This window comes from Streptomyces sp. SID5643 (assembly GCF_009872555.1).
GTDB classification, from domain to species: domain Bacteria; phylum Actinomycetota; class Actinomycetes; order Streptomycetales; family Streptomycetaceae; genus Streptomyces; species Streptomyces iakyrus.
Genome location: NZ_WWIC01000141.1, coordinates 1 through 57,671 on the forward strand (window position 1 = coordinate 1; position 57,671 = coordinate 57,671).

The following is a 57,671-nucleotide window of genomic DNA, read 5'->3' on the forward strand; positions in this document are numbered from 1 at the left end:
GACGGCACCCGGCCGGCCCGGCGCCGTGGGCACGCAGCGCGTAGGCCGGTTCGGTGGCCGGGCCACCTGTCGGCCGGTTCCCGCGGCGCGCAGCCGGTGCGCCGTCGGGCCCACGGCCTGCCGCAGGCCGTCGCAGGACGCGGGGGCGTCTCGCCCCCGTTATGGGGATCCGCCGAGGCGCTTCGGCGCTCGTGGTCCGGCCGCCCGGGCATGGCCGCCGGGCGGAGCCGTTACGCTGGAGGGCGTGGCAGTCGTCGACGTATCCGAAGAGCTCAAGTCCCTCTCCTCGACCATGGAGTCGATCGAGGCCGTTCTGGACCTCGACAAGATGAGGGCAGACATCGCCGTGCTCGAGGAGCAGGCGGCCGCGCCGTCCCTCTGGGACAACCCCGATGAGGCGCAGAAGATCACCAGCAAGCTGTCCCACCTCCAGGCCGAGGTGCGCAAGGCCGAGGCCCTGCGCGGTCGCATCGACGACCTGGGCGTCCTCTTCGAGATGGCCGAGGAGGAGGACGACCCGGACACCCGTGCCGAGGCCGAGTCCGAGCTCACCGCCGTGAAGAAGGCGCTGGACGAGATGGAGGTCCGCACCCTCCTCTCCGGCGAGTACGACTCCCGCGAGGCCCTGGTGAACATCCGCGCCGAGGCCGGTGGCGTCGACGCCGCCGACTTCGCCGAGAAGCTCCAGCGCATGTACCTGCGCTGGGCCGAGCAGCGCGGCTACAAGACCGAGATCTACGAGACGTCGTACGCGGAAGAGGCCGGCATCAAGTCGACCACGTTCGCCGTCCAGGCGCCCTACGCGTACGGCACGCTCTCCGTCGAGCAGGGCACGCACCGGCTCGTGCGCATCTCGCCCTTCGACAACCAGGGCCGGCGGCAGACGTCCTTCGCGGGCGTCGAGATCCTGCCCGTGGTCGAGCAGACCGACCACATCGAGATCGACGAGTCCGAACTGCGCGTGGACGTGTACCGCTCGTCCGGCCCCGGCGGCCAGGGCGTCAACACCACCGACTCCGCGGTGCGCCTCACCCACATCCCCACCGGCATCGTCGTCTCCTGCCAGAACGAGCGCTCGCAGATCCAGAACAAGGCGACGGCCATGAACGTGCTCCAGGCGAAGCTGCTGGAGCGGCAGCGCCAGGAGGAGCGGGCCAAGATGGACGCCCTCAAGGACGGCGGCAGCTCCTGGGGCAACCAGATGCGTTCCTACGTCCTGCACCCGTACCAGATGGTCAAGGACCTGCGCACCGAGTTCGAGGTCGGCAACCCCGAGGCGGTGTTCAACGGCGAGATCGACGGTTTCATCGAGGCCGGAATTCGCTGGCGCAAGCAGCAGGAGAAGTAAGTTTGTCGATAAGGCAACTGCCGCCACCAGGGCGGCAGTTGCCTTTTCCGTACCCCATGTCCGGGTTTTACATCACACTCACGCCCTCAGACTCCCGGCATAGCCCCCGTAGTTGGACATGGCGGCCGCAAACGGCCTTGACGTGTTCTTGAAAAATGGGAAGGGTGAAGCGCGGCATGCGTGTCTCTGGGGCGCATGTGAACCGGGGCGCCTTCCACCGCAGTTGTCCCCGTCGAGCACAGCCCCGAGCGCTGCCTAATGACGATGAGCTACTGGGGGTAGCAACCACATGACGAAGAAGACGCGGATCCGTGTCGCGCGGATAGCGGCCGGTGCCGTGATCGCCGCCGGTGCCTCGCTGACCGCCGCCGGTGCGGCATCCGCTCTCGACCTGGGCGTGAGCGTCGGCCTCGGCGACACCGGTGTCGGTGTCGGCGTGAGCGCCGGCGACGGCGACCCTACGGACCCGCCGACCGAGCTCCCGACGGACCCGCCCACGGACCTCCCGACGGACCCGCCGACGGATCTCCCGACGGACCCGCCGTCGACCGAGGAGCCCACCGAGGAGCCGACCGAGCCCACCGAGCCCACCGAGCCCACCGAGGACCCGACCGACGTCCCGTCCGACCCGGGCAACGGGAACGGCAACGGCGGCGGCAACGGCGGCGGCAACGGCAACGGCAACGGTGGCAGCGTCGGCGACGGCAACAACGCCGACCCCGACGGTGGCACCTCCCCGCAGGAGGAGGGCTCCTCCGCCCTCACCGAGATCGGCTCGGACTCCACCCCGGCCCCGCAGGCCCAGGGCAACGGCCAGGAGCTCGCCGAGACGGGCGCCGCGCAGACCACCTTCCTGGTGATCGGCGCCGCCACGATGATCGCCGGCGGTGTCGGCTTCCGTCTGCTGCCGCGCCTCGTGGGCGGTCGCGGCGGGGCTGCCGCCTGACGGTAGCCGCAGCCGTACGGACCGTACGGACCGTACGGACCGTACACACAGCGACACCACCGAGGGCCCGGAGCGAAACGCTCCGGGCCCTCGGCCCTGTCCGGGGGGCTGCGTACCGCCTTACGCGGTCTGGTGCGCCAGCAGGGCCACCGCGGCGATCAGCACCGTCAGCAGTGCGATCAGAGCCATCGGGTTCATGCCCGCCAGGAAGTTCTCCTGCTGCATCCGCTCACGGTTCGCGCGGCACACGGGGCAGCGGCCCTCGTTCACGGGGGACGCGCAGTTCGCGCACACCAGCCGGTCGTACGTCATGCGCTTGCCCTCCTTGCGCCGGTTCCACGTGTCCAACGTCCGTGGGGGTGGGAATGTTCCCCCTCCACTTTGCCAGGTTCCGGCGGCCGTCGCGCGGCTGCGCGTTTTCTGTGGTTGCCCGCACCGTCTCCCCGCGCCCCTGCGGGCTCGGCACAAAACGGCACATCCATGGCGCAACCACGGTCGGTGACTGCGATGCCCCACCCGGGTCGCGTATGGTCACGCTCATCTACCCCCGGCGACCCGTGGTGCATCCGTGATCCGATTCGACAATGTCTCCAAGGTCTACCCCAAGCAGACCCGCCCCGCCCTCAGGGATGTCTCCCTGGAGGTCGAGAAGGGCGAGTTCGTCTTCCTCGTGGGGTCCTCCGGCTCCGGAAAGTCCACCTTCCTGCGGCTGATCCTCCGCGAGGAGCGGTGCAGCCACGGACAGGTGCACGTTCTGGGCAAGGACCTCGCGCGCCTCTCCAACTGGAAGGTGCCGCAGATGCGGCGCCAGCTGGGGACGGTGTTCCAGGACTTCCGGCTGCTGCCGAACAAGACGGTCGGTGAGAACGTCGCCTTCGCGCAGGAGGTCATCGGCAAGTCCCGCGGCGAGATCCGCAAGTCCGTGCCCCAGGTGCTCGACCTCGTCGGGCTCGGCGGCAAGGAGGACCGGATGCCCGGCGAGCTGTCCGGTGGTGAACAGCAGCGCGTCGCCATCGCGCGGGCCTTCGTCAACCGGCCCAAGCTGCTCATCGCCGACGAGCCCACCGGCAACCTCGACCCGCAGACCTCCGTCGGCATCATGAAGCTGCTCGACCGCATCAACCGGACGGGCACGACCGTGGTGATGGCCACGCACGACCAGAACATCGTGGACCAGATGCGCAAGCGCGTCATCGAACTGGAGAAGGGCCGCCTCGTCCGCGACCAGGCCCGCGGTGTCTACGGCTACCAGCACTGATACCGCACCCGAGATCCACGGAAAGGCATAACCAGTCGCCATGCGCGCCCAGTTCGTCCTGTCGGAGATCGGTGTCGGTCTCCGCCGCAACCTGACGATGACCTTCGCCGTCGTCGTCTCCGTCGCCCTGTCGCTCGCCCTGTTCGGCGGGTCGCTCCTGATGAGCGACCAGGTCAACACCATGAAGGGCTACTGGTACGACAAGGTCAACGTCTCGATCTTCCTCTGCAACAAGAGCGACGCCGAGTCCGACCCCAACTGCGCCAAGGGTGCGGTGACCGACGACCAGAAGAAGCAGATCAAGGCCGACCTCGACAAGATGGACGTCGTCCAGGCCGTCACGTACGAGACGCAGGACCAGGCGTACAAGCACTACAAGGAGCAGTTCGGCGACTCCCCGCTCGCCAGCTCCCTCACGCCGGACCAGATGCAGGAGTCGTACCGCATCAAGCTGAAGGACCCGGAGAAGTACCAGGTCATCGCCACCGCCTTCAACGGCCGGGACGGCGTGCAGTCCGTGCAGGACCAGAAGGGCATCCTGGACAACCTCTTCAAGCTGCTGAACGGCATGAACTGGGCCGCCCGCGCGGTGATGGCGCTCATGCTGGTCGTCGCGCTGATGCTGATCGTCAACACCGTGCGCGTCTCCGCGTTCAGCCGCCGGCGTGAGACGGGCATCATGCGGCTGGTCGGTGCCTCCGGCTTCTACATCCAGGCGCCGTTCATCATGGAGGCCGCGGTCGCCGGGCTCATCGGCGGCACCCTCGCGTGCGGCTTCCTGGTGCTCGCCCGGTACTTCCTCATCGACCACGGACTCGCCCTGGCCGACCAGCTGACACTGATCAACTTCATCGGCTGGGACGCCGTCCTCACCAAGCTCCCGCTCATTCTCGCGACGAGCCTTCTGATGCCCGCGTTGGCCGCGTTCTTCGCGCTGCGCAAGTACTTGAAGGTGTGACGCATACCAAGAGGGGCCGTGCGGTCAACCGACCGTACGGCCCTTCCGCTTGTCCTAGACTCACCGGCATGTCAGGTCGTGACCCGTTCTGTCAGCCCCGTCGCATCCGTCGCGGGGCCGCCCTGACGTTGGTGTTCGCGAGCGTGCTCGTCACCGGTGCGGTCACGGGGGCGTTGCCGCAGAGCCAGGCGAAGTCCGCCCCGGACGAGGCCCGTTCGGTCGGTCCGACCGGGCGGCACGCGGACGTCGTCCGGGCCGCCGAGGAGGCCATGGCCGACGGCAAGTCCCCGGTCCAGGCCGCGAAGCGCGCCGTCAGCCGCAGCGGCGACCGCTGGGCCGCCGTCTACTCCCGGGGCGAGTACGAGGAGTTCGCGGAGTCCCTCGACGGCCAGTACACCGGCGTCGGCCTGTGGGCCCGCAGCGAGCGGGACGGCCGTATCGAGGTGACGAGGGTGCGCGCCGGTTCGCCCGCCGCCACCGCCGGGATCCGCCCCGGAGACCTGCTGCGCAGCGTCGACGGCGAGAAGACCGACGGCCGGCCCGTCACGGAGGTCGTCTCCTTACTGCGCGGGGACGCCACCGACGCCCCCGCCGGCACCGCCGTCCGCCTCGGCCTGGAACGCGGCGAGCGCGCGTGGACCGAAACCCTGCGGCGGGCCCAGCTGCCCACGGACTCGGTGACCGTCCGGGAACTCGACGGCCGGGTGACCGTGATCAAGGTCGCCACCTTCACCAAGGACTCCGGCCATCGGGTCCGCGAAGCCGTACGGCAGTCCCCGCCCGGCGCCGGAATCGTCCTCGACCTGCGCGGCAACCCCGGGGGCCTGGTCGGCGAGGCCGTGACCGCCGCCTCCGCCTTCCTCGACGGCGGCCTCGTCGCCACGTACGACGTCGACGGCGAGCAGCGCGCCCTGCACGCCGAGCCCGGCGGGGACACCACGAGACCCCTGGTCGCGCTCGTCGACGGCGGGACGATGAGCGCGGCCGAGCTCCTCACCGGCGCCGTACAGGACCGCGGGCGGGCGCTCGTGGTGGGCTCCCGCACCTTCGGCAAGGGCTCGGTCCAGATGCCGAGCAGGCTGCCCGACGGCTCCGTCGCGGAGCTGACCGTCGGGCACTACCGCACTCCCTCCGGCCGCGGGGTCGACGGCCGGGGCATCACGCCCGACCTGGAGACCGGCGAGGACGCCCTCCCCCGGGCCCGGTCCGTACTGCGCGGTCTCGCGAGCTCCTCGTAATCGACTTTCCGCAGGGCCCCTCCGTAGTGCGAAAATGGTCGGCACTATGGCTAAGGAAAAAGGGCGCAAGCTGATCGCGCAGAACAAGAAGGCGCGGCACGACTACCTCGTCATCGACACCTACGAGGCCGGCCTGGTCCTCACCGGGACCGAGGTGAAGTCCCTGCGCCAGGGACGGGCGTCGCTGGTCGACGGCTTCGTGCAGCTCGACGGGAACGAGGCGTGGCTGCACAACGTGCACGTGCCGGAGTACAGCCAGGGCACGTGGACCAACCACAGCGCCCGGCGCAAGCGGAAGCTGCTGCTGCACCGCGCCGAGATTGACAAGCTGGAGTCGAAGTCGGGGGAGACGGGCCACACCATCGTGCCGCTCGCGCTGTACTTCAAGGACGGCCGGGCCAAGGTCGAGATCGCGCTGGCGAAGGGCAAGAAGGAGTACGACAAGCGTCAGGCGCTGCGGGAGAAGCAGGACCGCCGGGAGACCGACCGCGCGATCGCGGCGGTGAAGCGGAGGCAGCGCGGGGCGTAGGAATACGCTGGCACCGACCCGCGTTGGTCACGTACGATGGTGCCTGCACCCCACAGCGGGTGCGCGCCCCTCTCCGGAGGGGGTTGTCAACACAACATGGGGATGATCGGTTTCGACAGCGGCTGTCGAGGCAGGGGAAGCGTGTCGAGGAAGCGGCAATGATCTCGTAAACCATATGTCGCAAAAAATAATCGCCAATACCAAGCGCGATTCCCAGTCCTTCGCCCTCGCTGCCTGATAAGCAGTGACTGAAGGACCCTAAATGGGTGTCAGCCCGGGAGTGTTCCCGACCCGGATCCTGGCATAAGCTAGGGAACTAAACCATCGAGCCCGGTCACGGGGTTCGATGGGAAATCAAACAGTGACTGGGCCCGTCGGCGACTTGTTCGCGTGATCGCCGGGGCCGAGAAAATCGCAGCGAACTGCACACGGAGAAGCCCTGGTTCTGCACCGTTGGACGCGGGTTCGATTCCCGCCATCTCCACTCATCCCATGTGGGCAAAGGCCCCGCCGCTCATCTGCGGCGGGGCCTTTGTCATGCCGTCTGCCGTGACGTGCTCGCCCTTTCCGTCAGCCGGGGCGGCAGCAGTGTCGTCTCCGGTACGGGGGTGCCGTGCAGCTTCTGTATCAGGAGTTCCACCGCGCACGCTCCCAGCTTCTCGGGCGGCAGGGTCACCGATGTGACCGGGACGCGCGGCGTCGTCGCCAGGTCGTCGGGGCAGACCGCGGTGACGGAGAGGTCGGCGGGAACCCGCAGGCCGAGGTCCTCGAAGGCGGTGACCAGGGGGGCCAGGAGAGGTTCGTTGTGAATGACCACGGCGGTGAGGGCGGGATGCTCGCGGAGCAGCCGTTCCGCGAGCCGGGGGGCCGTGGCGGGGTCGGGGTCGCCCGGGTGGACGGACGTGGTGAGGCCGTGCCGGGCGGCTGCCGTGGTGAAGCCCTGCATGAGGTGGTGGGCGTAGGCCGTTCTGCGGAGGTAGACCTCCGGGGGTGAGCCGATCAGGGCGGCCGTGCGGTGACCCAGTCCCGCCAGGTGGTTCACACAAGCCTCGCCCGCCGCCCGAAAGTCGAGATCAACGCAGGTCAGGCCGCGCGGGTCCGCCGGGACGCCGATCAGGACCGACGGGCTGTCCAGGAAACGGAGCCGGGGGAGGCGGGGGTCGTCGAGTTCGACGTCCGTCAGCAGCAGCCCGGCCACCGACGCCGTGCCCAGGGCGCGGTTCAGGCCCTCCTCGGCCTCCTCCTGGGTGAGGAGCAGGACGTCGTGGTCGTGCGCGCGGGCCGTCGTCACCACCGACACCGCCAGCCGCATCACCACCGGCGTGTGCACGCCGGGGCGGAGCGGTGCCGCCAGGGCCAGGACGTTCTGCCGGCCGCCTGCCGGGCCGCGGGCACCCCTGTGAGGGCGGTAGCCCAGGTCGCGGACGGCCGCATCGACACGCCGCCGGGTCGCGTCGGAGATCGGGCGTTTGCCGCTCAGCGCATAGGAGACGGTGCTGGGGGAGACCCCGGCCCGTCGTGCCACGTCCGTGATCCTGACCATCAGCCGAGCTCCAGCGCGATCCGCCCCGTGCCGGGCGGGGCCTGGACCTCGCGGTCGCCGGCCGCCAGGCTCCAGGCTGCCGCCGGGGCGCCGCACGTCGCGTGCAGGGTGTTTCCCTCGCGGGCGACCGTGAAGGTCACATCCCCGACCGGCACCGTCACCTCGTCGCCGGGCCGCAGGCCGTACGCCCGCAGCGTCACCCCGTCGGCGTGGTCGTAGTCCGGCCGGTCGTCCCGTGCGCCGACCGGGATCACCGCACCGGGCCGCACCAGCAGCGGCGCGCTCAGGAAGCCGTGGCGTTCGCGCACCCAGCGCGGGCCGGTCACCGTCTCGCCGGTCGCGAAGTGCGTCCAGGTGCCCTCGGGCACGTAGTACGTGACGTCGCCCTCGTCGCTGAACACCGGGGCGACCAGCAGGTCCGGGCCGAGCATGTACTGCCGTTCCAGGTGCGCGCACCCCGGGTCGTCCGGGAACTCCAGCACCATGGCCCGCATCATGGGCAGGCCCTCGGTGTGGGCCGCGCGGGCCGTCTCGTACAGGTAGGGCATGAGGCGGAGCTTCAGCCGGATGAAGTGGCGGGCCACGTCCACCGACTCCTCGTCGAACTGCCAGGGGACCCGGTAGGAGCTGCTGCCGTGCAGGCGGCTGTGCGAGGAGAGCAGCCCGAAGGCCAGCCAGCGCTTGAACAGGGCCGGGGTCGGGGTGCCCTCGAAGCCGCCGATGTCGTGGCTCCAGAAGCCGAAGCCCGACAGGCCCAGCGACAGGCCGCCCCGCAGCGACTCCGCCATCGACTCGTACGTCGCCTCGCAGTCGCCGCCCCAGTGCACGGGGAACTGCTGGCTCCCCGCCGTCGCCGACCGTGCGAACAGGACGGCCTCCTGCTCGCCCCGGTGCTTGCGCAGCACCTCGAAGACCGTGCGGTTGTACAGGTACGTGTAGTAGTTGTGCATCCGCTCCGGGTCCGAACCGTCGGACCAGACGACGTCGAGCGGCACCCGTTCGCCGAAGTCGGTCTTGAAGCAGTCGATGCCCTGCCCGAGCAGCGCCTCCAGCTTGCCGGCGTACCAGTCGCGGGCGGCCGGGGAGGTGAAGTCGACCAGGGCCATGCCGGGCTGCCACATGTCCCACTGCCAGACGCTGCCGTCCGGCCGCCTCAGCAGGTGCCCGAGCGCCTTGCCCTCGGCGAACAGCGGGGAGCGCTGGGCGATGTACGGATTGATCCAGACGGAGACCCGCAGGTCACGGGCCTTCAGCCGGGCCAGCATGCCCTCCGGGTCGGGGAAGACGCGGGAATCCCACCGGAAGTCGCACCAGTTGTACTCGCGCATCCAGAAACAGTCGAAGTGGAAGACGGACAGCGGCAGTTCACGCTCCCTCATGCCGTCGATGAAGGACGTCACCGTCTCCTCGTCGTACGAGGTGGTGAAGGACGTCGACAGCCACAGGCCGAACGACCAGGCGGGCGGCAGGGCCGGGCGGCCGGTCAGGGCCGTGTACCTGCGCAGGATGTCCTTCGGGGTGGGGCCGTGGACGACGTAGTACGTCAGCTCCTGCGTCTCCGCGCTGAACTGCACCCGGGAGACCACCTCCGAGGCGACCTCGAAGGACACCTTGCCCGGGTGGTCGACGAAGACGCCGTACCCCGCGTCCGTCAGGAAGAAGGGCACGTTCTTGTAGGCCTGTTCGCTGCACGTGCCGCCGTCGGCCTGCCAGATGTCGACGACCTGACCGTTCTTCACCAGCGGGCCGAAGCGCTCACCGAGGCCGTAGACGGACGTGCCGACACCCAGGACCAGTTGCTCGCGCAGGTGGTGTGCGCCGGAGGCGTCCGTCATGATGCCCGCGTTCCGGTGGCCGCTGCGGGTGAGCGTACGGCCGTGCGCGAGGAACTCGACGTGCCACGGCCCGCCCCGGGCCAGCCGGACCGACAGGTCGCCGGAGGTCAGGGTCGCGTGCTCGTCGTCGTACACGATCTCCGCGGTGGTGTCCGACGCCGTGAGCTCGAACGCGGGGCCGTGGGACTCGCCGCCGGTGAAGTGCGTCAGGGTCAGGCCGATGACCCCGGGCATGGGGGTGTGCACCTTGACCGTGAGGACCGGGCCGGTCATCAGGTCGCCGCGCGAGCGGACGGGCCGGGTCGGCGCGTGGATCTCCAGGGCGCCGTCCGACTCGGTGACGTCGAGGACCTCGGCCGGGTAGGCCGCGGTGACGCCCTCGCGCAGGAGCCAGTAGCCGTCGGTGAACTTCATGTGGGGTCCCTATTCTCCCGGCGCATGACGTCGAAGCGCTTCGACGAATGAACGTATGCGGGGGACCTGAGGGCGTCAATGGGGCGTAGAGAGAATGGTGAAGCGATTCGAAACCAAGGGCAGGGACAACGCGAGGGCCACGCACGCCGCCGTCACCGGGACCACGTAACCCGCCGTCGGCGAGAGGTGCTCGACCGTCCAGCCGCCGATCGCGCTGCCGCAGGCGATGCCGCCGAGGAGCCCCGTCACGGCGAGGGTCATGCCCTCGTTCAGCCGGCCCTCGGGGGTGCGCTCCTGGACCAGCGTCATGGTGGTGACCATCGTCGGGGCTGTCGCCATCCCGGCGACCAGCAGGGCCACCGCCAGGGCGAGCAGCGAACCGGTCACGGCCGCGGCCAGCAGTGGCAGGGTCAGCAGCGCGGCCATCGCCGCCACGCAGCGGGGCAGCCGCGCCGCGGCCGGACCGGCGGGCTTCACGGCGCCGTACAGCAGGCCCGCCCCGCAGGAGCCCGCGGCCTGGAGCGCGAGCACGACACCGGCCGCCGGCTGCCGCCCCTGCGCGTCGGCGAACGCCAGCGTGACGATCTCCGTCGCACCGAAGACGGCACCCATCGCCAGGCAGACCGCGAGCAGCGGGGGGATGCCGGGGGCGCGCAGGGGCGCCTTGCCGGGCAGGTGCGCGCGCACCGGGGGCTCCGTCGCGCGCCGGGTCGTGAACAGGACCATGCCGGTCAGCAGCAGCACCGCGCCCACGAGCGTGCCCGCCTCGGGGAAGAACGCCCCGCACAGGAAGGCCGCGAGCACCGGGCCCAGCATGAAGCACAGTTCGTCCGCCGCCTGCTCGAAGGAGTTGGCGGTGTGCAGCGCCTTCGGGTCGCCGGCCAGCAGATGTGCCCAGCGGGCCCGGGACATGCCGCCGGTGTTCGGGGTGGTGGCGGTGGCGGCGTAGGAGGCGAACAGGGTCCAGTCCGGGGCGTCGTGACGGACGCACAGCAGCAAGGACAGCGAGCCGAGGACGGCGATCACGGTGGCGGGCAGGGCGACCCGGGCCTGGCCGTGCCGGTCGACGAGCCGGGCGATCCACGGTGCGACCAGGGCGGTCACCGCGAGCCCCGTCGCCGTGACGGCACCGGCGAGGGCGTACGAACCCCGGCTCCCGGCGATCATCACGACCGCGCTCACGCTGAACATGCCCATCGGCAGCCGGGCGATGAGGTTCCCGGCGGTGAACGCGCGGGTGCCCGGCAGGCGGAACAGGCGGCGGTACGGGGAGAGTTGCGGCATGCGTCCACCGTCGCCCGGGGACGATCAAGCGGTCCAACACCTGTTCCGTGCGCATTCACGCACCTGGGCTGTGAATCCGCGACGGGCGGCCGGAAGGGCATGGCGGAAAACGTTCGCTCCCTGTTCTTCATACAGGGATATGGAGATTCCTCATGTTCCTCATGGCGCATGGAAAAGATGCTCATTGGGGAAAATCCTTCACTCGTTTGCCGCGCATCCGCCGATGTGGGGTGGCGGTTAGTCGGTACATGACCGAGGCGACCAGGAAAGACGGCTGGGCGGTAACGCTCGGCCCGTATACCTACATTCCCGCTCCAGCGCACTCGTCGGCGACCGTCAACGGGACGCTCACCAAAGGGGGTTGCCCGGTCGCGCTACAGGTGACCGAGCCGGTTCTGCGCGATTTCATCGACCGTATGAGCGCGCTGGAAAAGGATCTTGCCCGACGGTGGATCAGTGCCACGGATTGGCCCGCTTTCGCACTCGCGGAATAGTCGGGTCCCGCCATGTACGACAAAGTAGAGGGCACCGGCCGGCATCGGGCTCCGGCCCGGGATTTCATCACTCCCCTCACACCACCGGACCCGACCTGGGACCCCGCCGAGGAACTGGCCTTCATCCTGGAGGAGGCGCTGGGGCAGCAGGCGGCTCAGGCGGCTCAGGCGAATCAGGCTGCTCAGAAGGCCCAAGCGGCTCAACTGGCTCAGGCGGCTCAACTGGCCCAGGCAGCTCAGGCAGCTCAGGCAGCTCAGGCGGCTCAGGCGGCTCAGGCGACGAGGATTCCCGCGCCGCGTGACGAGGACCCGGTCCCCGCGGCGGAGCCGGAACCGGCCGCCGCCCCGGGCACCCATATGCGGCGGCTCCAGGACATCACCGAGGAACTGCCTCCCGTACGGGAGGTTCCCCGGCGGCACCGCAAGGTCCGGGCCCGCAGAGCCGACGGCTTGCTCCGCACCACCAGCTTCCTCGTCGCCGCCCTGGCGGCCGTCATCGCCTCCGCGGTGAGCCTCCTGAGCGGCATCGTCGCCTACGACCCCCTGCGGCTGGTCGCCGTGTCCCCCGCGGCGAGGGGCCTGCGCACCTGGTGGCCGCTGCTGGTGTACGGACCCTGGCTGGTGGGCTCCCTGTCCGTCCTGCGCGCCGCGCTGCACCAGCGCCGTGCCGTGCACTCCTGGTGCGTGGTCCTGGTCTTCTCCTCCATCGCCGTGCTGCTGTGCGTCGTCCAGGCGCCCCGGACGGTCCTCGGTACCGCGGCGGCCGCGCTGCCCGGCCTCGCCGCCCTGGCCTGCTTCCAGCAGGTCGTCCGCCAGATCACCCTGACCAGGCCGCCGATGCGGTCGGTGCCCCGGCACCGGGTGGGACAGGCTCCGCCGGATGCGGGTGCGGACGGCCGGAGGAACGGGGAGGGCCCGAAGGACCCGGACGCTCGGGCGGGCGGGGCCGGGACATCCCCGCAGGGCACCGGTCCCTGAGACCGAGAGGGCCGCGCACCTCCCTCCCCCGGCCGCTGTAGGTTCGCCGCATGTCCGGGCACCTCGATCACCGTCTGCTGCGCGGCTTCGTCGCCGTCGCCGAGGAACTGCACTTCACGCGTGCCGCGATGCGCCTGCACGTGGCGCAGCAGGCGCTCAGCCGGGACGTGCGGCGACTGGAGCGGGAACTCGGCGCCGAGCTGTTCGTGCGGACCACCCGGCAGGTGACGCTCACCCCCGACGGGGAGCGGCTGCTGCCGTACGCCCGCCGGGTGCTCCAGGCGCAGGACGAGCTGCTCGCCGCCTTCGACCAGGCCCGGCCGCTGCTGGTCGACCTCAACTCCCCGGGCCTGGTCACACCGCGCCGGGTACTGCACGAGGCGCGTGAACTCGCCCCCCGCCACGAACTCATGGCCCGCTACGAGAGCGGCCTGACCGGCGCCGCCGGAGAACTGCTCGCCGGCCGGCTGGACGCGTCGTTCGGACGGTTCGCCGGGCTGGACCCGGCGCTGCGGTCCGGGCTCGACCACCAGCCCGTGCGGCTGGAGCCGATGGCGGTCGTGTTGCCGGACGATCACCGGCTGGCCGCGTGGGACGCCGTGCCGCTCGCCGAGCTGGCCGGCGAGAGCGTCTACGCGGGCGCCGGCAACCCCCGTACACCGGAGTGGACCGGACTGGCACGGCTGCTGTTCGAGGGACGGGGGATCGACATCGCGCCACCCGCGCCCCTGGCCGTCGGGGAAGAGGAGTTCCAGCGGCTCATGGCCAGAACGCGCAATCCGGTCCTGGCCGTCGTGGAGTTCCCGGGGCTCCCGTCGATGGTGGTGCGGCCCCTGGTCGACCCGGTTCCGCTGTCCCCCGTCTCGCTGGTGTGGCGCAAGGGCCTGACCCATCCCGCGTTCGACGCACTGCGCCGTGCGGCGGCCCGGCTGGCTGCGGAAACGGGCTGGTTGCGCAGGCCCGAGGGGGCCTGGTTGCCTGCCGGAGACGATGTCCTCATGGCGTCTCACGGTTGACACGATTCGACACGGCACCCACACCGAACCTGCGCGTGCGCTACATTCGACGCCTGAGCACGGTGTGGTAAGAGGGGGCGCTCGGACGGGTGGGGGCCCGATCCGACGGCGGGTGCTCAGGTCGGCAAGCGCACCTGAACCATCCCGTGGGGGGAAGTGCGTGCGCGTGAAACAGTGGCGAGAAGACGCCCAACCCGAGTGGCCCGAGGCCGCCATGGCTACCGGGGAACTCCCGTCGGACGGCGGAGGCCGGGACGGGAGAGCCACTCAGGTCTTCCCCGACCGTGACGTCCGGGCAGCCGGCCACCGGCTGCCCGCCGGGACGGAGATACTGCGCGGCATTCCCCGCCAGAGCGAGGGCGAGGCCGACGCGCTCACCCCGCAGCCGGGGAACGGGACCTCGGTCCGCGACCCCTGGCAGGAGCAGGAGGACGCCGGAGCCGAACCGTCGGGGGACGCCCCCGACGCCCCCGACGCCGACGGGCAGACCCACGATCCGCACGAGGTCACCGTCCAGCTCGACGCCGTGCAGCTCGGGGACGGCTTCCTGCGGCAGGTCAAGGAGGGACCGGGCGCCGAGGCCGCCGCCGACCGGCCCGTCTTCGTCGACGAGTCCGGCCGCCGCAGCCGCCGCTACCGCCGGATCGGCATGGCCGTCGCCCTGGCCTGCGGGGCCTACGCCGTCGTCATCGTCGCCACGCTGCTGTCGGGCAACTCCAACGCCCCCTGGCTGCCCGTACCGGCCAAGGACGACAGCCCGCCGGCCGGGCAGGTCGACACCCCGTCGCTGCCCGCCGAGTCGGCACCCACCACCGGCACCGGCACCGGTACCGGCACCGGCGCCACCGCGCCGGGCAGCACGCCGGCGACCGGCCGGCCCACCGCTCCGGGGCCCGGCCTCAGTGCCGCCGTACCCGGTACCACCGCCGGCACCGGCCGCTCCGGCGCATCCGCCGAGCCCACGCCGAGCGCGACCCGGACCGTCCCGGCACCGGGCGGCAAGGCCACCGCCCCGGCCCCCACCAAACCGGCGGACCCGCCGAGCACGCCGGCCATCGACCCGACCCCGACGGCCGAGCCCACGGCAACGCCCACCGAGACGACGGGCGCCGGCGGCGACGGCGGCACCGTCGCCGAGGGGCCGGCCGAGCCGCAGCCCGTCGCCGAGGGGCCTGCTGAGCCGCAGCCCGTCGCGGAGACACCGGCCGCCGCCTAGCCGTCCGCGTCCGCGAAAGCGGCGCCCGCCGCCGGGCGCCGCTCCACCGGCATTCCGGCCGGGCGCCGTTCCACCCTTCTTCCGGCCGGGCGCTGCTGCGGCACCGGTCCAGGTCGGCGGGAGGAACCCCGGACTCTCCGGAGCGGAGCGGCGCACCCCGCGATCACCGGCTCAACCCGCTCAACCCGCTCAACTCGCTCAACCCACCCGTCCCGCTCCCGCAGCGGGACCTCAGGACGCCGTCGAATGCGCACCATCCCGCGCAACCGAGACGTCCCCGGCCGGCCGGGCCCGACCCACCGCACCGTCCGCCCGCCCCGTCCCCGTACCACCCCATCCCGCACCACCCCGGAGTACCACCACCCATGGCATCCCCTACCCGCCGTTCCGGGCCCGCGTCGCGAGGCCGTGGCGGCTTCAGGCGCCGGCGCCTGCCCATGCGTCTGCTGCTGCCCCTGTTCGTGCTCGTCGCGCTCGGCGCGATGCTCATGCTGCGCGGCTACGTGCACAGCGAGATCCTCGCCGACCACCGCGTCGGCCCGCCCGCGGCGAACGACCGCGTCCCGAAGGACATCCTGAAGGGCGGGCCCGTCATCGACACCCGCAACGGGAAGCCCACCGCTCTGGACCTCCCGGACGGCGAACTGGTCCTGACCTTCGACGACGGCCCGGACCCGATGTGGACGCCCAAGGTCCTCGACGTCCTGAAGAAGCACGACGCCCGGGCCGTCTTCTTCATCACCGGCACCATGGCCTCCCGCCACCCGGACCTCGTCCAGCGCATGGTCGACGAGGGCCACGAGATCGGCCTGCACACCTTCAACCACCCGGACCTGTCGCTGCAGACCAAGAGCCGCGTCGACTGGGAGCTGTCCCAGAACCAGCTCGCGCTGGCCGGGGCGGCGGGTATCCGCACCTCGCTGTTCCGCCCGCCCTACTCGTCGTTCGCCCACAACATGGACAACAACACCTGGCCGGTCGCCGAGTACATCGGCAGCAAGGGCTACATCAGCGTCGTCAACAACACCGACAGCGAGGACTGGCGCCGGCCCGGGGTCAAGAAGATCATCAGCAATGCCACGCCGAAGGACGGCAAGGGCGCCATCGTGCTGATGCACGACTCCGGCGGTGACCGCTCCCAGACCGTGGCCGCGCTCGACACGTACATCTCGGGGCTGCAGGACAAGGGCTACCGCTTCCACACCCTCACCGGCGCCCTGGACGCACCGAGCGCGCACACCCGCGTCGCCGGGCTGGAGTCGCTGAAGGGCGAGGCGTGGGTCTTCCTGGTGCAGGCCTCCGAGCAGGTGACCGGGGTTCTCGTCGCCGGCCTCGCCGTCGTCGGTGTGCTGGTCTTCGGGCGTCTCGGGCTGATGCTGATCCTCTCCGTGGCGCACGCCCGCCGGGTCCGGCGCCGCGGGTTCAGCTGGGGCGAACCCGTCACGGAACCGGTGTCCGTCCTCGTGCCCGCCTACAACGAGGCCAAGTGCATCGAGCAGACGGTCCGTTCGCTGGTCGCCAGCGACCACCCCATCGAGGTGCTGGTCATCGACGACGGCTCCAGCGACGGCACCGCCCGCATCGTCGAGAACCTGGGCCTGCCCGGCGTACGCGTCGTCCGCCAGCTCAACGCCGGCAAGCCCGCCGCCCTCAACCGGGGCATCGCGAACGCCAAGTACGACCTGATCGTGATGATGGACGGCGACACCGTCTTCGAACCGACCACCGTCCGCGAACTCGTCCAGCCCTTCGGCGACCCGCGCGTCGGCGCCGTCGCGGGCAACGCCAAGGTCGGCAACCGGGACTCGCTCATCGGCGCGTGGCAGCACATCGAGTACGTGATGGGCTTCAACCTCGACCGCCGCATGTACGACGTGCTGCGCTGCATGCCCACCATCCCCGGCGCGGTCGGGGCGTTCCGGCGCAGCGCACTGGAACGCGTCGGGGGCATGAGCGACGACACGCTCGCCGAGGACACCGACATCACCATGGCCATGCACCGCGACGGCTGGCACGTGGTGTACGCCGAGAAGGCCGTGGCCTGGACCGAGGCCCCGGAATCCGTCCAGCAGCTGTGGTCCCAGCGCTACCGCTGGTCGTACGGCACCATGCAGGCCATCTGGAAGCACCGCCGGTCCGTCTTCGAACGGGGACCCTCGGGCCGTTTCGGCCGGGTCGGCATGCCGCTCGTGTCCATGTTCATGGTCGTGGCACCGCTGCTGGCCCCCCTGATCGACGTGTTCCTGCTGTACGGGCTGGTGTTCGGCCCCACCGAGAAGACCATCGGCGCCTGGCTGGGCGTCCTCGCGGTGCAGGGCGTGTGCGCGGCCTACGCGTTCCACCTGGACAAGGAACGCATGACCCACCTGATCTCCCTCCCGCTCCAGCAGCTCCTCTACCGCCAGCTGATGTACGTCGTCCTGCTCCAGTCCTGGATCACCGCCCTCACCGGCGGCCGGCTGCGCTGGCAGAAGCTGCGGCGCACGGGCGCGGTGGGCCTGCCCGGGGCCGGAACCGGCACGCCCCAGCCGGTGACGGAGAAGAGGCCGGTCGGATGACCACCCAGGTGACCACCGCTGCCGAGGCCGCCCCTCCGGAGCGGACCCCTTCCGAGAAGCCCGGCCGTGACCGGTACTTCGACCTGCTGCGGGCCCTCGCGCTGTTCCGCGTCGTGCTGTACCACCTGACGGGCTGGGCCTGGCTGCCGCTGCTCTTCCCGTCCATGGGCGTGATGTTCGCGCTCGCCGGGAGTCTCATGGCCCGCTCGCTGAAGCGGCCGGCCGTGCAGGTGATCCGCGGCCGGATGCGCAGGCTGCTGCCCCCGCTGTGGCTGCTGGGCGTCGTCGGCGTCACCGGCATGGTCCTGCAAGGGTGGGGCCCGGACGCGGACGGGCACCCCGGCTGGTGGCTGCTCCACCTCACCTTCTGGATCGTGCCGCTCAGCGACCCGCCGTACGCGGAGGGCCTGCCCGGCATCCACGGCTTCATCGGCGAGAACTGGGCCGCGGACCTCGCGGGCCCGCTGTGGTACATCCGCGCCTACCTCTGGTACGTCCTGCTGTCCCCGCTGCTGCTGAAGGCCCTGCGCGCCCTGCCGGTCGTCACCATCCTCGCGCCGATCGCCCTGGCCGCCGCCTTCGAGCAGGGCTGGCTCGCACTGCCCGGCGAGCGGATCCCCTCGGCGCTCACGGACTTCTCCACCTTCGGCGCCTGCTGGATCCTCGGCATGGCCCACCAGGAGGGCATCCTCGGCCGGCTGCCGCGCTACATCGTGCCGTCCGTCGCCCCCCTCATCGCCCTGGCCGGCTTCTGGTACGCCCTGCACCACGACTTCGGCACCGGGAACGACCTGGACAGCATGCCGCTGGCCCAGGCCCTGTGGTCCTTCGGCACGGTGTTCCTGCTGCTGCACCTCAGCCCCTCCTGGACGGAGTGGCCGCGCCGGCTGCGCCCCTTCGCCGGGACGATCACCCTGCTCAACTCCCGGGCCGTGACCATCTACCTGTGGCACAACACCTGCATCCTGATCGCCGCGACCCTGTGGGACCGCCTGTGGGGCTTCCCCCTGCTGGAACAGAACGTGCCCGGCCTGCTGGAGAGCGTCTGGCCGGTACTCCTCCTGGTCTGGATCCTCATCGGCTGCTGCGTCCTGGCCTTCGGCTGGGCGGAGGACCTGGCGGCGAAGCAGAAGCCACGGTTGTGGCCGACGAGGGAGCCGGGGGTGAGGGCGCGCGGGGGGCGGAGACGGGCGGCACCCGGCAGCTAAGCTGAGCCGGCATCGACGGGGGTGGCCGGTGAGCAGCCCCCGACGAGGGGTCCGTTCGGGTCGCGGGTGAGAGAACGACAGTGAGACGAACTCCGGCATCACAGCCGACCGGGACACGCGCACCGGTCTTCGGGTCGATCAAGGTCGCCGGTGAACTGGCGGACTCACTGCGCCTGGTGTGACGCTGACGGGCCGCGGAGCTTCCCGAACCCGTCACCCAGGCCGAACCGCTCCCACGGCACCATCGCCAGCGGCATCCAGCTGAACCCGATGGCGAAGACGGCGACGACCGTGGTGATCTGAGCCGGGAGGAGCCACCCGAGCTGGGCGACGAGGAACGACACGACCATCAGGAGGACGTCGAAGACCAGCACCGCCAGCACCTTGCGGGCAGCGGAGGCGGGCCCCACTCGGGGGGTGTTCTCGTTCCCGCGCACCATTCCGAAGAAGAGCATGGGCAGCATCAGCCCGGTCAGCCCGCCGATCGCAATGCCTCCCACGACCAGGGCGTTGTGCCCCCCGTCGGGCACCACGCTCGACAACGGACCCGGGTCGACGGCCTGGCCCAGCAGGGCGACGGCCGCGAACGCGCCCAGCGTCGCCGTGGCCAGCACAAGGAGCACTCCCGCTCCGAAAGCGACGTTCCGGGCGACGGAACGCCGTGGAAGTGGTGCCTTCGGCCGGCCGGCCCCCGACTCAGCGGACATGGACTCTCCCTTTCCCCTTGTCGGTTCCGCCAGAGGATATCCGGCCCGTTCGCCCCGGCCTTTCCGGTGTGGAAAACTGCCCGGGTTGCGCTTGTGAACAAGGTGGTCGGCGGGAGCGGTGGGGATGAGTAAGCGGCAGATGCAGAAGATGCTGCGGCTGATGGCGGGCGGCGAACCCGTCGAGCTCACCAGCCCGATGGCGTCCGTGAAGAAGCTCGCCCGGCTGGCCTCCGTCGCCCAGCAGTTCGGGTACGAGTACGCCGACGTACGCCAGAGCAGCGGGCGCAACGGTGCGCTCACCATGCTGCTCCTGCCCGACCCCGGCCCGCAGGCCCGGGCCCGGGCCGGGCAGAACCGGGCGCAGTACCCCGACGCGGCCGACGGCGTCTCCGTGCCGCCCGTCGCGCCGGAGGCGTTCGAACTCCTCAAGGCCCGCATCAACTTCGACCTCACCGGCAAGCACGCCGAGAAGCGCATGGGGTACGGGGCCTTGGGCGTCACGGTGGGGTGCGCGATCCTCGGCTTCCGTTTCGGCGGCCAGTCCGACGACTTCGTCGCGGCCGGTGTCGTGTGGGTCCTGCTCATGGCGGTCTTCGGCATCGGCCTCGTGATGACGCGCAAGCGCAACGTCAAGTTCGCGGCCCGGTTGCAGGCGGCCGGTTTCCTGCCGGTGACGGACGAGAACGGCCGGACGCGATATGTGCCCCCGGGGGCGCAGCTGCCCGGGCAGGGCAATCCGTTCGCGGGCGGACCGTACGGGCAGCAGGCGCCCGGGCCGTACGCGCAGCCCGCCCCGGGGCACTACGGCGGTCAGCCCGCGCCGGGCCCGTACGCCCAGCCGGCACCGTACGGCGGTCAGCCCGGGCCGGCACCGTACGCCGGTCAGCCCGCGCCGGGCCCGTACGCCGGTCAGCCCGTCCCCGGCCCTTACGGAACACAGCCCCCCGGCCTGTACGGGCAGCCGGGCCCGTACAACCAGCCCCACCCCCAGCAGCAGAGCCCGCACTAACAGCCCCCGCAGTACTAGGGGTCTCCGAAACCCGCCGGAACCTCTCATCCCGCCCGAGCCGGGGGTGAGAGCAAAGTTCCCTCGCGGACACCCGCGGTGCCACAGACAGGAAACGCGTCCTCCCTACCTTCGGGTCCAGTCACTCGAAGTACGACCGGCCCGGAGCACAGTGGAGGCGTCATGACAGGTCCTGGCACAGCACCCGCACCCCCGAGCAAGGGCGGACGCTGGATCCGGCACTGGGACCCGGAGAACGAGACGTTCTGGCAGGAGACCGGGGAGAAGGTCGCCCGCCGGAACCTCTTCTTCTCCGTGCTGTCGGAGCACATCGGTTTCTCGATCTGGACCCTGTGGTCCGTGCTGGTGCTGTTCATGGGCCCGGAGTACGGGCTCACCCCGGCCGACAAGTTCATGCTGACCTCGATGGTCACCCTGGTCGGCGCCGTGGTCCGCGTCCCCTACACCTTCGCCGTCGCCGTCTTCGGCGGGCGGAACTGGACGATCGTCTCGGCCGGCATGCTGCTGATCCCGACCGTCGCCGCGTTCACCGTGATGGAGCCGGGCACCTCCTTCTCCACCTTCCTGCTGGTCGGCTTGCTCGCCGGTGTCGGCGGCGGCAACTTCGCCTCCTCCATGACCAACATCAACGCCTTCTTCCCACTGCGGAAGAAGGGCTGGGCCCTCGGCCTGAACGCGGGCGGCGGCAACATCGGCGTGCCGGTGATCCAGCTGGCCGCGCTCGCGATCATCGGCGCCGGCGGCGGGCCGCGCGTCCTGCTCGGCGTCTACATCCCGCTGATCGTCGTGGCCGCCGTGCTGGCCGCGCTGTTCATGGACAACCTGGAGAACGTCAAGAACGACACCGGTGCCGCCAAGGACGCCGCCCGGGACGCCCACACGTGGATCATGTCCCTCCTCTACATCGGCACCTTCGGCTCCTTCATCGGCTACAGCTTCGCCTTCGGCCAGGTCCTGCAGAACCAGTTCGGCCGCACGCCGCTGGAGGCCGCGTACGTCACCTTCATCGGCCCGTTGCTGGGCTCGCTGATCCGCCCGCTCGGCGGCTGGCTCGCCGACCGGTACGGCGGTGCGAAGATCAGCCTGTGGAACTACGTCGCCATGGGGCTCGCGACGGCGGTCCTGATCGGCGCCTCCATGGAGAAGTCGCTGGCACTGTTCACCGGGGCGTTCGTGGTGCTGTTCGTGCTCAGCGGGCTCGGCAACGGCTCGACGTTCAAGATGATCCCGGGCATCTTCCAGAACAAGGCCCTGGCCAAGGGGCTGGAGGGTGAGGAGGCGGCCGCGTACGGGCGGCGGCTCTCCGGCGCCTCCATGGGGCTGATCGGAGCGGTGGGCGCGCTCGGCGGCGTCGGCATCAACCTCGCCTTCCGCCAGTCCTTCCTCTCCTACGGCTCCGGCACCGGGGCGTTCGTCGCCTTCCTCGCCTTCTACGCGGTCTGCTTCGTGGTCACCTGGGCCGTATACCTTCGCCGTACGGCTCCCCGGGTACCCGTCACCACGACGACCTCGGAGGCGAAGCCGCAGCTCAGCTACGCCGAGGTGTGACGTAACACCAGCGACATCAAGCCGATCCGGGCCTGTCACGAGCCGTTGACAGGCTCGATCGGCATGTAGGTACGCCGTACCCACGCAGTACGACGACTCGAGTGCGGGACGAGAGCCATGTACGAGGAAGAACAGCGACCGGACCATGGACCCCTGGCGGGTTTCACCGTGGGTGTGACGGCCGCGCGCCGGGCCGACGAGCTCGGCGCGCTGCTACAGCGACGCGGTGCCGCCGTCCTGCACGCCCCTGCCCTCAGGATCGTGCCCCTCGCCGACGACAGCGAACTGCTGGCGGCGACGAAGGAGATCATCGAGCAGGTGCCGGACATCGTCGTGGCCACGACCGCGATCGGCTTCCGGGGCTGGGTCGAGGCCGCCGACGGCTGGGGGCTGGGGGAGGAGCTGCTGGCCCGGCTGGGTGGCGTACGGATCATGGCGCGCGGGCCCAAGGTCAAGGGCGCGGTCCGGGCCGCCGGGCTGACGGAGGAGTGGTCGCCGTCGTCGGAGTCCATGGCGGAGGTGCTGGACCGGCTGCTGGAGGAAGGCGTCGACGGTCTGCGGATCGCCATCCAGCTGCACGGTGAGCCGCTGCCCGGGTTCGTGGAGGCGCTGCGGGAGGGCGGAGCCGAGGTGGTCGGGGTGCCGGTGTACCGCTGGATGCCGCCGGAGGACATCGCCCCGGTCGACCGCCTGCTCGACGCGACGGTCGGCCGGGCCCTGGACGCGGTCACCTTCACCAGCGCCCCGGCAGCGGCCTCCCTCCTCTCCCGGGCGGAGGAGCGCGGACTGCTCGACGAGGTCCTGGCGGCGCTCGGCCATGACGTCCTGCCGGCCTGCGTGGGCCCGGTCACCGCTCTGCCCCTGCAATCACGCGGCATCGACACGATCCAGCCGGAGCGCTTCCGGCTCGGCCCCCTCGTGCAGCTCCTCTGCCAGGAACTCCCCGGGCGGGCCCGCTCCCTCCCCGTCGCCGGGCACCGTGTGGAGATCCGGGGTCACGCCGTCCTGGTTGACGGCCACCTCAAGCCGGTCCCGCCCGCCGGCATGTCCCTCCTGCGCGCACTGTCCCGGCGCCCCGGCTGGGTCGTGGCCCGCGCGGACCTCCTGCGCGCCCTCCCCGGCTCCGGCCGCGACGAGCACGCGGTCGAAACGGCCATGGCCCGCCTCCGCACGGCCCTCGGCACCCCGAAGCTGATCCAGACGGTGGTCAAACGGGGCTACCGCCTGGCCCTGGACCCGAGCGCGGAAACGAAGTACGCAGACGCGTGATCCCGTCCGGGGGTTGAGCCGAAATCCGCCAGACCTGGCCGCCGGCCTGAGCAGGATGTCCGTGTCGGGTCGCCCGGCCTGAGCAGGATGTCCGTGTCGGGTCGCCCGGCCTGAGCAGGATGTCCGTGTCGGGTCGCCCGGCCTGAGCAGGATGTCCGTGTCGGGTCGCCCGGCCTGAGCAGGATGCCCGTGTCGGGTGGCCCGGCCCGATCGGGATGTCCTGAGCCCTCTCGCCCGGCCCGGGCGGGGCGATTTCGGCCCGGTCGCCCGTCGCAGCGTGGGGCGGTATGCCCTCTCGCCCGACCCGGGCGGGATGCCTCGTGCCAGGCCGGCCGTCGGAGCGAGTGGCGTCGGCCCCGGTCGTCGGCCCGAGCGGGACGCCTTGCGCACGGTGGCCCCGCGGAGCCTGGTCTGTTGCCCCGGCCCGGCCTGAACCCGCGTCCCTTCGGGTGGCCGACGCGACGAGCCGTGTGCGAGGGGTTTCCGGCGTCGTAGCGGGCAGGCACTGTAAGAGGGAGCGGTTTACCGGCCCTCTCACTGGCGTCTCACCCAAGCCCTCGCGACCGGGGTGAACCCCTAGGCGGTGACAGGCACATGGCACTGGGTACGGCCACGGCCCCCTACGAACTGCGCTTCGACGCCGGGCGGGCCTGCCTGGACCTGCTCTCCACCACGCACCCGGAGGAGCGGCTCGACTCCGTGGACGTGTTGCGCGCCTGGATCACCGGCTCCGGACTCGTCCCGGCGGACACCCCCCTGACCCACGCGGACACCGGCTGGCTGCTCGCCTTCCGTGAACTGCGCTCCCAGATCGACCGGTTGGTCCGCTGCCGGCCGAGACCCGGCGTCGCGACGTACGACCTCGCCCTCGCCCGCGTCAACGACCTGGCCCGCACCGCGCCCCCGGCCCCGCGCGCGGTCCGCGGCGAAGACGGCCGGCTCCTGCGGCGGTTGGACGGCCCGCCCGGCTGCGCCGCCCTGCTCGCGGTCGTCGCCCGGGACGCCGTGGACCTGCTGACCGACCCCGTCGCCCGCGCGGCCCTGCGCCAGTGCGAAGGCGACAACTGCCCCATCGTGTACCTCGACACCTCCCGGGGCCGCAGGAGGCGCTGGTGCTCCAGTGAGATCTGCGGGAACCGCGAAAGGGTCGCCCGGCACCGTCGCCGCGCGGCACTCTCCCGCGCCTGAAACGGAATTGAGTGGTCCGTGCACTCAATTTCCGTGTCCTAAATGCGACTTCTGCGACCGCGCTGTCGAAGTGATTTCGATTACATGCCGTTTACCTACGCCACCGTAGGGAAGGGCTGGCTCGAAGTTGCCGATGTGGCGGAAATGTAAAGAACGCGGGGTGGGAATGTAACCCCATGTCCAGCTCGTCACGTCATCCCGAAGAAATCTGTCACGTCTCTTTGAACACCCAACGGCTCGCGTCCGTACGGCTTGTGGAGCGACCGACTGGGGGAACCCCCGGACACCGGAGGTGGGCGTGCGCAAGGATTCCGTCGTGGCCAATGAACGTGCACCGAGGGCCCGACATCGCATGTCCCAGCCCTCGGAACCCGATGAGGAGCTGATGCGTGCGCTCTATCGCGAACACGCCGGACCCCTGCTGGCATACGTCCTGCGCCTGGTCGCCGGCGACCGGCAGCGCGCCGAGGACGTCGTCCAGGAGACGCTCATCCGTGCCTGGAAGAACGCCGGTCAGCTCAACAGAGCGACCGGATCGGTACGCCCCTGGCTGGTGACGGTCGCCCGGCGCATCGTCATCGACGGCCACCGCAGCCGGCAGGCCCGGCCGCAGGAGGTCGACCCGTCGCCGCTGGAGGTCATCCCCGCGGAGGACGAGATCGACAAGGCGCTGTGGCTGATGACTCTCTCGGACGCACTCGACGACCTGACGCCCGCCCACCGGGAGGTGCTCGTCGAGACGTATTTCAAGGGGCGTACCGTCAATGAGGCGGCCGAGACCCTGGGCATACCCAGCGGCACCGTCCGCTCCAGGGTGTTCTACGCCCTGCGTTCGATGAAGCTGGCACTGGAGGAGCGGGGGGTGACGGCGTGATGAGTGTTTACGGGGGTAACCAAGGGTTCGGTACGGGAGGCATGGGTATGTCTGGCCCCATGCAGGAATCTCCGGTGCCGAACGAGCACGAGACCGTCGGCGCCTACGCCCTCGGCATCCTCGACGACGCCGAAGCGACCGCCTTCGAAGCCCACCTCGCCACCTGCGAATGGTGCGCCCAGCAGCTCGACGAACTGGCCGGCATGGAGCCGATGCTCGCGGCCCTCGCCGACCTCCCCGGCTCCGGCAGCACACCCGCGATCGGCGATTCCCTGTCCGCGAAGCCACGGCCGCGCCTGGTGGAGAAGCTGGTCGACGAGGTCGCCGACCGCCGCGCCCAGAAGCGCCGCCGCAGCCTCTACATGGTGGCCGCGGCCGGCGCGCTGATCATCGGCGGCCCGTTCGTCGCGGTCGCGACCAACGGCGGCGACGGCGGTGACGGCGCGGAGAACCGCCCGCTCGCGGCCAGCCCCGCCAAGGCCGCCTTCGACGGCATCTCCGACAAGATCAGCGCCACCGACCCGAACACCAAGGTCTCCGCCACCGTCGCCGTCCAGAAGAAGGACTGGGGCACGGGCATGGTCCTGGAGCTGAAGAACGTCAAGGGCCCGCTGAAGTGCGCCCTCGTCGCGGTCGGCAAGAACGGCGAGCGCGAGACCCTCTCCTCCTGGTCCGTCCCGGAGTGGGGCTACGGCCTGCCGGACGCCAAGTCCGACAAGGCCAAGGAGCCCCTGTACGTCCAGGGCGGCGCCGCCTTCGAGCCGAACGAGATCGACCACTTCGAGGTCGTCACCTTCGACGGCAAGCGGCTCGTCGAGGTCGACGCATAGGACTGTTCGGCCGTACGGCGGGCGCCATGGGGGCAACAGATCCCGCGCCTGCCGCCGGCCCGTAGCTTCCAGGGGTCCCCTTCGCGTACGGTTGACGGCTGCCCAGCACGTCAGAAGGGGGCCCGGTGGCCGCTCAGGCTCACAGACAAGACGCGGTCGGTTCGGTGCACGATTCGGTTCGTGACCGGGAGATCGGCGTCGAACAGGAACACCTCGACCGGGTGTACCGGCGCCTTGAGGAGAAGATCCACGAGGCGGAGTTCCTGATGCAGGACGCGGCCCGGCGCGGGCAGGTCGGCACCCCCGGCGCACTCGCCGAGCGGGACGCGCAGGTCTTCCGCGCGGGCATCCACCTCAGCCGGCTCAACAACGAGTTCGAGGACTTCCTCTTCGGCCGGATCGACCTGCTGACCGGCAAGGACGGCAAGAAGGGCCCCGACGGGGCGTACACCGCCATCGAGCCGGCGGAGGGCGCCGTGCGCCCCGACAACACCGCCGACATCGCCGAGACCCTGCACATCGGCCGCATCGGCGTCCTCGACCAGGACTACGCGCCGCTGGTCATCGACTGGCGTGCCCCGGCCGCCGCCCCCTTCTACCGCTCCACCCCGGTCGACCCCGGCCGGGTCGTCCGCCGCCGCGTCATCCGCTCCAAGGGCCGCCGGGTGCTGGGCGTCGAGGACGACCTGATGCGTCCCGAGCTGACGGCGTACCTCGACGGCGGTGAGCTGCCCGTCATCGGCGACGGCGCCCTGATGGCCGCGCTCGGCCAGGCCCGCAGCCACACCATGCGCGACATCGTCGCCTCCATCCAGGCCGAGCAGGACCTGGTCATCCGCGCCCCCGCCGCCTCCGTGACGTACGTCGAGGGCGGTCCCGGCACCGGCAAGACCGCCGTCGCCCTGCACCGCGCCGCCTACCTCCTCTACCAGGACCGGCGCCGGTACGCGGGCGGCATCCTGATCGTCTCGCCGACCCCGCTGCTCGTCGCCTACACCGAGGGTGTGCTGCCCTCCCTCGGCGAGGAGGGCCAGGTCGCCATCCGCGCCATCGGCTCCCTGGTCGAGGGCAGCGAGGCCACGCTCTACGACTCCCCGTCCGTGGCCCGCGCCAAGGGCTCCTCGCGCATGCTCAAGGTGCTGCGTAAGGCCGCGCGCGGCGCCCTGGAGCTGAACGATCCGCCGGAGCGGCTGCGCGTGGTCGCCTTCGGCCGCCGCCTGGAACTGGAGGCCCGGGAGCTGGACGGCATCCGCCGCTCCGCCCTCGGCGGCACCGCCCCCGTGAACCTGCTGCGCCCCCGCGCCCGCAAGCTCCTCCTGGACGCCCTGTGGGAGCGGTCCGGCGCGGCCGGCCGGCACAGCGACCCGGAGCTCGCGGCCGAGCTGCGCTCCTCCTTCGACGAGGACATCACCTCCGAGGACGCCTTCATCGCCTTCCTCGACGCCTGGTGGCCGGAGCTGACCCCGGCTGTGGTCCTGGACGCCATGGCCGACGAACGGCGCCTCGGCCGCTGGGCCCGCCGGATCCTCAACCCCGGCGAGGTCCGCAAGGTCGCCCGTTCCCTCAAGCGCGAGGGCCGCTCGGTGCACGACATCGCCCTGCTCGACGAGCTCCAGGCCGTCCTCGGCGCTCCGGCCCGCCCTCGCAGGAAACGCGAACTCGACCCGCTCGACCAGCTCACCGGCCTGGAGGAGCTGATGCCGGTGCGCGAGGAGTCGCAGCGCGAGCGCGCCGAACGCCTCGCGCAGGAACGCGTCGAGTACGCCCACGTCATCGTCGACGAGGCCCAGGACCTCACCCCGATGCAGTGGCGCATGGTCGGCCGCCGTGGCCGGCACGCCACCTGGACGGTCGTCGGCGACCCGGCCCAGTCCTCCTGGTCCGACCCGGACGAGGCGGCCCAGGCCCGTGACGAGGCCCTCGGCACCCGCCCCCGCCGGCGCTTCGAACTCACGGTGAACTACCGCAACCCGGCCGAGATCGCCGACCTGGCCGCGAAGGTCCTCGCCCTCGCCATGCCCGGCTCCGTGTCACCGAAGGCGGTCCGCTCCACCGGCGTGGAACCCCGCTTCACCGTCGTGGAGGACACGCTGGGCGCGACCGTCCGCGACGAGGCGGCCCGGCTGCTGGAGCGTGTCGACGGCACGGTCGGTGTGGTCGTCGCCATGCAGCGCCGCGAGGAGGCCCGCCGCTGGCTGGCCGGCCTCGGCGACCGGGTCGTGGCGCTCGGCAGCCTGGAGGCGAAGGGTCTGGAGTACGACGCGACGGTCGTGGTCTCCCCGGCGGAGATCGCCGACGAGTCCCCGGCCGGCCTGCGCGTCCTCTACGTCGCGCTGACCCGGGCCACCCAGCAGCTCACGGTCGTCTCGGCCGAGCGGGACGAGCCCGACGGGGTGGGAATCCCGGACCTGCTCAGGGACTGAGCCGGGTTACCCACTTGCCGGCGAAATGAACTCCCGGTACGGGAATGGCCTTACGGGATCTGTTTGTTAGCCTGGATGTGGCACCGGCCCGATCCAAGCCCCCGGGCCCAACCTTCGTCGCTACGAGCGACCACTTGCCGCGAGGCGAGCATGGCGGGTCGGTGCCACCTGACTGAGAAGAGACCCACGTCCGCGTGACGTGGGTCTCTTTTGCTGCCCCATTCCGCGAACAAAAAGTTCGCAATCGAGGGCGGCTACCTGCTACTCAGCGGTAGGTGCGACGATCGGACGGCACAACTCAGCGTCAGGTGAAAGCAGAGGAAGTCGGCCATGGCAACGGCGCCCAGCGTCTCCTACTCGATGACGGTCCGGCTGGAGGTGCCCGCGAGCGGAACCGCCGTCTCGCAGCTCACCACCGCCGTGGAGTCCTCCGGAGGCTCGGTGACCGGCCTCGACGTCACCGCGTCCGGTCACGAGAAGCTCCGTATCGACGTCACCATCGCGGCCACGTCGACCGCGCACGCGGACGAGATCGTCGAGGAACTCCGCGGCATCGAGGGCGTCACCCTGGGCAAGGTCTCGGACCGGACCTTCCTCATGCACCTCGGCGGCAAGATCGAGATGGCGTCCAAGCACCCCATCCGCAACCGTGACGACCTGTCCATGGTCTACACGCCGGGCGTCGCCCGCGTCTGCATGGCGATCGCCGAGAACCCCGAGGACGCCCGCCGCCTCACCATCAAGCGCAACTCCGTTGCGGTCGTGACGGACGGCTCCGCCGTGCTGGGCCTGGGCAACATCGGCCCGAAGGCCGCGCTGCCCGTCATGGAGGGCAAGGCGGCCCTCTTCAAGCGGTTCGCCGGCATCGACGCCTGGCCGATCTGCCTCGACACCCAGGACACCGACGCGATCGTCGAGATCGTCAAGGCGATCGCCCCCGGCTTCGCGGGCATCAACCTGGAGGACATCTCCGCCCCGCGCTGCTTCGAGATCGAGGCCCGGCTGCGCGAGGCCCTGGACATCCCCGTCTTCCACGACGACCAGCACGGCACCGCGATCGTGGTCCTCGCCGCGCTCACCAACGCACTTCGCGTCGCCGGCAAGGCCATGGAGAACATCCGGGTCGTCATGTCCGGCGCCGGCGCGGCCGGTACGGCCATCCTGAAGCTGCTGCTCGCCGCGGGCGTGAAGAACGCCGTCGTCGCCGACATCCACGGCGTCGTGCACGCGGGCCGCGAGGACCTCGTGGACGCCGCCCCGGACTCGGCGCTGCGCTGGATCGCCGACAACACCAACCCCGAGGGCCTCACGGGCACGCTCAAGGAGGCCGTGCGCGGCGCCGACGTCTTCATCGGCGTCTCCGCCCCGAACGTCCTCGACGGCGACGACGTGGCCGCCATGGCCGACGGCGCCATCGTGTTCGCGCTTGCGAACCCCGACCCCGAGGTCGACCCGGCAATCGCCCGCCAGACCGCGGCCGTTGTCGCCACCGGCCGCTCGGACTTCCCGAACCAGATCAACAACGTGCTGGTCTTCCCGGGTGTCTTCCGCGGCCTGCTGGACGCGCAGTCCCGTACGGTCAACACCGAGATGATGCTGGCCGCCGCGACGGCCCTCGCGGACGTGGTGACCGAGGACGAGCTGAACCCGAACTACATCATCCCGAGCGTCTTCAACGACAAGGTCGCGGGCGCGGTCGCCGGCGCCGTGCGGGAGGCCGCCAAGGCCGTCGGCGCGACGGCGGGCAGCCCGTCCGGGGTCTGAGGCCCAGGCCGGGCCGGGCCCCCGACGGGGCCCGGCACCGGACTGTGAGTAACCCCACGGCGGCCCGGAACCCGGCGCGTCGCAAGAACCCTGTCAGCAGCGCAGCTATCGTGGCGCCAGGCTCAGGCCCTCTTTTCGTGTGACTCCCCAAGGGTGTTCTCACGACTCCAGCGGGTGCCGGATTGGCTTTCCCGCCGCAGGTAGGGGCAGGATGCGTCCCTGGGCGCGAGGGTCTGACGACGGACCCGGGTCCGGGGACTCATCGAGGACCCTGGCAGCATCGGCTTCGATCTGACGCCTCAACGGCAAGATGAACACGGGAGTAACAACATGAACCGCAGTGAGCTGGTGGCCGCGCTGGCCGACCGCGCCGAGGTGACCCGCAAGGACGCCGACGCCGTGCTGGCCGCGTTCGCCGACGTCGTCGGCGACATCGTCTCCAAGGGCGACGAGAAGGTCACCATCCCCGGCTTCCTGACCTTCGAGCGCACCCACCGTGCCGCTCGCACCGCCCGCAACCCGCAGACCGGCGAGCCCATCCAGATCCCCGCCGGCTACAGCGTGAAGGTCTCCGCGGGCTCGAAGCTCAAGGAAGCGGCCAAGGGCAAGTAACCCTGCCGTTCGCACGCCGGCGGTGTGCGAACCACAGTGAGGGACATCAAAGGGGCGGCCACCCGAACCGGGTGGCCGCCCCTTTGGGCGTCTTCGTGAGGACTACCCGAGCGCCTTGCCCGGCAGCTCCACCTTCGCGCCGAGCTCCATGAGCTTCTCCATGAAGTTCTCGTAGCCGCGGTTGATCAGGCCGATGCCGTGGACCCGGGACGTGCCCTGGGCCGCCAGCGCCGCGATGAGGTACGAGAAGCCGCCCCGCAGGTCGGGGATGACGAGATCCGCGCCCTGGAGCCTCGTCGGGCCCGAGACGACCGCCGAGTGGAGGAAGTTGCGCTGGCCGAAGCGGCAGTCGGAGCCGCCCAGGCACTCGCGGTAGAGCTGGATGTGCGCGCCCATCTGGTTCAGCGCGGACGTGAAGCCGAGCCGGGACTCGTAGACCGTCTCGTGGACGATGGACAGGCCCGTGGCCTGCGTCAGCGCCACCACCAGCGGCTGCTGCCAGTCCGTCTGGAAGCCCGGGTGGACGTCCGTCTCCAGCGCGATGGACTTCAGCTGCCCGCCGGGGTGCCAGAAGCGGATGCCCTCGTCGTCGATCTCGAAGGCCCCGCCCACCTTCCGGTAGGTGTTCAGGAACGTCATCATCGAGCGCTGCTGCGCGCCGCGGACGTAGATGTTGCCCTCGGTCGCCAGCGCCGCCGACGCCCAGGACGCGGCCTCCAGCCGGTCCGACAGGGCGTGGTGGGTGTAGCCGCCGAGCTTGTCGACACCGGTGATCCGGATCGTCCGGTCGGTGTCCATCGCGATGATCGCGCCCATCTTCTGCAGCACGCAGATGAGGTCCTCGATCTCCGGCTCGACGGCCGCGTTGGACAGCTCGGTGACGCCCTCCGCGAGGACGGCCGTCAGCAGCACCTGCTCGGTCGCGCCCACGGACGGGTACGGCAGCCGGATCTTCGTGCCGCGCAGCCGCTGCGGCGCCTCCAGGTACTGGCCGTCGTCCCGCTTCTCGATGCGGGCGCCGAACTGGCGCAGCACGTCGAAGTGGAAGTCGATGGGCCGGCCGCCGATGTCGCAGCCGCCGAGGCCGGGGATGAAGGCATGGCCGAGGCGGTGCAGCAGCGGGCCGCAGAACAGGATCGGGATACGGCTGGAACCGGCGTGGGCATCGATGTCAGCGACGTTGGCGCTCTCCACGCGCGTCGGGTCCATCACCAGTTCGCCGGGCTCGTCACCCGGACGGACCGTCACACCGTGCAGCTGCAGCAGACCCCGTACGACCCGAACGTCGCGGATGTCCGGAACATTGCGCAGTCGGCTCGGAGCGCTGCCCAGCAGCGCCGCCACCATGGCCTTCGGTACGAGGTTCTTCGCACCGCGGACACGGATCTCGCCCTCCAGCGGGGTTCCGCCGTGGACAAGCAGGACATCGTCGTTGACGGTCATGAATCTCGCGTTCCGTGGAGTCGGGCAGGGGCCAGGAGGGAAAGGGTAATCGCCCACCACCCCCCTTCTGTAAGCCTGAGTGAGACCCAGCCACGTCATAGCTTCGTCACAACACGAACCGTTCCGTGCCGGGCACGTGGGGTCACGGCCGGTTTCGTGCGCGTGGGGCGCATCAGTGCGCCCTGAGCTGCGTTCCCTCCCTGTGCCGCATTGCCTCCCCAAGCGAAGGGAGAATGCGGGATCATGTCTGCCATGACCGAGGTGTCCTCGCTCACAGGGCGGTTGCTCGTGGCCACCCCCGCCCTGGCGGACCCCAACTTCGACCGCGCGGTGGTGCTGCTCCTCGACCACGACGAGGAGGGCTCCCTCGGTGTCGTCCTGAACCGCCCCACCCCGGTGGACGTGGGCGACATCCTGGAGGGGTGGGGGGATCTCGCCGTGGAACCGGGTGTCGTGTTCCAGGGCGGTCCGGTGTCGCTGGACTCGGCCCTCGGGGTCGCGGTCGTTCCCGGCGGCGCGTCCGGCGAGGCCGGCCCGCTGGGCTGGCGCCGGGTGCACGGCGCGATCGGCCTGGTCGACCTGGAGGCCCCGCCGGAGCTGCTGGCCTCGGCCCTCGGCTCCCTGCGCATCTTCGCCGGGTACGCCGGCTGGGGCCCGGGCCAGCTGGAGGACGAGCTGGTGGACGGCGCGTGGTACGTCGTCGAGTCGGAGCCCGGCGACGTCTCGTCCCCGGCTCCCGAGCGGCTCTGGCGCGAGGTGCTGCGCCGCCAGCGCAGCGAGCTGGCGATGGTCGCGACGTACCCGGACGACCCTTCGCTCAACTGATGGGTGTGAGCTTCAGTACCCTTGGCCCTATGAGCACTCTCGAGCCCGAGCGCGGGACTGGTACGGGGACCCTCGTTGAGCCGACGCCGCAGACCTCCCACGGTGACGGTGACCACGAGCGCTTCGCCCATTACGTCCAGAAGGACAAGATCATGGCGAGCGCCCTCGACGGTACCCCCGTCGTGGCGCTGTGCGGCAAGGTCTGGGTGCCCGGCCGCGACCCGAAGAAGTACCCCGTGTGTCCCATGTGCAAGGAGATCTACGAGTCCATGAGCTCCGGGGACGACGACAAGGGCGACAAGTAGGCCCTGCCCGCGGGGCGTGAAGCCCCCAGGGCGCGTTTTGCGCGCCCTGGGGGCTTTTGTGCTGTCCGGGCGTTGCACGGGGTGCGTCTGCCGGTCACAGAGTGGTTGAGACCTCTTGTGGGCGTGTTCATGCAGTCCCTAGCCTCCGATGTGTTGTGCACAGCGAAACCTTCATTGCGCATGTTGCAACACTCTCTCGGAGGAGCACTCCATGAAGCTGTCCGTCCGATGTGCCGGGCTAACCGCGCTCGCCGCTCTCCTCGCCGCCGGGTGCGCGCCCCAGACCTCCTCGAACTCCTCCTCCGGCAAGGACGAGAAGACCGGCACGCTGCGCGTGTGGCTCTTCCAGGAGGTCGGCAACGCCCCCAAGGAGAAGGTCGTCGACTCCGTCGTCGCCGGCTTCGAGAAGGCCCACAAGGGCGCGAAGGTCGACGTCGAGTACATCCCGGTCGACACCCGCGCCCAGCGCGTCAAGGCCGCCTTCAACGACCCCGCCTCCGCGCCCGACGTGATGGAGTACGGCAACACCGACACGGCCGGCTACGTGAAGGACGGCGGACTCCTCGACGTCACGCAGGAGTTCGGCGACTGGAGCGAGGCGAAGGACACCGACCCGACGGCCAGACAGTCGGTGACGGTGGACGGCAAGCTCTACGGCGCCCCCTTCTACGTCGGCGTCCGCGCGCTCTACTACCGCACGGACGTCTTCAAGGAGCTCGGCCTGTCCGTCCCGAAGACCATGGACGAACTCGCCTCCACCGCCCGCGAGATACGCGCCGCGAAGCCCGAGCTGTACGGGCTGGTCGTCGGCGGCGCCTACACCTACGGCGCGATGCCGTTCGTGTGGGCGGTCGGCGGTGAGATCGCGAGCGGCAAGGGCGGCTCGTACGCGTCCGGCATCGACAGCCCCGATGCACGCAAGGGCATCAAGGCCTACACGTCCCTGTTCGGCGACGACAACTGCCCGGCCGCCAAGTGTGCGGGCATGGGCGGCAACGACACGATCTCCGCGTTCGCCGCGGGCAAGGCCGGCATGGCCATCGGCGGCGACTTCAGCCACACCGCCGTCGAGGCCGGGAAGGTCAAGGGCAAGTACGCCGTCGTCCCGCTGCCCGGCGTGAAGGCCGGCTCGATCGCGCCGGCCTTCGCGGGCGGCAACAACATCGGCGTCCTGAAGAGCACCTCGCACCGCACGCTCGCCGTTGAGTTGATGGAGCAGCTCGCCTCCAAGAAGACGCAGAGCGAACTCTTCGAGGCGATGGGCTTCCTGCCGACCTTCACGGACGTCCGCCAGCAGGCCGCCCGGCAGGAGCCGTTCGTGAAGCCCTTCGTGCGGACCCTTGCCGCCGGCACCAAGTTCGTCCCCGCGTCACCCGCCTGGGCCCAGATCGACTCCTCCCTCGTCCTGCCGACGATGTTCCAGGAGGTCATCAGCGGCAAGAAGGACGTCACGCAGGCCTCCGGCGACGCCGCGAAGAAGATGAACGCCGCGTTCGGCTCCGCGGGGTGAGCCGGGTGAACGACCACGCGGAGACGACGGACACCGACGGTGCCGGAGCCGGGGGTGCGGCGGAGGGAATCGGCCCGTTGAAGGCCGGAGGTGCTTCGGCCGGGGGCGGACCGGCCGCCGGCGATGCGGTCGGCACCGGCGTGGACGCGGGTGAAACCCCTGCCGGGGAAGACGCCGGGGCGGGGGCGGCCCGGGCGCGTGCCGCACGGCCACCGCACGAGAGCCGGCCGTCGGGCGCTTCGGCATCCGGACGTGCGTCCCCGCTCGTGTCCGGTGGCTGGACCCCCTGGCTGTACCTCGCGCCCGCGCTCGGCGTGCTCGGGGGGCTGCTCGTCTACCCGATCTACCAGCTCGGGCTGATCTCCTTCTTCCAGTACACCCAGGCTCAGGTCAGCGGTGGTGAGCCAACCAGCTTCGAGGGGTTCGGGAACTACGCCGAGCTGTTCGGGGACCCGCAGTTCTGGCAGGTGCTGCTCGCCACCGTGCTGTTCGCGGCGGCCTGTGTCGTCTCCACCCTCGTGGTCGGCTGCGCCCTGGCCGTGCTCCTCACGCGGGTGCGGGCCCTGCCGAGGCTCGCGCTGATGCTGGCCGCGCTGGGCGCGTGGGCGACCCCGGCGGTGACCGGCTCGACCGTCTGGCTGTTCCTCTTCGACCCGGACTTCGGCCCCGTCAACCGGATGCTGGGCCTCGGCGACCACTCGTGGACGTACGGCCGCTTCAGCGCGTTCTTCCTCGTCCTGCTCGAAGTGGTCTGGTGCTCCTTCCCGTTCGTGATGGTGACCGTGTATGCGGGGATCCGCGCCGTACCCGTCGACGTACTGGAGGCCGCCTCCCTCGACGGTGCCTCGCAGTGGCGCATCTGGCGCTCCGTACTCGCCCCGATGCTCCGGCCGATCCTGGTCGTCGTCACCATCCAGTCGGTCATCTGGGACTTCAAGGTCTTCACCCAGATCTACGTCATGACCAACGGCGGCGGCATCGCCGGCCAGAACCTGGTCCTCAACGTCTACGCCTACCAGCAGGCCTTCGCGTCCTCGCAGTACGGCCTCGGCTCCGCGATCGGCGTCGTCATGCTGCTGATCCTGCTCGCCGTCACGCTGGTGTACCTGCGGCTGCTGCGCCGGCAGGGGGAGGAGCTGTGAATCCGCTCCGCGCCCGAGTGCGCCGCCCGGGCCGACTGGCCGCCGAGGCCTCCGCCCTGCTGATCGCGGTCGTGGTCGCCTTCCCCCTCTACTGGATGGTGCTCAGCGCCTTCAAGCCGGCCGGGGAGATCGAGTCGAGCGAGCCCAGACCGTGGACGCTCGCGCCCTCCCTGGAATCCTTCCGACGCGTCTTCGGGCAGCAGGAATTCGGCCGCTACTTCCTCAACAGCCTTCTCGTGGCGGGCTGTGTCGTGATCGCTTCGGCCCTCATCGCGTTTCTCGCCGCGACCGCCGTCACGCGATTCCGCTTCCGCCTCCGGACCACCCTTCTGATCATGTTTCTGGTGGCCCAGATGGTGCCCGTGGAAGCTCTGACGATCCCCTTGTTCTTCCTCATGCGGGACGCCGGTCAGCTGAACACCCTGGGTTCGCTGATCCTGCCCCACATCGCCTTCTCCCTGCCCTTCGCGATCTGGATGCTCAGGGGGTTCGTGAAAGCCGTTCCGGAGGCCCTGGAGGAGGCCGCGTACATCGACGGGGCGAGCAGGGCGCGATTCCTCTGGCAGATCCTTTTCCCCCTCGTCCTGCCGGGTCTCGTGGCCACCAGCGTGTTCTCGTTCATCTCCGCATGGAACGACTTCCTGTTCGCCAAGTCGTTCATCATCAGCGACACCTCGCAGTCGACGCTGCCGATGGCCCTGCTCGTCTTCTACAAGCCCGACGACCCGGACTGGGGCGGTGTCATGGCCGCCTCCACGGTGATGACGGTCCCCGTCCTGGTCTTCTTCGTACTCGTACAGCGCCGTCTGGTCTCCGGGCTGGGCGGCGCGGTGAAGGACTGACGTGACCGAACTGATCCCGGCGCCCCGCGGTGCCGTCGCCGGTTCCGGCGAGGTGCGGCTGACGCGCCACTCCCGGATCCACGCCGGCACCGGGACGGAAGGCGTCGGCCGCTGGCTGAGCGCCACCCTCCGGCAGGCCACCGGCCTGCCGCTGGGCGAGGGGCGGGAGCCCGGTGAGGCCGAGGGCGGCATCGTGCTGCGACTCGGGCCCGGGCTCGGCACCGAGGAGTACCGCCTCGTGAGCGACGGGAACGGCGTCCTCATCGAGGGCGGCGGCGCGGCCGGTGTCTTCTGGGGTGCCCAGACCCTGCGGCAGCTCCTCGGTCCCGACGCGTACCGCAGGGCCCCGCTCGGCCGCGACCGCTCCTGGACCGTGCCGCACCTGGCGATCGAGGACGGACCCCGGTTCCGCTGGCGCGGCCTGATGCTCGACGTCGCCCGGCACTTCATGCCCAAGGAAGGCGTCCTGCGTTACCTCGATCTGATGGCGGCGCACAAACTCAACGTCTTCCACTTCCACCTGACGGACGACCAGGGCTGGCGCATCGAGATCGAGCGGCATCCGCGGCTGACGCAGACCGGCTCCTGGCGCGCCCGGACCAAAACCGGCCACCGGGCCTCGCCGTTGTGGGAGGACAAGCCGCACGGCGGCTACTACACCCAGGACGACATCCGGGAGATCGTCGCCTACGCCGCCGAGCGGCATATCACCGTCGTCCCCGAAATCGACGTACCGGGCCACTCGCAGGCCGCCATCGCCGCGTACCCGGAACTCGGCAACACCGACGTCGTCGACACGGCCTCCCTCTGCGTCTGGGACACCTGGGGAATCAACCCGAACGTACTCGCCCCCACTGACAACACCCTGCGCTTCTACGAGGGCGTCTTCGAGGAAGTGCTCGCGCTGTTCCCCTCGGAGTTCGTCCACGTCGGAGGCGACGAATGCCCCAAGGACCAGTGGCGGCGCTCGGAGACGGCCCAGGCGCGGATCAGGGAGCTCGGCCTCGCGGACGAGGACGGGCTCCAGTCCTGGTTCATCGGGCACTTCGGCACCTGGCTCGCCGAGCGCGGCCGCCGGCTGATCGGCTGGGACGAGATCCTGGAGGGCGGCCTGGCCGAGGGCGCAGCCGTGTCCTCCTGGCGGGGCAACGCGGGAGGCATCGCCGCCGCCCGGGCCGGCCACGACGTCGTCATGTGCCCCGAGCAGCACGTGTACCTGGACCACCGTCAGGACGCGGGCCCCGAGGAGCCGGTACCGATCGGGTGGGTGCGCACCCTGGAGGACGTCTACCGGTTCGAGCCCGTTCCACCGGAGCTGACGCCCGAGGAGGCCCGCCACGTGCTGGGCACGCAGGCCAACCTGTGGACCGAGGTGATGGAGGACCACGCGCGCGTGGACTACCAGGCCTTCCCCCGCCTCGCGGCCTTCGCGGAGGTCGCCTGGAGCGCCCTGCCGGCCCCGGAGGCACGGGACTTCGCCGGCTTCGAACGCCGGATGGCCGCCCACTACCGGCGGCTGGACGCCCTCGGCGTGGCCTACCGGCCCCCGGCGGGCCCGCTGCCCTGGCAACGGCGCCCCGGGGTGCTGGGCCGCCCGATCGACGGCCCGCCGCCCAGCCGGTAGGGCCGGCGGTCTCGACGGCCGGTGCCCCCTCCTGCCGCCCGTCGCGTCCGAACAGCTCGAACAGGCCACGGAAAAAGCGCACAAGGGTCACCGAAAGTGCCAATCGGCATCCACTGGTGAACCTGTGCGAAAACGGACCATCTTGCCGGTGAGGTGGGCGAATGCCTCCTAGCGGACCCGTGTCTTCGGCTCTCGCCAAGATGTGCCAGAGTTGCCACGTCCGCCCTGTCAGCACGTACCGTACGGCAGCACAGGTGGGACCAGGTGGGGCAGCGGGAAGGGGCAGCCGGTTTGACCACGCACGCACCGCAGGCGGGGCAGGCCGTCACGCTGCCCACGACCCTGGACGAGGCCGTCGCGGCGCTCACCGCCATGCCCGCCGCCGTGCCCGTCGCGGGCGGCACCGACCTGATGGCCGCCGTCAACTCCGGGCAGCTCAGGCCCGCCGCGCTGGTGGGACTGGGCAGGATCAGCGAGATCCGCGGCTGGCAGTACCTGGACGGTCACGCGCTGCTCGGCGCGGGCCTCACGCACGCGCGCATGGGCCGCCCCGACTTCGCGGCCCTGATCCCGGCGCTCGCCGCCGCCGCGCGCGCCGCGGGCCCGCCGCACATCCGCAACGCGGGCACCCTGGGCGGCAACATCGCCTCCGCCGCCCCCACGGGGGACGCGCTGCCGGTGCTGGCGGCCCTGGAGGCGACCCTGATTATCGCGGGCCCGGGCGGAGCCCGCCGGGAGATCCCGGTCTCGCACCTGCTGGCCGGGATGGACATGCTGCGCGCCGGCGAACTCATCGGCTTCGTGCGCGTGCCGCTGCTGCACGCCCCGCAGGTCTTCCTGAAGGCGACCGGCCGGACCGGCCCGGGGCGGGCGGTGGCGTCCGTGGCCCTGGTCCTGGACCCGGCGCGCCGGGGTGTGCGCTGCGCGGTGGGCGCCATAGCGCCGATGGCGCTGCGGCCCCTGGAGGCCGAGCAGTGGGTGGCCGGCCTCATCGACTGGGACAACAACCGGGCGCTCGTCCCGGAGGCGCTGAACGCCTTCGGGGAGTACGTCGCCGCGGCCTGCATCCCCGACGCGGCGCCGGCCGAGGACGGCTCGGTCGCACAGCTTCCGCCCGCCGTACTGCACCTGCGGCGCACCGTCGCCGCGCTGGCCCGACGAGCACTGGGGAGGGCGCTGTCGTGACCGACGACCAGCACGGAGAGGGCACGCCCCGGGGCGGCAGCCGCTGGGACCCGCTGCCCCAGGGAGAGTACGACGACGGCGCCACGGCCTTCGTCGAACTCCCCGAGGGGGGCGTCGACGCCCTGCTGGCCGCAGACAGCCCCCTGGCCGCGCCCGGCCACGGCTACGTGCCGCCGCAGATAACGGTCAACCCCGCCTCCACGGCCGGCACCGACCCGGCGGCCACGGGCGCGTGGCCCGTGCCGGGCGCACCGGTCGACGGGGCGCAGTGGCACGACCCCGACGCCGGGCACCCGCAGCACGGAAACGAGCACGGCGCGCACCACCAGCAGGGCCACGACGTCCCCGAGCAGCCGTACGGCGGTCCCGATGCGCCGTACGACCCCGGGGCGCCCTACGGCCCCGACGCGACGGCGCCGCAGCACGGCGGCGACGACCGGTTCACGTACAACCCCGGGGCGACCGGGCAGTGGAACTTCGAGGAGAACCCGGCGGCCGGGACCGCGCCCGGCCATGACGTGACCGGGCAGTGGTCCATCCCCGTCGCCGGGGGCGACCTTCCGGACGAGTCGGGCGAGTTCACCACGTCCTCGCTGGTCGAGCAGTGGGGCGGCACCCCGCCGGCCACGCTGCCCGGCGGCGCGCCCGCCCCCTGGGCGACCCAGGCCGCGGGCCGGCCGTGGGGGCAGGACCCGCAGGAGCCGGCCGGGCAGGAGGAGGCCCACGCGGCCTACCCCCACGAGCACGGTCACGAGCACGACCACGAACGGCAGGGCGACGCCGGACCGGCCTCCGGATACGCGCCGGAGCAGCAGGCCGCCGGGCCGCTGCCGCGGGAGGCGGGCCCGGACGAGGCCGGCCCCGCGCACCCGCAGGACGCCCACGCGCCGGGATCCGACGAGGACACCGGCCCCGCGCACCCGCCCGGCGGGTTCGGCCATGAGCCGGAGCCGTCCGCGCTCGCCGGCCACGCGCCGGAGGCTCCCGGCACGGATCACGCTCCTGGGCCGTCGGAGTACGCGCCGGAGGAGCCCGGTACGGCGGCGGCCGGGCACACGGCGGAGCCGTCCCGTTTCGCCGACCACGGGCCCGATGCCGGGACCGGCCACGGGACCGGTCACGGGTTCGAGCCCTCCGACTTCCCCGAGCACGGCCCGGAGGCGTCCGCCCCCGACGGCCACGCGACCGGGCAGCCGTACCCCGAGACCCCCGGCGAGTTCCCCGGGGAACCCGGGCCCGAGGCACACCCGGAGGCCGCCGCGCCCCCGCAGGACGACCAGGACGCCTCACAGCCCGCTCCCGGCCCCGGTGAGCCCTCCGAGCACGCCGAGGACGCCCCCGGGTCGCCAGAGGCCGCCGACGGCCCCTCAGCGCCCGCTGCCGGGCCCTTCGCGGACGCCGACACCGACACCGGCCCGGAGGCCGCCGACGGCGACAGCCGGGACACCCCGGCCCCGGACGAGACCCACGCTGTCGGGACGGTCGCCGAGCCGGCCGGCGCCGCCCCCCACGACGTACCCCCCGCCGCGCCCCAGGAGGAACACCCCCTCGCCTCCTACGTCCTGAGCGTCAACGGCACCGAACGCCCCGTCGCCGACGCGTGGATCGGCGAGTCCCTGCTGTACGTGCTGCGCGAGCGGCTCGGACTCGCGGGCGCCAAGGACGGCTGCTCGCAGGGCGAGTGCGGTGCGTGCAACGTCCAGGTCGACGGGCGGCTCGTGGCGTCCTGCCTGGTCCCGGCCGTGACCGCGGCCGGCAGCGAGGTCCGCACCGTCGAGGGCCTGGCCGAGGACGGGCAGCCGTCGGACGTGCAGCGGGCGCTCGCGCGGTGCGGCGCCGTGCAGTGCGGCTTCTGCGTCCCCGGTATGGCGATGACCGTGCACGACCTCCTGGAGGGCAACCCCGCGCCCACCGAGCTGGAGACCCGCCAGGCGCTGTGCGGCAACCTGTGCCGCTGCTCCGGCTACCGGGGCGTGGTGGACGCCGTCAAGGAGGTCGTCGCCGAACGCGAGGCCCACTCGGCGCCCGCCGACGGCGACACCGACGAGGCCCGCATCCCGCACCAGGCCGGCCCGGGCGCCGGTGGCGTGAACGCGTCGGCCTTCGGAGCGCCCCCGGAACCGCACACCCCGGGACCGCACTCTCCAGAACCGCACGACCCGGCACCGCACGACCAGCCCTACGGCCAGGACGGAGGCCCCGCGTGAGCAACGAAGCAGCCACCGCCCAGGCCGCACAGGCCGCGGAGGCCGCCCCCGCCCCAGAACCGCTCCCGCACGGCATCGGCGCCTCGCTCCCGCCCGCCGACGCCCGCGCCAAGACGGAGGGCACCTTCCCGTACGCCGCCGACCTGTGGGCCGAGGGCCTGCTGTGGGCGGCCGTGCTGCGCTCCCCGCACCCGCACGCGCGCATCCTGTCGATCGACACCACCCACGCGCGCGAGATGCCCGGCGTCCGCGCCGTCGTCACCCACGAGGACATTCCCGGCAGACCGCTGCACGGCCGCGGCAGGGCCGACCGCCCGGTCTTCGCCTCCGAGGTCGTCCGCCACCACGGCGAGCCCATCGCCGCCGTCGCCGCCGACCACCCGGACACCGCGCGCATGGCCGCCGCCGCCGTCATCGTCGAGTACGAGGTGCTCGACCCGGTGACCGACCCGGAGCAGGCCTTCGAAGCGGAGCCGCTGCACCCCGACGGCAACCTGATCCGGCACATCCCGCTGCACCACGGCGACCCGGAGGCGGCCGGCGAGATCGTCGTCGAGGGCCTGTACCGCATCGGACGCCAGGACCCCGCGCCCATCGGCGCCGAGGCCGGCCTGGCCGTACCGCGCCCGGACGGCGGGGTGGAGCTGTACCTCGCCTCCACCGACCCGCACGCCGACCGCGACGCGGCCGCCGCCGCGTTCGGCCTGGAACCCGAGCGCGTCAAGGTCGTCGTGACCGGAGTCCCCGGTGCCACCGCAGACCGCGAGGACCAGGGCTTCCAGCTCCCGCTCGGCCTGCTCGCGCTGCGCACCGGCTGCCCTGTGAAACTCACCGCCACGCGCGAGGAGTCCTTCCTCGGCCACGTCCACCGGCACCCCACCCTGCTGCGCTACCGCCACCACGCCGACGCCGAGGGCAGACTCGTCAAGGTCGAGGCGCAGATCCTCCTCGACGCGGGGGCCTACGCCGACACCTCCTCCGAGGCCCTGGCCGCCGCCGTCGCGTTCGCCTGCGGCCCCTACGTCGTCCCGAACGCCTTCATCGAGGGCTGGGCCGTCCGCACCAACAACCCCCCGTCCGGCCACGTACGCGGCGAAGGCGCCATGCAGGTCTGCGCCGCCTACGAGGCGCAAATGGACAAGATCGCCAAGAAGACCGGCCTCGACCCGGCGGAAGTGCGGCTGCGCAACGCCCTGGCCACCGGCGACGTGCTGCCGACCGGCCAGACCGTGACCTGCCCCGCCCCGGTCGCCGAACTCCTCCAGGCCGTCCGGGACTTCCCGCTGCCGCCGCTGCCCAAGGACACCCCCGAGGACGAGTGGCTGCTGCCCGGCGGCCCCGAGGGCGCGGGCGAACCGGGCGCAGTGCGCCGGGGTGTCGGCTACGGCGTGGGCATGGTGCACATGCTCGGCGCGGAGGGCGCGGACGAGGTCTCCACGGCGACCGTGAAGGTCCACGACGGCGTCGCCACGGTCCTGTGCGCGGCCGTCGAGACCGGCCAGGGCTTCACGACCCTGGCCCGGCAGATCGTCCAGGAGACGCTCGGCGTCGACGAGGTGCACGTGGCGCCGGTCGACACCGACCAGCCCCCGGCGGGCCCGGGCTGCCGCGGCCGGCACACCTGGGTGTCGGGCGGGGCGGTGGAGCGCGCGGCCAAGATGGTCCGCACCCAGCTCCTCCAGCCGCTCGCGCACAAGTTCGGCATGTCGACGGAGCTGCTCCAGATCACCGACGGCAAGATCACGTCGTACGACGGGGTCCTCTCGACGACCGTCACCGAGGCGCTGGACGGCAAGGAGCTGTGGGCCACCGCCCAGTGCCGCCCGCACCCGACCGAGCCGCTGAACGAGGCCGGGCAGGGCGACGCCTTCGTGGGCATGGCCTTCTGCGCGGTCCGTGCGGTGGTGGACGTCGACATCGAGATCGGCTCCGTACGGGTCGTCGAACTCGCCGTCGCCCAGGACGTGGGCCGGATCCTGAACCCTGCCCAGCTGACGGCCAGGATCGAGGCGGGCGTGACGCAGGGCGTGGGGATCGCGCTCACGGAGAACCTCCGCACGCCGCGCGGCATCGTCCGCCACCCGGACCTGACCGGTTACGCCCTCCCGACCGCCCTCGACGCGCCCGACATCCGCATCGTCCGGCTGGTGGAGGAACGGGACGTCGTCGCCCCCTTCGGGGCCAAGGCGGTCAGCGCGGTGCCGGTGGTGACGTCCCCGGCGGCCGTCGCGTCCGCCGTGCGGGCCGCGACGGGCCGCCCGGTGAACCGGCTCCCGATCCGCCCCCAGGCCGCGGTGGTCACCGAACGGGGCTGAGGGGATTCCGCGGAAAGGGAACGCGCGGGGGTGCTCCGAGCGTCTTGTGAGGTGACGCGGCGTGGTCGCCGGGCGCGCGTCGCTGTTCCGGGGCGTTGTCAGTGGTGCGGCGTACTGTTCTGGGCAGTGGGGAACGGCTGCCGGGCTGGGCCCGGTCGGTCTGCCGTGCTCCGCCAGGGGACGGTGAGCAAGCACATGCGGGGGAGCCCATGAGTACGACCGACGCCGGTTCCGCGGTGATCACCCTGACAGAGTCCGAGCTGGACCCGTGGGTGACGCACGCGTCCACGCGGCACTGGCTGACCGGCCCCGGACTGCCCGGCGACAGCGGCGTGCTGAGCTTCGCGGAACTGAGCCGCGACGGGCTGCGCACGGTCGCCGACTCCACGGGCGACCCGGACGGCCGCCTCTCGGCGGAGCTGCGCGAGCAGCTGGTCATAGGCGGACTGCTGGGCCCCGCCGGCCTGGAGACGGAGTCGGTCCTGCTCGACGGCGCGACGGGCGAGATCTCGACGACGTACGTCCTGCACGACCACCCCGACCTGATGGACCGCCGCCCCCTGGCCCCCTCCCTGCGGACGCTGATCCGCTTCGCGGAGGCCACCGACGAACTGGCGGGCCTGCGCGGCCAGTTCGCCTCCTATGCTGGCCGTTTCGGCCCCAAGGCGGTGGCGGAGGCGTCCCAGCACCTGCTGGCGGTGTTCCGTGACGGGGCGGACGGCGAACCGGCCCCGTTCTGGAAGATGGCGGCACTGATCCGCCCCCTGTCCCTGGTGGCGGGCCGCGGCGGCGTGTCCGGCCTCTCCCTGGACCTCCCGCACCGCCTCCTGGACCAGGAGTTCGGCCCCGGCAAGGTGGCGCGCTTCGAGGACGTCGACTTCCCCGCGACCCTCACGCACGAACCGACCCGTCGCTTCCTGCGCGAGGTGGGCCTGCCGGAGGACGCCCACGTCTTCTCCCTGGACACGGACGTCCCCCTGGCGACGCTCGCCGAGTACCACGCCGACACGGGAGCCCCGGCCGAACTCCCCGCAGGAGCCCACCGCCTGATCCGCCTCGGACACCTGGTCGAGGACAACAGCCTGGTCGTCGACGGCGCGACGGGCGCGGTCCTGAACTGGAGCGAACCCGAGGCGACGCTGTACCCGCTCAACACGGACGTGTCGACCCTCGCCTTCACGCTCTGGCTGCTGCACCGCGAGCGCGCGATAGACGCCCAGTCGTCCCACGAGCTGACGACCGACACCTACGACCAGCTGGCCATGACGATGCTCCAGGTCCTGTCGACGGTGGACCCGACGGGCGTGACCGCCGGCGGAACGGTCCGTCACTACTGGACGGACGCGTTCCAGGACGAGGCGGGCGGGGTGCTCTGACGGCCCTGCCTGACGGCCCTGCCGTTCAGGCGGACTTGGCGGCGCTGCGGCGGCGTACGGCGAACACCAGGCCGCCGCCGATCACCGCGGCGGCGGCAGCGGCACCGGCGAGGAGCGGGGTGCCGTCGGAGCCGGTGGCGGCGAGGTTGCCGCCGGTGGTGCTGCCGGTCGTGGTGCCCGTGGAGCCACCGGTCGCGGTGCCGGCCGAGGCCGAGGGTGAGGTGGTGGCGCCCGTGCCGCCGGCGGCCTGGCCCTCGGGGGCGTTGCCGTCCCCGCCGTCGCCGGAGCCGCCGTCCGCGCCGTCCGAGGGACTCGGCTCCGGCTCGTAGTCGCTCGGCAGGTCGATGCTGATCACGGCGGTGTTGTTGGCCCGGTTCGTGTCGTACTCCGGGGCGATGTCGTAGACGGACGACGCCTTGACCTCACCCTTGGTGTCCTGCGCGGACTCCTTGATCTTCAGCGTGAACGTGTAGGCGAGGGACTGACCGACGTCGAGGGTCCCGTCCTTCGGCCAGCACACGTACTTGGGCTTGCCCGTGGTCCCCTGCGGCCCGCTCGGCCCGTCGATACCGAACGGCGCGCAGTCCTTCGGCACACCGACGGCCACGGTGCCCGGCGGGATCTGCACCAGCAGCGCCGGAAGGTCGTCGCTCTCCTGGTTCTGCACCCAGCCGGGGCCGTCGTTGCGCAGGGTCGCCGTGATCGACTGCTCCTCGCCGGCCAGCGCCTCCATCTCCTCACCGACGGCGACGAGATCGGCGGTGTTGTCCGCGGTCAGGGTGAGCCGCCGGTAGCTGTCGTCGTACCCCTCGCCCGGTGCCTCACCGCTCGCGCTCGTGCCGTACTCGACGGCCTCCATCAGGGCGTTGTCCAGCGCCTTGAACCGGACGGGTGTGGTGACGGAGGCGCCGGGCTCGACAACCGTGTCGAGTTCACAGACCGCCTGCCTGACCTGGTCCTGGACGGTCGAGTAGGTGCAGCCCTTCACCTGCTCGGGGAAGTCCAGTCCGCGCGTCAGACGCACCCGGAAGGTGACCCCGTCCACGGCGGCCGTGCCCTTGTTGGTGAGGGTGACGGACTTGTCGTACACCTCACCCGGCTGGGGAGCCGCGGCCGGTAGGGCCGACACGACCAGCTCGGGCGCGCCCTCCTCGGCGTGCGCCAGGGGCGCGGCGACAGCGGGACCGGCGACGGCGATCACGGCAGCGGCCAGGACGGCTGCCGGGGGGCGGAGGTGCACGGGGGTTCTCCTCGTCGAAACAGGCGGCGAACGACCGGAGCGTCGGCTACCGGTCATGTCCTGGACACGTGAGGGGTGCTTGGGGTTGTGCACGAGTTCCGACGGCCTCTCAGGACGAGACGGGCGGGGTGGGACGAAAACCGGGCGCGCGGTGGAGAGCGGTCCACCCGTCCCAGCCCCGCTGCTTGAGCAACTCGATGAGCCGGCGGGCGGACGGCACGGTGTCGAAGGCGAGCGTGTCCATCAGCTCGACGAACGCCGGCTCGATACCGGCCGGGCCGCCGAGGTACTCCTCACCCCGCTCGTCGGCCAGCTCGGTGAGGTAGGCCGCCACCCGGTCGGCCAGCTCGACCAGCGACGGGTCGTCGTCACCCCGTTCGAGAGCCGCACTCAGGTCCAGGTAGAAGCCGGTGAACTCCGGGTCCTCGATCCGTTCCTGCTTGCGTGCGATCCACTCCGCCACTCGCCCCGGTGAGCGCGCCGCCAGAGGGATCCAGCCGTCCCGCTCGGCCTGGACGAGCCGCTCGTCGACGCCGAGCGCCCGCAGCCGGTCGAGGAACCCGACGACCTCGCAGGGGAGGGCCAGACCGTCCCCCGAGGTGAGCCGCGCGATGCGCTCGCGGTGCCGCTGCCGCTCCCGGATCTCGGCCTCCAGCCTCCGATCGATGTCCGCGACAGCGGCGGCGAACTCCTCCTCACCGGCCTGGAGCAGCTCCCGCACCCGCGCGAGGGGGACTCCGGCCTCGGCGAGGGTGCGGATCCGCAGCAGCTCCACCACGGCACCGGCGTCGTACCGCCGGTACCCGGAATGGTCCCGCTCGGGCTCGGGCAGCAGTCCCCTGGCGTGATAGTGCCGCACGGCACGGACGGTGACTCCGGCGTACGCCGCCAGTTCGCCGATGGTCAGCATGGGGCCAGTCTGCTCCGGATGATCTCGGCGACGTCAGGGGCATGCGTGAAGACCAGCCGGTGGTCGGCGTCGATCCAGTCGGCGGAGATGTGCGGCTGCTCGTGCCTGAGCCGCTCCACACCGGCACGCCACAGCCGGTTGTGCCGAGGGGCGCGCCCCTCGAGGCTGTCGCCGGCGATCGCGGTGGACATGATGACGTGCACGGGCAGGTCGATCTGCTGGTACCGGTCGAGGATCCCGCCCCGGACCACGTCCATCTCCTTGCCCAAGCCGACGATGTCCTCGGCGGTGAGCGAACCGTGCCGTGCCGCCTCGGCCTCCGCGATGGCCCGGAACTCCGAGAGGTCGGCGTCGGTGAGGAACGGTTCCGGCAGCGGGTTCGCCCCGTCGATGAGCACGAGCCCGGCGATGGTCCCTGGATGCGCGGCCGCATAGTGCACGGCCAGGTCCGCGCCCAGGGAGTAGCCCACGAGCACAGGCGGCGAGGGCAGGTCGAGGTCCGCCATCACGGCGACGAGGTCACCCAGGAAGGCATCGAAGGAGTACCGCTCGGCGGGGGAGGCGAGACCGTGCCCCCGGAGATCGAAGGTCACGGCATCGTGATCGCGCCGCAGCAGCGAGACCAGCTCGTACAGGTCGGCCTGCGTGCAGTTCAGCCCCGGGCACAGCACCAGGGGGCGTCCCCGGCCGCCCCGTGACACCGGGATGCGGACGCCGTCGTGCCGAACGGTGAAGCACGGGATGCCGTGGTCGCTTCTCACAGTCATGCGGACATGCTGGAAGGTTGACCGTGCGTCAGGGTCAACCCCGGGTGTGGAAGGGGCGATACGGGCAGACGCTTCTGTCCCCGGATCGGCTGACGGCCGCCTGGCATGATCGACGCGTGATCAGTGAACCTGGGCGGCCGGGCCGCACGAAGTACGTCCTGTTCGATGTCGATGGCACATTGATCGACGCGGTGAGCAACCAGCGCCGGGTCTGGGAAACGTGGGCGGGACGTCACGGGCTGGACGCGGAGGAGGTCTACCGGGTGGCTCTGCGGACACGGCCGATGGAGACGTTCGCCCAGGTCGCTGCGGATCGTGATCCGAGCGAGTGCCTGGCCCTGCTGCACGAGCTGGAGGACGAGGACGTACGGTCCGGCGTCTACACGGCTTTCCACGGCGCGTCGGAGTTGCTGCACGGTCTGCCGCGGGGGGCCTGGGCGCTGGTCACCTCCAACTACGAGCACCGGGTGCGCGGCCGTTTCGAACGAACGGGCCTGCCTGTGCCGGAGGTGATCGTGGACGCGGCCGCTGTGGAGGAGGGCAAGCCCTCCCCGGTGCCCTATCTGCGGGCTGCCGCACGGCTCGGCGCCCGGCCGGCAGACTGCTTGGTCATCGAGGACGCCCCGTCCGGAGTGCGGTCCGGGATACGCGCCGGGATGACGGTGTGGGGCGTGAACGCCGCCGTCGCGGTGGAGGGCGTACACCGCCACTTCGCCAGTCTGAGCGAAGCGGTCCCGCACATCCTGGCCTGGACGTCCGGGCCACGAGGGGTCGCGGCTGTGTGAGCCCGCGCTGCTTCGGCAATGGCGGGTCGGCGCTCGGGGGCCGTCCCGTCCATGCGCTCGCCCGGTCATCGTTGTGGAGGCCGTGGCGGGATTCGAACCCGCGTAACTCGCTTTGCAGACGAGTCCCTGAACCACTCGGGCACACGGCCGGGCCGAGTTCGAACCGCTGGGGCGCAGACCTTGTTCGAACCTCGGTGCCATGACCGTATGCAGGCGGGGAGCCCGGCTCAAGGGCGTCGGGTGGGCTGCAATGTGACCGCCATACGCAGTTCACGAAGGGGATGGCCGAGAAGAGAGGCCTACGACCAAGGTCCCAGGGCCGGACCGTCTCGGGACAGGGGTCAACCTGGGGTGTGGACCTTACGCTGGCGGGCATGACCGTCCCGAAGCCGCGTGATGCCGATGTCGAGGAAGTCGTTGTCCCGCCCTCCGTGGCCGAGCGGGAAGAAGGCGTGCTGGGGGCGGCGTACCGGGCGTTGAGTGTCGGGATCGTCTCCGTCGTGCTGCTCATCGCCTTCGAGGCGACCGCCGTGGGGACGGCGATGCCCGTCGCGGCCCGGGAGCTGGACGGGGTGTCGCTGTACGCGTTCGCGTTCTCCGGGTACTTCACGACCAGCCTCTTCGGGATGGTCCTCTCCGGGCAGTGGTCGGACCGGCGTGGCCCCCTCGGGCCGTTGACCACGGGCATCGCCTCCTTCGGCGCCGGGCTGCTGCTGTCCGGCACCGCCGGGTCGATGTGGGTGTTCATCCTGGGCCGGGCCGTGCAGGGGCTCGGCGGCGGGCTGGTGATCGTCGCGCTGTACGTCGTCGTCGGGCGGGCCTATCCGGAGCGGCTGCGGCCCGCCATCATGGCCGCGTTCGCCGCGAGTTGGGTGCTCCCGTCGATCGTCGGTCCGCTCGCCGCCGGCACGGTGACCGAGCAGCTGGGGTGGCGATGGGTGTTCGTCGGGATACCCCTGCTCGTGGTCTTTCCGCTCGCGCTCGCGCTGCCGCAGATACGGCGCCGGGCGTCCGGACCGGCGGGGCGCCCCGCTGCCGAGTCCGGCCCGGCGAAGAGCTCAGACGTGCCCGTCCCCGCGGAACGGACCGCCCTCGCCGACCGGCCCGTCACACCGGATCCGGTGCGGGCAGCCGACCGCCCCGCCCCGACCGCCCCACCGGCCGGCCCGCCCGCCTCCTTCGACCGCCGGCGTATCCGGCTCGCGCTCGCGATCTCCCTCGGCGCCGGCCTCCTCCAGTACGCCGCGCAGGACTTGCGTCCCCTCTCGCTCCTGCCGGGTGCGCTCGGAGTGGCCCTGCTCGTGCCCGCCGTGCTCGGGCTGCTGCCGCGCGGCACCTACCGGGCCGCTCGGGGCCTGCCGTCCGTCGTGCTGTTGCGGGGCGTCGCCGCCGGGTCCTTCATCGCCGCCGAGTCGTTCGTGCCGCTGATGCTGGTCACGCAACGCGGGCTCAGTCCGACGCTGGCCGGGTTCTCGCTCGCCGCGGGCGGCGGGACGTGGGCGCTGGGCTCGTGGATGCAGTCGCGGTCGCGGGTCGAGCCGTACCGGGAGCGGCTGACCACCGTCGGGATGCTGCTGGTGGCCGCCGCCATCGCCACCGCACCGAGTGTGCTGATCGACTCCGTGCCCGTCTGGACCGTCGCCGTCGCCTGGGCCTTCGGCTGCTTCGGGATGGGGCTCGTGATCTCCTCCACGAGCGTCCTCCTGCTCAAGCTCTCCGCCCCCGAGGAGGCCGGCACCAACTCCGCCGCCCTCCAGATCTCCGACGGCCTCTCCAACGTCGTCCTGCTGTCCGCCGGAGGCGCCGCTTTCGCCGCGCTGGGCGGCGGCACCGTGACCCACTCGGCCGCGCACACCTCCGGCTCCCACCCGGCCGCCTTCGCCGCGGTGTTCCTGCCGATGGCAGGGGTGGCGGTGGCCGGGGCCTGGGTGTCGACGCGGCTGCGGGAGCGACGGCCGTAGAGGTGGCCGTAAAGCGGTCGTCCTCCTCCACGCCCCGGCCGTAGCCTCTGCGCATGTCCCACCTCGATGTGCCCCTCGACCCCGCCCTGCGGACCGCCCTCGACGACCTCGCCGACGCGCAGGGCCGCACGCCCGAAGAGGTGGCGCTGCACGCCGTACGCGCCTACCTGAGCCAGGAGTGCGCCCGCGTGCGCGCCGTCGCGGAGGGGCTCGCGCGGCATCACGCCGACCTGCTGAAGAGGCTCGGCGAATGACGAGGGACACGGGTGGCACCCGGTACCTGAGCGTCGACGAGGTCACCGCCGTCGCCGAGGTCGCCTTCGGCGGGCGGCCGCCCGAGGCGCGCGCCCCCGGGCTGCTCGCCTCCGCCGTGCACCGTCCCCGCGCCCGCATGTTCGGCACGGCCGCCTACGACGACCTGTACGAGCAGGCGGCCGCCCTGCTGCACGCCCTCGCCGCCAACCACCCCCTCGTCGACGGCAACAAGCGCACCGCCTGGCTGTCCACCGCCACCTTCCTCGCCCTCAACGGCGTCGACCTGGCCGGGGCGGACCAGGACACGGCGTACGCGCTGGTCGTCGACGTCGCCTCCGGCACCGAGGCGGAGGTCGGGAGGATCGCGGGGCGGCTGAGGGGGCTGTGACGTCGGTCCCACCCGCAGGTGACCCGGCCCGGTCCGCGCGTTGACCGGCTCGGGGCGCCGGTAGGGTGGCCCGGTTGTCATACGTAGCCGAGCCGTCAGGCTCCCTCGCACGAGCCGCCCGACCCCCAACGGAGACCGTGACTACCACCGCCGGCACCAGTTCCGCCTCGCACCACCTGTCCCCGGCGTTCCCCGGCCGCGCCCCCTGGGGTACCGCCAGCAAGCTGCGCGCCTGGCAGCAGGGTGCGATGGAGAAGTACATCCAGGAGCAGCCCCGGGACTTCCTGGCGGTCGCCACCCCCGGCGCCGGCAAGACGACCTTCGCGCTGACGCTGGCCTCCTGGATGCTGCACCACCACGTCGTGCAGCAGGTGACCGTCGTCGCCCCGACCGAGCACCTGAAGAAGCAGTGGGCCGAAGCCGCCGCGCGGATAGGGATCAAGCTCGACCCGGAGTACAGCGCCGGGCCGCTCGGCCGGGAGTACCACGGCGTCGCCGTGACGTACGCCGGTGTCGGCGTCCGGCCCATGCTGCACCGCAACCGCGTGGAGCAGCGCAAGACGCTCGTCATCCTCGACGAGATCCACCACGCCGGTGACAGCAAGTCCTGGGGCGAGGCCTGCCTGGAGGCGTTCGAGCCCGCGACCCGGCGGCTCGCCCTGACGGGTACGCCCTTCCGGTCCGACACCAACCCCATCCCTTTCGTGACGTACGAGGAGGGCAACGACGGCATCCGGCGGTCGGCGGCCGACTACACCTACGGCTACGGCAACGCCCTCGCCGACAACGTCGTGCGGCCCGTCATCTTCCTCTCGTACAGCGGCAACATGCGCTGGCGCACCAAGGCCGGTGACGAGATCGCGGCCCGGCTCGGCGAGCCCATGACCAAGGACGCCATCAGCCAGGCGTGGCGGACCGCGCTCGATCCGCGCGGTGAGTGGATGCCGGCCGTGCTGCGGGCGGCCGACCAGCGGCTGACCGAGGTCAGGAAGGCCATCCCGGACGCCGGCGCCCTCGTCATCGCCTCCGACCAGGAATCGGCGCGCGCGTACGCCAAGCTCATCCGGGAGATCACCGGCAGCAGGGCGACCCTCGTGCTGTCCGACGACTCCGGCGCCTCCGAGCGGATCGACGAGTTCAGCGCGAACAACGACCGGTGGATGGTCGCCGTGCGGATGGTGTCCGAGGGCGTCGACGTGCCGCGCCTCGCGGTCGGCGTGTACGCCACCACCATCTCGACGCCGCTGTTCTTCGCGCAGGCCGTCGGGCGTTTCGTGCGGTCCCGGCGGCGGGGCGAGACCGCCTCGGTGTTCCTGCCGACCGTGCCCGACCTGCTCTCCTTCGCCAACGAGATGGAGCGCGAGCGCGACCACGTCCTGGACAAGCCCAAGAAGCAGGGCGAGGAGGACCCCTACGCCGAGTCCGAGAAGGAGATGGACGAGGCGAACCGGGAGCAGGACGAGGACACCGGCGAGCAGGAGCAGTTCTCCTTCGAGGCGCTGGAGTCCGAGGCCGTCTTCGACCGGGTCATGTACAACGGCGCCGAGTTCGGCATGCAGGCCCACCCGGGCAGCGAGGAGGAGCAGGACTACCTCGGCATCCCCGGGCTGCTGGAGCCCGACCAGGTGCAGCTGCTGCTCCAGAAGCGGCAGGCCCGGCAGATCGCGCACAGCCGCAAGAAGCCGGACGAGGAAGCCGACCTGCTCGAAGTGCCGGCGGAGCGGCGGCCGGTGGTCTCCCACAAGGAGATGATGGAGCTGCGGCGGCAGCTCAACACCATGGTCGGCGCCTACGTCCACCAGAGCGGCAAGCCGCACGGGGTGATCCACACCGAGCTGCGGCGCGTGTGCGGGGGGCCTCCGGCGGCCGAGGCGACCGCGGGGCAGTTGAAGCAGCGGATCACCAAGGTGCAGGAGTGGGCCACGCGGATGAAGTGACGCCGTCATCTGTTGCCTGCGGTTTGTACGGGGCTGGTCGCGCCCACGCGGCGGAGCCGCACATCGGCACTGCCCCGCGCCCCTGTCGGGCGCTCATACCGCCGCAAATTCGAGCAGTACACCCCGCTCGCTGCCCGGATTCTGGACGGAGCCTTCCGCTCAGCGAACCTGCTTCGCTACTGTCCCGCTACGCACACGCCCCGTGGCAGCGCCGCCGCGGAGCGCAGCCGTGAAGCGACGCGGCCCGGACAGGCCGGGCCGCCGGCCGATCGGCGGCCTCTGAAGCGCGTTGCCGACGGGACTCGGTGACGCATCCGCCGACCGGGGGGCCGCCGACCTCACCACTAAGGAGTGGGCGTCGTGACCGCGGAGACCTCCCAGACGCTCGACCGGGGACTGCGTGTCCTCAAACTGCTCGCCGACACGGACCACGGGCTGACCGTGACCGAGCTCTCCGTCCGGCTCGGCGTGAACCGGACCGTCGTATACCGGTTGCTCGCCACCCTGGAGCAGCACGCCCTCATACGCCGTGACCTGGGCGGACGTGCCCGGGTCGGGCTCGGGGTGCTGCGTCTGGGACGGCAGGTCCACCCGCTGGTCCGTGAGGCCGCGATGCCGGCGCTGCGGTCACTGGCCGAGGACATCGGTGCGACGGCACACCTGACCCTGGTCGACGGGGCGGACGCGCTGGCCGTGGCAGTGGTGGAGCCGACCTGGACGGACTACCACGTCGCCTACCGGGCCGGATTCCGGCACCCCCTGGGCCGGGGCGCCGCCGGCAAGGCGATCCTCGCGGCCCGCCAGCACCCGATGACCGACCCCGGCTACACGCTGACCCACGGCGAGCTGGAGGCGGGCGCCTGCGGGGCGGCCGCACCGCTGCTGGGCGTGACGGGCGTCGAGGGCAGTGTGGGTGTGGTGATGCTGGCGGAGGCGGTGCCGGAACGGGTGGGGCCACGGGTCGTCGACGCGGCCCGGGAGGTCGCGGAGGCGCTGCGCTGACGCACGCATGGGGCGTGGGGGGGCCTCCGGACGCCCTGGCCCCGGCGGTCTCCCCCTCCCGCGTTAGATTGATCCCGTGTTCTCTCGCCTCACGCGCCCCCAGGCCATCGCCGTCTGCGCCCTGCCCGTCGTGGCCCTGCTCGCGACGGCGGCGCTGGCGCCGTTGCCGTTCTCGGTGGCGCAGCCGGGGCTGACGGCGAACGTGCTGGGCGAGAACAAGGGCGCGCAGGTGATCACCGTCTCGGGTGCGCCGGTCCGGGAGACCCGGGGCCAGCTGCGGATGACCACCATCGAGGCGACCTCCCCCGACACCCGGGTCTCGCTCCCCGACGTCGTCGACAGCTGGTTCCGCACCGACCAGGCGGTCATGCCGCGTGACTCCGTCTACCCCAGCGGGGACAGCGTCAAGGAGATCGAGCAGCACAACGAGAAGCAGATGAGGCAGTCCCAGGACGCGGCGACACAGGCCGCGCTGGGGTACCTCGGCCTCGACGACAAGGACGTGAAGGTCAGCCTGAAGCTCGCGGACGTGGGCGGGCCCAGTGCGGGGCTGCTCTTCTCGCTGGGCATCATCGACAAGCTCGACGGCGACGGCACCGGCGGGGATCTGACCGGCGGCCGGGTCATCGCCGGCACGGGCACGATCGACGCGGCCGGCCGGGTCGGGGCGGTCGGGGGCGTCGCCCTCAAGACCCAGGCCGCGAAGCGGGACGGGGCGACGGTGTTCCTGGTCCCCAAGGCGGAGTGCGGGGACGCGCGTGCGAACCTGCCGAAGGGCCTGCGGCTGATTCCGGTGACCACCTTGAAGAGCACGGTCTCTTCCCTGGTGGCCCTGGAGACGGGCAAGGGGTCCGTGCCGAGCTGCTAGCTAGTGTGCGGTCGCCGTTCCGGGGCGGGCGGCGAGTCTTAAGCCCACTTCCACGAGGGTCCAGCCCAGACGCGTACGGAGGTCGGGGCGGCGCGCCGGACGGGGCCCGGCCTCGGCGCGCAGTTCGGTGGCTCGGGCGTGGTGCAGGGGGAGGTGGATGTCCGGGTGCATGGCGGACCTTTCACTCGGCTCGGATCGGGAAGGCGTGGGTCTGGATGCGGACCTGCTCCACGCCGGGTGTGCCCGCGGCGGCAGCCCGGTCGCGGTAGGTCTCGACCAGCGCGTGCATCTTCTCGACGAGCTCCCGCGTCAGTTCGGGCGTGAGGCTCAGCGTCGCGCTGCTCATGTCCCAGGAGCGGGTCCACTCCTCCGGCCATGAGTCGCGGTTGCCGAGCCAGGTCGACAGGGCCCGGGTCTGCGTGGTGGCGACCTCGTGCAGGTACAGATCCGCCGCTCCGCGTACGACCGGATCGGAGTCGGTGAGCAGGGAGTCGTCGAAGCGGATGCCGTGGTGGGCCGCTTTCCACCAGCGTTCGCGACCCTTGCCGCGCTCGGGCGCGTCCTCGACAAAGCCGTACTCCGCCAGCTGGCGGAGGTGGTAGCTGGTAGCCCCGCTGGACTCGCCCAGTTTCTGGGCCAGTTGCGAGGCCGTCGCCGGACCCCCGAAACGCAGGGCGTCCAGCAGTTGCATGCGCAGGGGGTGCGCCAGTCCCCGCAGGGATCGGGCGTCGAGTTGCCGTACGGGTGTGTTCTCGGGCTCACTCACGATGCAAAGATGGCGTTGCAAAGCTCCCTTTGCAACGGGTTCTTTGTAACTCACCCCTCCTTGACGAACCCCTCCTCCACCATCCAGTCCAGCGCCACCTGGTGCGGATCCTCCCCATCCACGTCCACCTTCGCGTTCAGCGTCTGCGCCACGGAGTTGTCCAGCCTCGCCGTCACCGGGTTCAGGACCTCCGCGATCGCCGGCCACTCCTTCAGGGACTTCGCGTTGATCATCGGTGCGGCGTTGTAGTTGGGGAAGAACTTCCGGTCGTCGTCCATCACCGCGAGGTTCATGGACTTGATGCGCCCGTCGGTCGTGAACACCTCACCGAACGTGCAACTGCCCTTGTCCGTCTGGGTGTAGATGATCCCGGTGTCCATCTGCGTGATGTTCCGCGCCGGGACGTCCATGCCGTAGGCCTGCTGCATGCCCGGCAGCCCGTCCGCCCGGTTCGCGAACTCGACCTCCACGCACAGCTTCACCGCCCCCGGGTCGGACTTCGCCAGCTTCGCGACGTCCGACATCGTCTTCGTGCCGTACTTCTTCGCGTTCTCCTGGTTCATCGCCAGCGCGTACGTGTTGTCGAGCTTGGACGGCGGCAGCCAGACCAGGCCGTTGCCCGCGTCCTCCTTCTTCACCGCCTCCCACTGCTCCTGCGGATCGGTGATCGGCTTGCTGTGCCCGAGGTAGGTGATCCAGGCCGTGCCCGTGTACTCGTACCCGGCGTCCGCGTCGCCCTTGCGGACCGCCTCGCGGCTGCCGATGGAGCCCTGGATGCCGGTGCGGTCGATCACGTCAGCCCCGGCCGCCTCGAACGCGATGCCCATGATCGAGCCGAGGATCAGCTGCTCGGTGAACGACTTCGACGTCACCGTCAGCTGCGCGCCCTTCAGCGGCTCACCCCGGCCGATCGACCCCGGCTCCACGTCGTCGGTCAGCGGGGATCCGCTGGT

The 57,671-nt window shown here is 71.5% G+C and carries 49 protein-coding genes, 1 tRNA gene and 1 other RNA gene (1 of these 51 running past the window's edge); 39 read left to right on the plus strand and 12 right to left on the minus strand.

Annotated elements, in window-relative coordinates; translation table 11 throughout:
* Positions 1-244: 244 nt before the first annotated feature.
* Together prfB and GTY56_RS17840 are read left to right on the plus strand one after the other, a co-directional pair.
* Positions 245-1,348, plus strand: coding sequence for a peptide chain release factor 2 (gene prfB / locus GTY56_RS17835; protein ID WP_161366359.1), 1,104 nt, complete (start codon positions 245-247; stop codon positions 1,346-1,348).
* A 289-nt stretch (positions 1,349-1,637) separates the two neighbouring features.
* Positions 1,638-2,294 carry a hypothetical protein gene (locus tag GTY56_RS17840; protein WP_161366360.1) on the plus strand — a complete coding sequence of 219 codons (657 nt, stop codon included), beginning with the start codon at positions 1,638-1,640 and terminating at the stop codon, positions 2,292-2,294.
* Between the two features lie 120 nt (positions 2,295-2,414).
* Here GTY56_RS17840 and GTY56_RS17845 read toward each other — a convergent pair whose 3' ends face one another.
* A complete protein-coding gene (locus GTY56_RS17845) occupies positions 2,415-2,606 on the minus strand; it encodes a hypothetical protein (protein ID WP_062927170.1) in 192 nt (63 codons plus the stop codon).
* 256 nt (positions 2,607-2,862) lie between these two features.
* On the opposite strand from GTY56_RS17845, the gene ftsE reads away from it, so the two are divergent.
* The 5 genes from ftsE (at position 2,863) to ssrA (ending at position 6,764) form a co-directional block, all read left to right on the plus strand.
* Complete coding sequence (ftsE, locus tag GTY56_RS17850; RefSeq protein WP_003990615.1) at positions 2,863-3,552, plus strand: cell division ATP-binding protein FtsE; 690 nt, start codon at positions 2,863-2,865, stop codon at positions 3,550-3,552.
* 40 nt (positions 3,553-3,592) lie between these two features.
* Positions 3,593-4,510, plus strand: a complete 918-nt coding sequence (ftsX, locus tag GTY56_RS17855; RefSeq protein ID WP_161366361.1) for a permease-like cell division protein FtsX — start codon at positions 3,593-3,595, stop codon at positions 4,508-4,510.
* Between the two features lie 68 nt (positions 4,511-4,578).
* Positions 4,579-5,748 carry a S41 family peptidase gene (locus GTY56_RS17860; RefSeq protein WP_161366362.1) on the plus strand — a complete coding sequence of 390 codons (1,170 nt, stop codon included), beginning with the start codon at positions 4,579-4,581 and terminating at the stop codon, positions 5,746-5,748.
* Between the two features lie 46 nt (positions 5,749-5,794).
* Positions 5,795-6,277, plus strand: coding sequence for an SsrA-binding protein SmpB (gene smpB, locus GTY56_RS17865; RefSeq protein WP_033308214.1), 483 nt, complete (start codon positions 5,795-5,797; stop codon positions 6,275-6,277).
* Between the two features lie 98 nt (positions 6,278-6,375).
* Positions 6,376-6,764, plus strand: a transfer-messenger RNA (tmRNA) gene (gene ssrA, locus GTY56_RS17870).
* Between the two features lie 48 nt (positions 6,765-6,812).
* Here ssrA and GTY56_RS17875 read toward each other — a convergent pair.
* The 3 genes from GTY56_RS17875 to GTY56_RS17885 all read right to left on the minus strand — a co-directional run bounded on the left by GTY56_RS17875 (position 6,813) and on the right by GTY56_RS17885 (position 11,353).
* Positions 6,813-7,820 (minus strand): LacI family DNA-binding transcriptional regulator, encoded by a 1,008-nt coding sequence (locus GTY56_RS17875; protein WP_161366363.1) that lies wholly within the window; start codon positions 7,818-7,820, stop codon positions 6,813-6,815.
* Positions 7,820-10,069 carry an alpha-xylosidase gene (gene yicI, locus GTY56_RS17880; RefSeq protein WP_161366364.1) on the minus strand — a complete coding sequence of 750 codons (2,250 nt, stop codon included), beginning with the start codon at positions 10,067-10,069 and terminating at the stop codon, positions 7,820-7,822. The genes GTY56_RS17875 and yicI overlap by 1 nt, the downstream gene beginning before the upstream one ends.
* Before the next feature lie 75 nt (positions 10,070-10,144).
* Positions 10,145-11,353: an MFS transporter gene (locus GTY56_RS17885; protein WP_161366365.1), complete on the minus strand. Its 1,209-nt coding sequence runs from the start codon at positions 11,351-11,353 to the stop codon at positions 10,145-10,147.
* Positions 11,354-11,601: 248 nt separating this feature from the next.
* On the opposite strand from GTY56_RS17885, the gene GTY56_RS17890 reads away from it, so the two are divergent.
* From GTY56_RS17890 to GTY56_RS17915, 6 genes are all read left to right on the plus strand, one after another.
* Entirely contained in the window at positions 11,602-11,847 is a 246-nt protein-coding gene (locus GTY56_RS17890; protein WP_062927163.1) for a hypothetical protein, read from the plus strand.
* A 12-nt stretch (positions 11,848-11,859) separates the two neighbouring features.
* Entirely contained in the window at positions 11,860-12,825 is a 966-nt protein-coding gene (locus GTY56_RS40625) for a hypothetical protein (protein WP_237524907.1), read from the plus strand.
* Between the two features lie 50 nt (positions 12,826-12,875).
* Complete coding sequence (locus GTY56_RS17900; RefSeq protein WP_161366366.1) at positions 12,876-13,841, plus strand: LysR family transcriptional regulator; 966 nt, start codon at positions 12,876-12,878, stop codon at positions 13,839-13,841.
* A 166-nt stretch (positions 13,842-14,007) separates the two neighbouring features.
* Complete coding sequence (locus tag GTY56_RS17905; RefSeq protein WP_346345509.1) at positions 14,008-15,057, plus strand: hypothetical protein; 1,050 nt, start codon at positions 14,008-14,010, stop codon at positions 15,055-15,057.
* Between the two features lie 365 nt (positions 15,058-15,422).
* Positions 15,423-17,615: a bifunctional polysaccharide deacetylase/glycosyltransferase family 2 protein gene (locus GTY56_RS17910; protein WP_161366367.1), complete on the plus strand. Its 2,193-nt coding sequence runs from the start codon at positions 15,423-15,425 to the stop codon at positions 17,613-17,615.
* Positions 17,612-18,823: an acyltransferase family protein gene (locus GTY56_RS17915; protein ID WP_161366368.1), complete on the plus strand. Its 1,212-nt coding sequence runs from the start codon at positions 17,612-17,614 to the stop codon at positions 18,821-18,823. The genes GTY56_RS17910 and GTY56_RS17915 overlap by 4 nt, the downstream gene beginning before the upstream one ends.
* Before the next feature lie 164 nt (positions 18,824-18,987).
* Here GTY56_RS17915 and GTY56_RS17920 read toward each other — a convergent pair whose 3' ends face one another.
* Complete coding sequence (locus tag GTY56_RS17920) at positions 18,988-19,446, minus strand: hypothetical protein (RefSeq protein ID WP_346345510.1); 459 nt, start codon at positions 19,444-19,446, stop codon at positions 18,988-18,990.
* A gap of 208 nt (positions 19,447-19,654) precedes the next feature.
* On the opposite strand from GTY56_RS17920, the gene GTY56_RS17925 reads away from it, so the two are divergent.
* From GTY56_RS17925 to GTY56_RS17965, 9 genes are all read left to right on the plus strand, one after another.
* The gene (locus GTY56_RS17925) at positions 19,655-20,539 is read left to right on the plus strand and encodes a hypothetical protein (RefSeq protein WP_161366370.1); all 885 of its coding nucleotides are present in this window, start codon (positions 19,655-19,657) and stop codon (positions 20,537-20,539) included.
* Between the two features lie 180 nt (positions 20,540-20,719).
* On the plus strand, positions 20,720-22,105 hold the full coding sequence (locus GTY56_RS17930; RefSeq protein ID WP_161366371.1) for a nitrate/nitrite transporter: 1,386 nt from the start codon (positions 20,720-20,722) through the stop codon (positions 22,103-22,105).
* A gap of 117 nt (positions 22,106-22,222) precedes the next feature.
* Positions 22,223-23,374: a uroporphyrinogen-III synthase gene (locus GTY56_RS17935; RefSeq protein ID WP_161366372.1), complete on the plus strand. Its 1,152-nt coding sequence runs from the start codon at positions 22,223-22,225 to the stop codon at positions 23,372-23,374.
* Between the two features lie 594 nt (positions 23,375-23,968).
* Positions 23,969-24,562 (plus strand): CGNR zinc finger domain-containing protein, encoded by a 594-nt coding sequence (locus GTY56_RS17940; RefSeq protein WP_161366373.1) that lies wholly within the window; start codon positions 23,969-23,971, stop codon positions 24,560-24,562.
* 352 nt (positions 24,563-24,914) lie between these two features.
* On the plus strand, positions 24,915-25,436 hold the full coding sequence (locus GTY56_RS17945; RefSeq protein WP_010039908.1) for a sigma-70 family RNA polymerase sigma factor: 522 nt from the start codon (positions 24,915-24,917) through the stop codon (positions 25,434-25,436).
* Positions 25,436-26,266 (plus strand): anti-sigma factor family protein, encoded by an 831-nt coding sequence (locus GTY56_RS17950; RefSeq protein WP_272923376.1) that lies wholly within the window; start codon positions 25,436-25,438, stop codon positions 26,264-26,266. Before GTY56_RS17945 ends, GTY56_RS17950 begins: the two co-directional genes overlap by 1 nt.
* Before the next feature lie 125 nt (positions 26,267-26,391).
* Positions 26,392-28,689 carry a UvrD-helicase domain-containing protein gene (locus GTY56_RS17955; RefSeq protein WP_161366375.1) on the plus strand — a complete coding sequence of 766 codons (2,298 nt, stop codon included), beginning with the start codon at positions 26,392-26,394 and terminating at the stop codon, positions 28,687-28,689.
* A 330-nt stretch (positions 28,690-29,019) separates the two neighbouring features.
* Positions 29,020-30,453, plus strand: a complete 1,434-nt coding sequence (locus GTY56_RS17960; RefSeq protein ID WP_161366376.1) for an NAD-dependent malic enzyme — start codon at positions 29,020-29,022, stop codon at positions 30,451-30,453.
* Positions 30,454-30,783: 330 nt separating this feature from the next.
* A complete protein-coding gene (locus tag GTY56_RS17965; protein WP_003990598.1) occupies positions 30,784-31,065 on the plus strand; it encodes an HU family DNA-binding protein in 282 nt (93 codons plus the stop codon).
* Between the two features lie 102 nt (positions 31,066-31,167).
* Here GTY56_RS17965 and murA read toward each other — a convergent pair whose 3' ends face one another.
* Positions 31,168-32,508 (minus strand): UDP-N-acetylglucosamine 1-carboxyvinyltransferase, encoded by a 1,341-nt coding sequence (murA, locus tag GTY56_RS17970; RefSeq protein WP_033308195.1) that lies wholly within the window; start codon positions 32,506-32,508, stop codon positions 31,168-31,170.
* Positions 32,509-32,760: 252 nt separating this feature from the next.
* Between murA and GTY56_RS17975 the strand changes: the two genes are divergently transcribed.
* From GTY56_RS17975 to GTY56_RS18020, 10 genes are all read left to right on the plus strand, one after another.
* Positions 32,761-33,333, plus strand: coding sequence for a YqgE/AlgH family protein (locus GTY56_RS17975; RefSeq protein ID WP_161366400.1), 573 nt, complete (start codon positions 32,761-32,763; stop codon positions 33,331-33,333).
* A gap of 29 nt (positions 33,334-33,362) precedes the next feature.
* Complete coding sequence (locus GTY56_RS17980; RefSeq protein WP_033308193.1) at positions 33,363-33,638, plus strand: DUF3039 domain-containing protein; 276 nt, start codon at positions 33,363-33,365, stop codon at positions 33,636-33,638.
* 211 nt (positions 33,639-33,849) lie between these two features.
* The gene (locus GTY56_RS17985) at positions 33,850-35,148 is read left to right on the plus strand and encodes an extracellular solute-binding protein (RefSeq protein ID WP_161366377.1); all 1,299 of its coding nucleotides are present in this window, start codon (positions 33,850-33,852) and stop codon (positions 35,146-35,148) included.
* A gap of 140 nt (positions 35,149-35,288) precedes the next feature.
* Complete coding sequence (locus GTY56_RS17990) at positions 35,289-36,290, plus strand: carbohydrate ABC transporter permease (RefSeq protein ID WP_161366401.1); 1,002 nt, start codon at positions 35,289-35,291, stop codon at positions 36,288-36,290.
* Positions 36,287-37,132, plus strand: coding sequence for an ABC transporter permease subunit (locus GTY56_RS17995; protein WP_161366378.1), 846 nt, complete (start codon positions 36,287-36,289; stop codon positions 37,130-37,132). The genes GTY56_RS17990 and GTY56_RS17995 overlap by 4 nt, the downstream gene beginning before the upstream one ends.
* Before the next feature lies 1 nt (position 37,133).
* Entirely contained in the window at positions 37,134-38,756 is a 1,623-nt protein-coding gene (locus tag GTY56_RS18000) for a family 20 glycosylhydrolase (RefSeq protein WP_161366379.1), read from the plus strand.
* Positions 38,757-39,047: 291 nt separating this feature from the next.
* Positions 39,048-39,941, plus strand: a complete 894-nt coding sequence (locus GTY56_RS18005) for an FAD binding domain-containing protein (protein ID WP_161366380.1) — start codon at positions 39,048-39,050, stop codon at positions 39,939-39,941.
* Positions 39,938-42,148 carry a 2Fe-2S iron-sulfur cluster-binding protein gene (locus tag GTY56_RS18010; protein WP_161366381.1) on the plus strand — a complete coding sequence of 737 codons (2,211 nt, stop codon included), beginning with the start codon at positions 39,938-39,940 and terminating at the stop codon, positions 42,146-42,148. Before GTY56_RS18005 ends, GTY56_RS18010 begins: the two co-directional genes overlap by 4 nt.
* Positions 42,145-44,463 carry a molybdopterin cofactor-binding domain-containing protein gene (locus tag GTY56_RS18015; protein ID WP_161366382.1) on the plus strand — a complete coding sequence of 773 codons (2,319 nt, stop codon included), beginning with the start codon at positions 42,145-42,147 and terminating at the stop codon, positions 44,461-44,463. Before GTY56_RS18010 ends, GTY56_RS18015 begins: the two co-directional genes overlap by 4 nt.
* A gap of 209 nt (positions 44,464-44,672) precedes the next feature.
* Entirely contained in the window at positions 44,673-45,839 is a 1,167-nt protein-coding gene (locus GTY56_RS18020; RefSeq protein ID WP_161366383.1) for an SUKH-4 family immunity protein, read from the plus strand.
* Between the two features lie 25 nt (positions 45,840-45,864).
* Here the strand turns inward: GTY56_RS18020 and GTY56_RS18025 are convergent, their stop codons facing one another.
* The 3 genes from GTY56_RS18025 to GTY56_RS18035 all read right to left on the minus strand — a co-directional run bounded on the left by GTY56_RS18025 (position 45,865) and on the right by GTY56_RS18035 (position 48,756).
* The gene (locus GTY56_RS18025; RefSeq protein ID WP_346345511.1) at positions 45,865-47,079 is read right to left on the minus strand and encodes an LAETG motif-containing sortase-dependent surface protein; all 1,215 of its coding nucleotides are present in this window, start codon (positions 47,077-47,079) and stop codon (positions 45,865-45,867) included.
* 109 nt (positions 47,080-47,188) lie between these two features.
* Positions 47,189-47,989, minus strand: coding sequence for a MerR family transcriptional regulator (locus GTY56_RS18030; RefSeq protein ID WP_161366385.1), 801 nt, complete (start codon positions 47,987-47,989; stop codon positions 47,189-47,191).
* Complete coding sequence (locus GTY56_RS18035; protein ID WP_161366386.1) at positions 47,983-48,756, minus strand: alpha/beta fold hydrolase; 774 nt, start codon at positions 48,754-48,756, stop codon at positions 47,983-47,985. The genes GTY56_RS18030 and GTY56_RS18035 overlap by 7 nt, the downstream gene beginning before the upstream one ends.
* A 116-nt stretch (positions 48,757-48,872) precedes the next feature.
* Between GTY56_RS18035 and GTY56_RS18040 the strand changes: the two genes are divergently transcribed.
* Positions 48,873-49,541 carry an HAD-IA family hydrolase gene (locus GTY56_RS18040; RefSeq protein WP_161366387.1) on the plus strand — a complete coding sequence of 223 codons (669 nt, stop codon included), beginning with the start codon at positions 48,873-48,875 and terminating at the stop codon, positions 49,539-49,541.
* A 74-nt stretch (positions 49,542-49,615) separates the two neighbouring features.
* On the opposite strand, the gene GTY56_RS18045 is transcribed toward GTY56_RS18040, so the two are convergent.
* Positions 49,616-49,690, minus strand: a tRNA-Cys gene (locus GTY56_RS18045).
* 225 nt (positions 49,691-49,915) lie between these two features.
* Between GTY56_RS18045 and GTY56_RS18050 the strand changes: the two genes are divergently transcribed.
* The 6 genes from GTY56_RS18050 to GTY56_RS18075 all read left to right on the plus strand — a co-directional run bounded on the left by GTY56_RS18050 (position 49,916) and on the right by GTY56_RS18075 (position 55,952).
* A complete protein-coding gene (locus GTY56_RS18050) occupies positions 49,916-51,502 on the plus strand; it encodes an MFS transporter (protein WP_161366388.1) in 1,587 nt (528 codons plus the stop codon).
* A 53-nt stretch (positions 51,503-51,555) separates the two neighbouring features.
* Entirely contained in the window at positions 51,556-51,756 is a 201-nt protein-coding gene (locus GTY56_RS18055; protein ID WP_161366389.1) for a CopG family ribbon-helix-helix protein, read from the plus strand.
* Complete coding sequence (locus GTY56_RS18060) at positions 51,753-52,145, plus strand: type II toxin-antitoxin system death-on-curing family toxin (RefSeq protein ID WP_161366390.1); 393 nt, start codon at positions 51,753-51,755, stop codon at positions 52,143-52,145. Before GTY56_RS18055 ends, GTY56_RS18060 begins: the two co-directional genes overlap by 4 nt.
* A gap of 137 nt (positions 52,146-52,282) precedes the next feature.
* Positions 52,283-54,082: a DEAD/DEAH box helicase family protein gene (locus GTY56_RS18065; RefSeq protein ID WP_161366391.1), complete on the plus strand. Its 1,800-nt coding sequence runs from the start codon at positions 52,283-52,285 to the stop codon at positions 54,080-54,082.
* 360 nt (positions 54,083-54,442) lie between these two features.
* Positions 54,443-55,084 carry an IclR family transcriptional regulator gene (locus GTY56_RS18070; protein WP_033308179.1) on the plus strand — a complete coding sequence of 214 codons (642 nt, stop codon included), beginning with the start codon at positions 54,443-54,445 and terminating at the stop codon, positions 55,082-55,084.
* A 76-nt stretch (positions 55,085-55,160) separates the two neighbouring features.
* Positions 55,161-55,952: a S16 family serine protease gene (locus GTY56_RS18075; RefSeq protein WP_161366392.1), complete on the plus strand. Its 792-nt coding sequence runs from the start codon at positions 55,161-55,163 to the stop codon at positions 55,950-55,952.
* Positions 55,953-56,133: 181 nt separating this feature from the next.
* Here the strand turns inward: GTY56_RS18075 and GTY56_RS18080 are convergent, their stop codons facing one another.
* Together GTY56_RS18080 and GTY56_RS18085 are read right to left on the minus strand one after the other, a co-directional pair.
* The gene (locus GTY56_RS18080; RefSeq protein WP_524540116.1) at positions 56,134-56,721 is read right to left on the minus strand and encodes an ArsR/SmtB family transcription factor; all 588 of its coding nucleotides are present in this window, start codon (positions 56,719-56,721) and stop codon (positions 56,134-56,136) included.
* 47 nt (positions 56,722-56,768) lie between these two features.
* A protein-coding gene (locus GTY56_RS18085) for a glycine betaine ABC transporter substrate-binding protein (RefSeq protein ID WP_161366394.1) crosses the window boundary here: on the minus strand, positions 56,769-57,671 show its 3' portion. The gene runs 63 nt beyond the window's last position; the window shows 903 of its 966 coding nt (coding positions 64-966); its start codon lies off the right edge, out of view; its stop codon occupies positions 56,769-56,771.

What these genes read in the sequence shown, in the direction of transcription:
- GTY56_RS17840 (WP_161366360.1), top strand. Translation starts at nt 1,638, where the DNA reads ATGACGAAGAAGACGCGGATCCGTGTCGCGCGGATAGCGGCCGGTGCC.
- GTY56_RS17845 (WP_062927170.1), bottom strand. Translation starts at nt 2,606, where the DNA reads ATGACGTACGACCGGCTGGTGTGCGCGAACTGCGCGTCCCCCGTGAAC.
- ftsX (WP_161366361.1), top strand. Translation starts at nt 3,593, where the DNA reads ATGCGCGCCCAGTTCGTCCTGTCGGAGATCGGTGTCGGTCTCCGCCGC.
- GTY56_RS17860 (WP_161366362.1), top strand. Translation starts at nt 4,579, where the DNA reads ATGTCAGGTCGTGACCCGTTCTGTCAGCCCCGTCGCATCCGTCGCGGG.
- smpB (WP_033308214.1), top strand. Translation starts at nt 5,795, where the DNA reads ATGGCTAAGGAAAAAGGGCGCAAGCTGATCGCGCAGAACAAGAAGGCG.
- GTY56_RS17875 (WP_161366363.1), bottom strand. Translation starts at nt 7,820, where the DNA reads ATGGTCAGGATCACGGACGTGGCACGACGGGCCGGGGTCTCCCCCAGC.
- yicI (WP_161366364.1), bottom strand. Translation starts at nt 10,069, where the DNA reads ATGAAGTTCACCGACGGCTACTGGCTCCTGCGCGAGGGCGTCACCGCG.
- GTY56_RS17885 (WP_161366365.1), bottom strand. Translation starts at nt 11,353, where the DNA reads ATGCCGCAACTCTCCCCGTACCGCCGCCTGTTCCGCCTGCCGGGCACC.
- GTY56_RS17890 (WP_062927163.1), top strand. Translation starts at nt 11,602, where the DNA reads ATGACCGAGGCGACCAGGAAAGACGGCTGGGCGGTAACGCTCGGCCCG.
- GTY56_RS40625 (WP_237524907.1), top strand. Translation starts at nt 11,860, where the DNA reads ATGTACGACAAAGTAGAGGGCACCGGCCGGCATCGGGCTCCGGCCCGG.
- GTY56_RS17900 (WP_161366366.1), top strand. Translation starts at nt 12,876, where the DNA reads ATGTCCGGGCACCTCGATCACCGTCTGCTGCGCGGCTTCGTCGCCGTC.
- GTY56_RS17910 (WP_161366367.1), top strand. Translation starts at nt 15,423, where the DNA reads ATGGCATCCCCTACCCGCCGTTCCGGGCCCGCGTCGCGAGGCCGTGGC.
- GTY56_RS17915 (WP_161366368.1), top strand. Translation starts at nt 17,612, where the DNA reads ATGACCACCCAGGTGACCACCGCTGCCGAGGCCGCCCCTCCGGAGCGG.
- GTY56_RS17925 (WP_161366370.1), top strand. Translation starts at nt 19,655, where the DNA reads ATGAGTAAGCGGCAGATGCAGAAGATGCTGCGGCTGATGGCGGGCGGC.
- GTY56_RS17930 (WP_161366371.1), top strand. Translation starts at nt 20,720, where the DNA reads ATGACAGGTCCTGGCACAGCACCCGCACCCCCGAGCAAGGGCGGACGC.
- GTY56_RS17935 (WP_161366372.1), top strand. Translation starts at nt 22,223, where the DNA reads ATGTACGAGGAAGAACAGCGACCGGACCATGGACCCCTGGCGGGTTTC.
- GTY56_RS17940 (WP_161366373.1), top strand. Translation starts at nt 23,969, where the DNA reads ATGGCACTGGGTACGGCCACGGCCCCCTACGAACTGCGCTTCGACGCC.
- GTY56_RS17945 (WP_010039908.1), top strand. Translation starts at nt 24,915, where the DNA reads ATGTCCCAGCCCTCGGAACCCGATGAGGAGCTGATGCGTGCGCTCTAT.
- GTY56_RS17950 (WP_272923376.1), top strand. Translation starts at nt 25,436, where the DNA reads ATGAGTGTTTACGGGGGTAACCAAGGGTTCGGTACGGGAGGCATGGGT.
- GTY56_RS17960 (WP_161366376.1), top strand. Translation starts at nt 29,020, where the DNA reads ATGGCAACGGCGCCCAGCGTCTCCTACTCGATGACGGTCCGGCTGGAG.
- GTY56_RS17965 (WP_003990598.1), top strand. Translation starts at nt 30,784, where the DNA reads ATGAACCGCAGTGAGCTGGTGGCCGCGCTGGCCGACCGCGCCGAGGTG.
- murA (WP_033308195.1), bottom strand. Translation starts at nt 32,508, where the DNA reads ATGACCGTCAACGACGATGTCCTGCTTGTCCACGGCGGAACCCCGCTG.
- GTY56_RS17975 (WP_161366400.1), top strand. Translation starts at nt 32,761, where the DNA reads ATGACCGAGGTGTCCTCGCTCACAGGGCGGTTGCTCGTGGCCACCCCC.
- GTY56_RS17980 (WP_033308193.1), top strand. Translation starts at nt 33,363, where the DNA reads ATGAGCACTCTCGAGCCCGAGCGCGGGACTGGTACGGGGACCCTCGTT.
- GTY56_RS17985 (WP_161366377.1), top strand. Translation starts at nt 33,850, where the DNA reads ATGAAGCTGTCCGTCCGATGTGCCGGGCTAACCGCGCTCGCCGCTCTC.
- GTY56_RS18020 (WP_161366383.1), top strand. Translation starts at nt 44,673, where the DNA reads ATGAGTACGACCGACGCCGGTTCCGCGGTGATCACCCTGACAGAGTCC.
- GTY56_RS18030 (WP_161366385.1), bottom strand. Translation starts at nt 47,989, where the DNA reads ATGCTGACCATCGGCGAACTGGCGGCGTACGCCGGAGTCACCGTCCGT.
- GTY56_RS18035 (WP_161366386.1), bottom strand. Translation starts at nt 48,756, where the DNA reads ATGACTGTGAGAAGCGACCACGGCATCCCGTGCTTCACCGTTCGGCAC.
- GTY56_RS18050 (WP_161366388.1), top strand. Translation starts at nt 49,916, where the DNA reads ATGACCGTCCCGAAGCCGCGTGATGCCGATGTCGAGGAAGTCGTTGTC.
- GTY56_RS18055 (WP_161366389.1), top strand. Translation starts at nt 51,556, where the DNA reads ATGTCCCACCTCGATGTGCCCCTCGACCCCGCCCTGCGGACCGCCCTC.
- GTY56_RS18060 (WP_161366390.1), top strand. Translation starts at nt 51,753, where the DNA reads ATGACGAGGGACACGGGTGGCACCCGGTACCTGAGCGTCGACGAGGTC.